Annotated in this window: 52 protein-coding genes (1 of these 52 running past the window's edge); 23 read left to right on the forward strand and 29 right to left on the reverse strand. The window is 75.9% G+C overall.

Annotated features, from left to right (window positions below):
* Positions 1-703, forward strand: a 703-nt coding sequence (locus ACI784_RS06215) for a cold-shock protein (protein WP_457012840.1), incomplete at its 5' end; no start/stop codon positions are given.
* Positions 704-751: 48 nt separating this feature from the next.
* On the opposite strand, the gene ACI784_RS06220 is transcribed toward ACI784_RS06215, so the two are convergent.
* From ACI784_RS06220 to ACI784_RS06245, 6 genes are all read right to left on the reverse strand, one after another.
* Positions 752-1,798, reverse strand: a complete 1,047-nt coding sequence (locus ACI784_RS06220; protein ID WP_457012841.1) for a cytochrome d ubiquinol oxidase subunit II — start codon at positions 1,796-1,798, stop codon at positions 752-754.
* Positions 1,795-3,180: a cytochrome ubiquinol oxidase subunit I gene (locus ACI784_RS06225; RefSeq protein WP_457012842.1), complete on the reverse strand. Its 1,386-nt coding sequence runs from the start codon at positions 3,178-3,180 to the stop codon at positions 1,795-1,797. The genes ACI784_RS06220 and ACI784_RS06225 overlap by 4 nt, the downstream gene beginning before the upstream one ends.
* Positions 3,181-3,381: 201 nt before the next feature.
* The gene (locus ACI784_RS06230) at positions 3,382-3,819 is read right to left on the reverse strand and encodes a hypothetical protein (protein WP_456923378.1); all 438 of its coding nucleotides are present in this window, start codon (positions 3,817-3,819) and stop codon (positions 3,382-3,384) included.
* 7 nt (positions 3,820-3,826) lie between these two features.
* A complete protein-coding gene (locus ACI784_RS06235) occupies positions 3,827-5,086 on the reverse strand; it encodes an FAD-dependent oxidoreductase (RefSeq protein ID WP_456923379.1) in 1,260 nt (419 codons plus the stop codon).
* Between the two features lie 62 nt (positions 5,087-5,148).
* Positions 5,149-6,630, reverse strand: a complete 1,482-nt coding sequence (locus ACI784_RS06240) for a tannase/feruloyl esterase family alpha/beta hydrolase (RefSeq protein ID WP_457012843.1) — start codon at positions 6,628-6,630, stop codon at positions 5,149-5,151.
* A gap of 61 nt (positions 6,631-6,691) precedes the next feature.
* A complete protein-coding gene (locus tag ACI784_RS06245; RefSeq protein ID WP_456923382.1) occupies positions 6,692-7,150 on the reverse strand; it encodes a winged helix-turn-helix transcriptional regulator in 459 nt (152 codons plus the stop codon).
* Positions 7,151-7,235: 85 nt separating this feature from the next.
* Between ACI784_RS06245 and ACI784_RS06250 the strand changes: the two genes are divergently transcribed.
* A complete protein-coding gene (locus tag ACI784_RS06250; protein WP_456923383.1) occupies positions 7,236-7,379 on the forward strand; it encodes a hypothetical protein in 144 nt (47 codons plus the stop codon).
* 6 nt (positions 7,380-7,385) lie between these two features.
* Here the strand turns inward: ACI784_RS06250 and mug are convergent, their stop codons facing one another.
* From mug to ACI784_RS06265, 3 genes are all read right to left on the reverse strand, one after another.
* The gene (mug, locus tag ACI784_RS06255) at positions 7,386-7,892 is read right to left on the reverse strand and encodes a G/U mismatch-specific DNA glycosylase (protein ID WP_457012844.1); all 507 of its coding nucleotides are present in this window, start codon (positions 7,890-7,892) and stop codon (positions 7,386-7,388) included.
* 60 nt (positions 7,893-7,952) lie between these two features.
* Positions 7,953-8,162 carry a hypothetical protein gene (locus ACI784_RS06260; protein WP_456923386.1) on the reverse strand — a complete coding sequence of 70 codons (210 nt, stop codon included), beginning with the start codon at positions 8,160-8,162 and terminating at the stop codon, positions 7,953-7,955.
* Between the two features lie 185 nt (positions 8,163-8,347).
* Positions 8,348-8,863: a hypothetical protein gene (locus ACI784_RS06265; protein ID WP_457012845.1), complete on the reverse strand. Its 516-nt coding sequence runs from the start codon at positions 8,861-8,863 to the stop codon at positions 8,348-8,350.
* A gap of 224 nt (positions 8,864-9,087) precedes the next feature.
* Here ACI784_RS06265 and ACI784_RS06270 point away from each other — a divergent pair, with 224 nt between their 5' ends.
* Both ACI784_RS06270 and ACI784_RS06275 read left to right on the forward strand, forming a co-directional pair.
* Complete coding sequence (locus tag ACI784_RS06270; protein ID WP_457012846.1) at positions 9,088-9,405, forward strand: mycothiol transferase; 318 nt, start codon at positions 9,088-9,090, stop codon at positions 9,403-9,405.
* A 4-nt stretch (positions 9,406-9,409) separates the two neighbouring features.
* Complete coding sequence (locus ACI784_RS06275; protein WP_457012847.1) at positions 9,410-9,658, forward strand: mycothiol transferase; 249 nt, start codon at positions 9,410-9,412, stop codon at positions 9,656-9,658.
* 114 nt (positions 9,659-9,772) lie between these two features.
* Here the strand turns inward: ACI784_RS06275 and ACI784_RS06280 are convergent, their stop codons facing one another.
* Positions 9,773-10,690, reverse strand: a complete 918-nt coding sequence (locus tag ACI784_RS06280) for a YwqG family protein (RefSeq protein WP_456923390.1) — start codon at positions 10,688-10,690, stop codon at positions 9,773-9,775.
* A 199-nt stretch (positions 10,691-10,889) separates the two neighbouring features.
* On the opposite strand from ACI784_RS06280, the gene ACI784_RS06285 reads away from it, so the two are divergent.
* Positions 10,890-11,726, forward strand: a complete 837-nt coding sequence (locus tag ACI784_RS06285; protein ID WP_456923391.1) for an alpha/beta hydrolase fold domain-containing protein — start codon at positions 10,890-10,892, stop codon at positions 11,724-11,726.
* 13 nt (positions 11,727-11,739) lie between these two features.
* Here ACI784_RS06285 and ACI784_RS06290 read toward each other — a convergent pair whose 3' ends face one another.
* Positions 11,740-12,837 (reverse strand): ScyD/ScyE family protein, encoded by a 1,098-nt coding sequence (locus ACI784_RS06290; protein WP_456923392.1) that lies wholly within the window; start codon positions 12,835-12,837, stop codon positions 11,740-11,742.
* A gap of 259 nt (positions 12,838-13,096) precedes the next feature.
* Here ACI784_RS06290 and ACI784_RS06295 point away from each other — a divergent pair, with 259 nt between their 5' ends.
* From ACI784_RS06295 to ACI784_RS06310, 4 genes are read left to right on the forward strand one after another with little or no spacing between them, the layout of a single operon-like run.
* On the forward strand, positions 13,097-14,191 hold the full coding sequence (locus tag ACI784_RS06295; protein ID WP_456923393.1) for an LLM class flavin-dependent oxidoreductase: 1,095 nt from the start codon (positions 13,097-13,099) through the stop codon (positions 14,189-14,191).
* A complete protein-coding gene (locus ACI784_RS06300) occupies positions 14,188-15,957 on the forward strand; it encodes a sigma-54-dependent Fis family transcriptional regulator (RefSeq protein WP_457012848.1) in 1,770 nt (589 codons plus the stop codon). The genes ACI784_RS06295 and ACI784_RS06300 overlap by 4 nt, the downstream gene beginning before the upstream one ends.
* Positions 15,958-15,977: 20 nt before the next feature.
* Positions 15,978-16,796 (forward strand): SDR family NAD(P)-dependent oxidoreductase, encoded by an 819-nt coding sequence (locus ACI784_RS06305; RefSeq protein WP_457012849.1) that lies wholly within the window; start codon positions 15,978-15,980, stop codon positions 16,794-16,796.
* Positions 16,797-16,815: 19 nt separating this feature from the next.
* Complete coding sequence (locus tag ACI784_RS06310; RefSeq protein WP_457012850.1) at positions 16,816-18,378, forward strand: hypothetical protein; 1,563 nt, start codon at positions 16,816-16,818, stop codon at positions 18,376-18,378.
* Here ACI784_RS06310 and ACI784_RS06315 read toward each other — a convergent pair.
* From ACI784_RS06315 to ACI784_RS06330, 4 genes are all read right to left on the reverse strand, one after another.
* The gene (locus tag ACI784_RS06315) at positions 18,354-19,295 is read right to left on the reverse strand and encodes a ribonuclease Z (protein WP_456923397.1); all 942 of its coding nucleotides are present in this window, start codon (positions 19,293-19,295) and stop codon (positions 18,354-18,356) included. The two genes, ACI784_RS06310 and ACI784_RS06315, sit on opposite strands and share 25 nt — an antisense overlap.
* Positions 19,296-19,330: 35 nt before the next feature.
* The gene (locus ACI784_RS06320) at positions 19,331-20,449 is read right to left on the reverse strand and encodes an NDMA-dependent alcohol dehydrogenase (protein WP_457012851.1); all 1,119 of its coding nucleotides are present in this window, start codon (positions 20,447-20,449) and stop codon (positions 19,331-19,333) included.
* 147 nt (positions 20,450-20,596) lie between these two features.
* On the reverse strand, positions 20,597-21,619 hold the full coding sequence (locus tag ACI784_RS06325) for an ABC transporter substrate-binding protein (protein WP_457012852.1): 1,023 nt from the start codon (positions 21,617-21,619) through the stop codon (positions 20,597-20,599).
* Positions 21,620-21,807: 188 nt separating this feature from the next.
* The gene (locus ACI784_RS06330; RefSeq protein ID WP_457012853.1) at positions 21,808-22,338 is read right to left on the reverse strand and encodes a MarR family winged helix-turn-helix transcriptional regulator; all 531 of its coding nucleotides are present in this window, start codon (positions 22,336-22,338) and stop codon (positions 21,808-21,810) included.
* Positions 22,339-22,747: 409 nt separating this feature from the next.
* Between ACI784_RS06330 and ACI784_RS06335 the strand changes: the two genes are divergently transcribed.
* Positions 22,748-23,599 carry an SDR family NAD(P)-dependent oxidoreductase gene (locus tag ACI784_RS06335; RefSeq protein WP_456923403.1) on the forward strand — a complete coding sequence of 284 codons (852 nt, stop codon included), beginning with the start codon at positions 22,748-22,750 and terminating at the stop codon, positions 23,597-23,599.
* Positions 23,600-23,645: 46 nt separating this feature from the next.
* Here ACI784_RS06335 and ACI784_RS06340 read toward each other — a convergent pair whose 3' ends face one another.
* Entirely contained in the window at positions 23,646-28,196 is a 4,551-nt protein-coding gene (locus ACI784_RS06340) for an HAD-IC family P-type ATPase (RefSeq protein ID WP_457012854.1), read from the reverse strand.
* Positions 28,197-28,322: 126 nt separating this feature from the next.
* Between ACI784_RS06340 and ACI784_RS06345 the strand changes: the two genes are divergently transcribed.
* Complete coding sequence (locus ACI784_RS06345) at positions 28,323-29,498, forward strand: LLM class flavin-dependent oxidoreductase (RefSeq protein WP_456923407.1); 1,176 nt, start codon at positions 28,323-28,325, stop codon at positions 29,496-29,498.
* 40 nt (positions 29,499-29,538) lie between these two features.
* Here the strand turns inward: ACI784_RS06345 and ACI784_RS06350 are convergent, their stop codons facing one another.
* Positions 29,539-29,790 (reverse strand): hypothetical protein, encoded by a 252-nt coding sequence (locus tag ACI784_RS06350; protein ID WP_457012855.1) that lies wholly within the window; start codon positions 29,788-29,790, stop codon positions 29,539-29,541.
* Between the two features lie 55 nt (positions 29,791-29,845).
* Between ACI784_RS06350 and ACI784_RS06355 the strand changes: the two genes are divergently transcribed.
* Positions 29,846-30,232: a nuclear transport factor 2 family protein gene (locus tag ACI784_RS06355; RefSeq protein WP_456923408.1), complete on the forward strand. Its 387-nt coding sequence runs from the start codon at positions 29,846-29,848 to the stop codon at positions 30,230-30,232.
* 2 nt (positions 30,233-30,234) lie between these two features.
* Here the strand turns inward: ACI784_RS06355 and ACI784_RS06360 are convergent, their stop codons facing one another.
* The 3 genes from ACI784_RS06360 to ACI784_RS06370 all read right to left on the reverse strand — a co-directional run bounded on the left by ACI784_RS06360 (position 30,235) and on the right by ACI784_RS06370 (position 34,206).
* A complete protein-coding gene (locus tag ACI784_RS06360; RefSeq protein WP_456923409.1) occupies positions 30,235-30,699 on the reverse strand; it encodes a DUF3237 domain-containing protein in 465 nt (154 codons plus the stop codon).
* Positions 30,700-30,832: 133 nt separating this feature from the next.
* Complete coding sequence (locus tag ACI784_RS06365; RefSeq protein ID WP_457012856.1) at positions 30,833-33,094, reverse strand: glycoside hydrolase family 3 C-terminal domain-containing protein; 2,262 nt, start codon at positions 33,092-33,094, stop codon at positions 30,833-30,835.
* Between the two features lie 137 nt (positions 33,095-33,231).
* Positions 33,232-34,206: a hypothetical protein gene (locus ACI784_RS06370; protein ID WP_457012857.1), complete on the reverse strand. Its 975-nt coding sequence runs from the start codon at positions 34,204-34,206 to the stop codon at positions 33,232-33,234.
* Positions 34,207-34,511: 305 nt separating this feature from the next.
* On the opposite strand from ACI784_RS06370, the gene ACI784_RS06375 reads away from it, so the two are divergent.
* The 4 genes from ACI784_RS06375 (at position 34,512) to ACI784_RS06390 (ending at position 37,527) form a co-directional block, all read left to right on the forward strand.
* Positions 34,512-35,366, forward strand: coding sequence for a fumarylacetoacetate hydrolase family protein (locus ACI784_RS06375; protein ID WP_457012858.1), 855 nt, complete (start codon positions 34,512-34,514; stop codon positions 35,364-35,366).
* A gap of 3 nt (positions 35,367-35,369) precedes the next feature.
* A complete protein-coding gene (locus tag ACI784_RS06380) occupies positions 35,370-36,614 on the forward strand; it encodes a DUF3500 domain-containing protein (RefSeq protein WP_457012859.1) in 1,245 nt (414 codons plus the stop codon).
* Positions 36,615-36,689: 75 nt separating this feature from the next.
* The gene (locus tag ACI784_RS06385) at positions 36,690-37,109 is read left to right on the forward strand and encodes a VanZ family protein (protein WP_456923414.1); all 420 of its coding nucleotides are present in this window, start codon (positions 36,690-36,692) and stop codon (positions 37,107-37,109) included.
* Between the two features lie 136 nt (positions 37,110-37,245).
* Positions 37,246-37,527, forward strand: coding sequence for a hypothetical protein (locus ACI784_RS06390; RefSeq protein WP_457012860.1), 282 nt, complete (start codon positions 37,246-37,248; stop codon positions 37,525-37,527).
* Positions 37,528-37,582: 55 nt separating this feature from the next.
* On the opposite strand, the gene ACI784_RS06395 is transcribed toward ACI784_RS06390, so the two are convergent.
* From ACI784_RS06395 to ACI784_RS06405, 3 genes are all read right to left on the reverse strand, one after another.
* A complete protein-coding gene (locus ACI784_RS06395; RefSeq protein WP_456923416.1) occupies positions 37,583-37,876 on the reverse strand; it encodes a hypothetical protein in 294 nt (97 codons plus the stop codon).
* A gap of 147 nt (positions 37,877-38,023) precedes the next feature.
* Positions 38,024-38,887, reverse strand: a complete 864-nt coding sequence (locus tag ACI784_RS06400; RefSeq protein WP_457012861.1) for an RNA polymerase sigma-70 factor — start codon at positions 38,885-38,887, stop codon at positions 38,024-38,026.
* The gene (locus ACI784_RS06405; protein WP_457012862.1) at positions 38,884-39,462 is read right to left on the reverse strand and encodes a carboxymuconolactone decarboxylase family protein; all 579 of its coding nucleotides are present in this window, start codon (positions 39,460-39,462) and stop codon (positions 38,884-38,886) included. Before ACI784_RS06405 ends, ACI784_RS06400 begins: the two co-directional genes overlap by 4 nt.
* 231 nt (positions 39,463-39,693) lie before the next feature.
* On the opposite strand from ACI784_RS06405, the gene ACI784_RS06410 reads away from it, so the two are divergent.
* The 3 genes from ACI784_RS06410 to ACI784_RS06420 are packed head-to-tail and all read left to right on the forward strand — an operon-like array spanning position 39,694 to position 42,595.
* A complete protein-coding gene (locus ACI784_RS06410) occupies positions 39,694-40,494 on the forward strand; it encodes a (Fe-S)-binding protein (protein WP_457012863.1) in 801 nt (266 codons plus the stop codon).
* Positions 40,491-41,975, forward strand: coding sequence for a LutB/LldF family L-lactate oxidation iron-sulfur protein (locus ACI784_RS06415; RefSeq protein ID WP_456923421.1), 1,485 nt, complete (start codon positions 40,491-40,493; stop codon positions 41,973-41,975). The genes ACI784_RS06410 and ACI784_RS06415 overlap by 4 nt, the downstream gene beginning before the upstream one ends.
* Positions 41,972-42,595, forward strand: coding sequence for a LutC/YkgG family protein (locus tag ACI784_RS06420; RefSeq protein WP_457012864.1), 624 nt, complete (start codon positions 41,972-41,974; stop codon positions 42,593-42,595). Before ACI784_RS06415 ends, ACI784_RS06420 begins: the two co-directional genes overlap by 4 nt.
* Before the next feature lie 9 nt (positions 42,596-42,604).
* On the opposite strand, the gene ACI784_RS06425 is transcribed toward ACI784_RS06420, so the two are convergent.
* On the reverse strand, positions 42,605-43,069 hold the full coding sequence (locus tag ACI784_RS06425; protein ID WP_456923423.1) for a response regulator: 465 nt from the start codon (positions 43,067-43,069) through the stop codon (positions 42,605-42,607).
* Between the two features lie 237 nt (positions 43,070-43,306).
* On the opposite strand from ACI784_RS06425, the gene ACI784_RS06430 reads away from it, so the two are divergent.
* Together ACI784_RS06430 and ACI784_RS06435 are read left to right on the forward strand one after the other, a co-directional pair.
* The gene (locus ACI784_RS06430) at positions 43,307-44,029 is read left to right on the forward strand and encodes a hypothetical protein (RefSeq protein ID WP_456923424.1); all 723 of its coding nucleotides are present in this window, start codon (positions 43,307-43,309) and stop codon (positions 44,027-44,029) included.
* The gene (locus ACI784_RS06435) at positions 44,026-47,247 is read left to right on the forward strand and encodes a bifunctional cytochrome P450/NADPH--P450 reductase (RefSeq protein ID WP_456923425.1); all 3,222 of its coding nucleotides are present in this window, start codon (positions 44,026-44,028) and stop codon (positions 47,245-47,247) included. The genes ACI784_RS06430 and ACI784_RS06435 overlap by 4 nt, the downstream gene beginning before the upstream one ends.
* Positions 47,248-47,256: 9 nt before the next feature.
* Here ACI784_RS06435 and ACI784_RS06440 read toward each other — a convergent pair whose 3' ends face one another.
* The 3 genes from ACI784_RS06440 to ACI784_RS06450 all read right to left on the reverse strand — a co-directional run bounded on the left by ACI784_RS06440 (position 47,257) and on the right by ACI784_RS06450 (position 51,967).
* The gene (locus tag ACI784_RS06440; protein ID WP_457012865.1) at positions 47,257-48,780 is read right to left on the reverse strand and encodes an MFS transporter; all 1,524 of its coding nucleotides are present in this window, start codon (positions 48,778-48,780) and stop codon (positions 47,257-47,259) included.
* A gap of 65 nt (positions 48,781-48,845) precedes the next feature.
* Entirely contained in the window at positions 48,846-50,312 is a 1,467-nt protein-coding gene (locus ACI784_RS06445) for an ATP-binding protein (RefSeq protein ID WP_456923427.1), read from the reverse strand.
* Complete coding sequence (locus ACI784_RS06450) at positions 50,309-51,967, reverse strand: FAD-dependent oxidoreductase (protein WP_456923428.1); 1,659 nt, start codon at positions 51,965-51,967, stop codon at positions 50,309-50,311. Before ACI784_RS06450 ends, ACI784_RS06445 begins: the two co-directional genes overlap by 4 nt.
* 306 nt (positions 51,968-52,273) lie before the next feature.
* On the opposite strand from ACI784_RS06450, the gene ACI784_RS06455 reads away from it, so the two are divergent.
* Positions 52,274-53,086 (forward strand): hypothetical protein, encoded by an 813-nt coding sequence (locus ACI784_RS06455; protein ID WP_456923429.1) that lies wholly within the window; start codon positions 52,274-52,276, stop codon positions 53,084-53,086.
* Positions 53,087-53,184: 98 nt separating this feature from the next.
* The gene (locus ACI784_RS06460) at positions 53,185-53,532 is read left to right on the forward strand and encodes a UBP-type zinc finger domain-containing protein (RefSeq protein ID WP_456923430.1); all 348 of its coding nucleotides are present in this window, start codon (positions 53,185-53,187) and stop codon (positions 53,530-53,532) included.
* A gap of 6 nt (positions 53,533-53,538) precedes the next feature.
* Here ACI784_RS06460 and ACI784_RS06465 read toward each other — a convergent pair whose 3' ends face one another.
* On the reverse strand, positions 53,539-54,981 hold the full coding sequence (locus ACI784_RS06465; protein ID WP_457012866.1) for a carboxylesterase family protein: 1,443 nt from the start codon (positions 54,979-54,981) through the stop codon (positions 53,539-53,541).
* Positions 54,982-55,171: 190 nt separating this feature from the next.
* Positions 55,172-56,402: the 3' portion of an MFS transporter gene (locus ACI784_RS06470; RefSeq protein ID WP_456923431.1), read on the reverse strand. 122 nt of this gene lie beyond the right edge of the window; 1,231 of the gene's 1,353 nt are visible here — the last part of the coding sequence; its start codon lies off the right edge, out of view; it ends in the stop codon at positions 55,172-55,174.

The following is a 56,402-nucleotide window of genomic DNA, read 5'->3' on the forward strand; positions in this document are numbered from 1 at the left end:
GTTCTATTGCGAGACAAGCCTGGGGCAGCGGGCCCCGCCGGCGGAAGGGGTCCGCCGGGGCGGTGGGGCGCGGGCCGGCCGCGGCGGGTCCCGCGGCCGCGACCGGGAGGGCAGCCGTGACCGCGACGGCGGCCGGGACCGCGGCCGGCCGTCGTCCCGGGGCGGGGGCCGCAGCACCGGCACGGTGTCGTGGTTCAACGCCGAGAAGGGCTTCGGCTTCATCACCCCCGACGACGGCAGCGCCGACGTCTTCGTGCACTTCTCCGCGATCGCCGACACCGGGGGCTACCGCAGCCTCGACGAGGGCCAGCGGGTCGAGTACGAGGCGACCCAGGGGCAGCGCGGCCCGCAGGCCGAGGACGTCCGCCCCGAGGGCGGGAGCGGCGGCGGGCGCGGCCGCGACACCGGGTACCGCGACTCCGGGTACCGCGACTCGGGCTACCGCGACTCCGGCCCGCGCGGCGGCGGGGCTCCCCGTGGCGGCGGTGGCGGAGGCAGCAGCACCGGCACGGTCAAGTGGTTCAACGCCGAGAAGGGCTTCGGGTTCATCGAGCCCGACGACGGCGGCCCCGACGTCTTCGTGCACTTCTCCGCGATCGCCGACCAGGGCGGTTACCGCAGCCTCGACGAGGGCCAGCGGGTGCAGTACGAGGCCAGCCCCGGCCAGCGCGGCCCCCAGGCCGACTCCGTCCAGGGCATCTGACACCCGGCCCGGCGCGGCGGTCCCGACCCCCGCGCCGGGCCGCCCGCCTCAGCCGGGCGGCGCCTCGGCCGGGCGCCCCGCCGCGGGTGCCGCCGCGCCCTGCGGTGGCGCGCGCTGGAAGAGGACGTAGAGGTACACCAGCGCCGGGAGCAGGAGCAGCGAGCCGCCCAGGAGCGCCACCAGCACCGCGACGAGGGTGGCCCGCCCGCCGGCGGCCTCCTCGATGGTCAGGTCGGGGACGAGCACGTACGGGTACTGGGCCACGGCCCAGCCGACGAGGATCGCGGTGACCGCCAGCGCCGACGCCGCCCGGGCCGGCACGTACCGCCGGGTGGCGAGCAGGCCCAGCGCGGCCAGCCCCGCGGCGACCGACAGCGCCACCACCGGCAGGGCCCGGCCGGTCAGCCCCTCGAACAGCAGCGGCGCGTCGGCCCGCAGCACGAACAGCCCCGCGATGCCGGCCGCGCCGGTCACGGCGGCCGTACCCAGGGCGCGGGTCCGGAACTGCGAGGCCAGCTCGTCGGCCCCCTCGCGCCGGGCGTCCGCGCAGAGGAAGACCGCCGCCAGGTAGGCGCAGACCAGCACCGCCAGCACGCCGCCGAGCGCGGACGTCGGGTTCACCCAGCTGGTGAGGACGTCGCCGGCCGCGATGCCCGGCGGCACCCGCCCGGAGGCCACCCCGCCCACGACCGCCCCGAGGAAGTACGGCGTGGCCAGCGACGACAGCGCGAAGCACGCCCCGAGGAAGCGGCGCAGGCCGAGGGTGCTCACGCTCTTGCGGAAGGCGAACGCCGCGCCGCGGGCGATCATCCCGAACGCGGCGAGGGTCAGCGGGATGTAGAGGGTGGTCACCACCGCGGCGAACGCCCCGGGGAACGCCGTCCACAGGACGACGAGCACGAAGATCAGCCAGACGTGGTTGGCCTCCCAGATCGGGGCGATCGAGCGCTCGATCAGGCCCCGCTGCGGGCCGCCGCGCCGGGTGCCGCCGGCCAGCAGGTCCCAGATGCCGGCCCCGAAGTCCGCACCACCGAAGATCCCGTAGGCGATCAGGCCGACGAACATGACGCTGAGCACCGCGTCGGCCAGCGTCATCGCACCGCCATCTCGCCGGCGTCCCGGTCCGGCGGCGGGGCGTCGCGCTCCTGCGGGGCCGGGGTGGCGGAGCTGCGTGCCAGGCGGCGCAGCACCACGACGGTGAACGCGGTGAGCAGCACGTAGACGACGACCACGGCGTAGAAGCCGAGGTAGAGGCCGGGCGCCGGGCTGACGGCGTCGGCGGTGCGCAGGATGCCGTACACCGTCCACGGCTGGCGGCCCACCTCGGTGGTGACCCAGCCGGCCTCCATGGCGACGATCGCGGCGACGCCGGAGACCGCCACCGCGCGGAGGAACCACGGGGTGCCGGGCAGGCGCCGGCGCCGCCACCACACGAGGCCGAACCACAGGGCCAGCAGCAGCAGCGCCGTGCCGAGGCCGACCATCACGTCGAAGGCCAGGTGGACCACGTTGACCGGGGGCCGCTGGTCGGGCGGGAACTCCGCCAGGCCGGTCACCACGCCGTCCGGGTCGTGGTGGATGAGCAGCGACAGCCCGTTGGGGATCTCCACCGCGTAGCGCATCTCGCCGTCGACGAAGACGCCGCCGATGGACAGGGGCGCCCCGGCGGTGGTCTCGACCAGCCCCTCCATCGCGGCCAGCTTGGCCGGCTGGTTCTCGGCGACGGTCTGGGCGATCCAGTCCCCCACGACCACTTGCACGGGCGCGGCCACGGCCGCGAACGCCAGCGGGAGCAGGAGCCCGGCGCGGTGCCGGGCGTCGCGCCGGCCGCGCAGCATGCCGACGGCGTAGACCGACGCGACGGTGAAGCCGGTGACCATGTAGGCGGCCAGCAGCATGTGCACCACCTGGGGCCAGGTGGACGGCCCGAACATGGCCGCCCACGGCCGCGCGTCGACCACCCGGCCCGCGTCGTCGAGCCGGAACCCGGTCGGGTTGTTCATCCACGCGTTGGCGGCGACGACGAAGAACGCCCCGGCCATGCCCGAGACGACCATCGGGAGTGCGCTCGCCATGTGCGCCCGGGGCGGCAGCCGGTCCCAGCCGAACAGGTAGACGCCCACGAAGATCGCCTCGATGAAGAAGGCGAACCCCTCCAGCACGAACGGGAACCCGTAGACCTCGCCGAACCGGTCCATCAGACCCGGCCACAGGATGCCCATCTCGAACGACAGCAGGGTGCCCGACACCGCGCCGGCGGCGAACAGCACGCCCATCGCCTTCGCCCACGTCCGGGCCAGGCCGCTCAGGACGGCGTCCCCGCGCCGGTGCCCCAGCCACTCGGCGACGACGGTGATCAGCGGGAACGCGACCCCGAAGCAGGCGAAGACGATGTGCCAGCCCAGCGACAGGGCCATCTGCATGCGCGCGGGGTAGAGGTTCTCGGCCGCATCGGCCAGCAGTACCGAGGGATCCACGACGCGGCTCCGCTCTGGGCGTCCCGGGTCTAGCGTCGGGTGATGACGATGCCACCGCCCCCGGCGCCGCAGCCACCCTCGCCGTCACCGTCGCCGATGGACCCCGTGTCCCCGCCCGGCCCCGCCCCGGTGCCGCAGCCGGGCCCCACCGACCCCACGGCGCCCCCACCGGAGCAGCCGCCGCCGGTCTGAGCAGGGTCGTCAGGGGCCGCGGTCACCGGTCCCCGGTCGGACCGGCAGCCGGAACGCCAGGACGGCGAGCGCCACCGCGGCCAGCGACACCAGGCTCAGCGTGACCGTCTGCAGAACCTCGTCGCTGGTCGACTCGAGCACGTGCACGTGCTGCTGGTGGTACAGCTGGTGCGGCAGGTAGGCCACGACGGCGGCCAGACCGGTGGCCCGGGCCAGCCAGACACCGCCGGTCAGCAGGGCCACCAGCGCCACGACGCCCACGGCGAGGTTGCCCTGCCCGACGTCGCGCAGCAGGTGCTCGTTGTACGGGCCGTCCACGTCGACCCAGTGCCGCCCGAAGCCGGGGAAGTCGCGGAAGAAGGACGCCGGGGCGAGCGCCTGCCACGCGCCGACGGTGAGGCCGAAGACGGCGAACCAGGCCAGCAGGCCGGTGACCGTGCGGCGCACCGGGCGTTCAGCCGTTCGCCGCGCGCGCCACCGCGGACCGGCCCCGGGCCGCCGCGGGGGCGTGCTCGGGCAGCACGCCGATCCCGATGACGCGGGCCGGCAGGCCCTGCAGCACCGGGTGGCGGGCGAGCACCCGCAGCACGCGGGGCGTGCCGACCGCACGGTCGCCGGCCAGCACCCGGCTCAGGAAGCGGGTCTGGATCTGCCGCTGCAGGAACTGGGTGACGACGGTCGGGAGCAGCCGCCGCCGCCGCACCCGGGCGAGGTCCCGCGGCCGGACCGCGCCGCTGCGCAGGGGGCCGGCCAGCAGGCGGGCCGCCGCGGCGGCGTCCTGGACGGCGAGGTTGATGCCGACGCCGCCGATCGGGGACATCGCGTGCGCGGCGTCCCCGACGATCAGCAGCCCGGGCCGGTGCCAGCGCCGCAGCCGGTCCACCCGCACGGTGAGCACCCGGACGTCGTCCCACCCGCCCAGCGCGGCCACCGCGGCGGGCATCGCCGGCAGCAGGCGCGCGAGGTCGGCGCGGAACGACTCGAACCCGGCCGCCTGCAGCCGGGCGTAGCCGCCCTTGGGCACGAGGTACGCCGACTGCCAGTAGTCCCCGCGGTCCAGGAGGATCAGCAGCCGGCCGCGGGTGACCCGGCCGGCCCCGCCGAACTGCGGGCCCCCGTCGCCGGGGAGCTTCGGCAGCCGGGTCCACAGCACGTCCATGGGTGCGCCGAACTCGCGCAGCCGCAGGCCGGCGGCCGCGCGCACGGTCGAGTGCCGGCCGTCGGCGGCCACGGTCAGCGTCGCGCGGACCTCGTGCTCCGCCCCGTCCGGGGTCCGGTACCGGACGCCGCGCACCGCGCCGTCCTCGACCAGCAGGCCGACCACCTCGGCGTCCATGCGCAGGCCGAAGGACGGCAGCTCCCGCGCGCGGTCGGCGAGGAAGTCCAGCAGGTCCCACTGCGGCACGAAGGCCACGAAGGGGAACCGACCGGGCAGCCGGCCGAAGTCGGCGAGGACGAACGTGCCGTCGTCGGTGGTCACCCCGAGCCGGGTGACCTCCTGGTGGGGTAGCCGCAGGAACTCGTCGGCCAGGCCCAGCTCGTCGAGCAGCCGCAGCGTCGAGGGGTGGACGGTGTCACCGCGGAAGTCGCGCAGGAAGTCGCCGTGCTTCTCCAGCACGACGACGTCGACCCCCTGCCGGGCCAGCAGCAGGCCGAGCACCATCCCCGCCGGGCCGCCACCGGCGATGCAGCAGGTCACGGACTCGACGGCCATCGCGGCCTCCCCTCGCCCCGACCAGCGTCGACCAGTGACCGCGGCCGGGGCAAGGGAGTTCGTCAGCGGCCGGGCGGCAGGACCAGTCGGGTGCCCTCGGCGCGGGTGAAGCTGGCCGCGTCGTCCGGGTCACCCTCGCCGGTCCAGCGGGCCACCCCGGGGTAGGCGTAGACCGGGCGGGTCTGGGTGACCTCGCCGTCCTCCGCCGTCCGGACGGCGCGGATCTCCTCCGGGGCGGTGCCCTGCTCGACCCACGCGACCAGCGCCTCGAACTGCCCGGTCGGCTGCGGCCCGGCCCCGCCGCCGCAGTGCCCCACGCCGGGGGCGAGGAAGAGCCGGAGGAACTCGTCGGTGCGCTCGTCACCCATCCGCGCCCGGACCCGCTCGTGGTAGTCGACGGTGCCCTGGAACGGGATGCCGAAGTCGGCCGCGCCGTGCCACAGCAGGGCCTTGCCGCCGCGGTCGGCGAACGCCGACAGGTCGGGGTCGTCGGCGGCGAGGACGGCGGAGTACATCTCCACCGACCGGTCGAAGTAGGCCTCGAACGCGTCGTGCGTGAGCGTGCGCCAGTCCCAGGCCGGGTCCTGCTCGAGGAACAGGCCGATCCACCACAGGTCGAAGACGAACGGCTGCCCGACGAGCTCGCCGTCGACGACCGCGGTGTCGTGCAGCCCGGCGAACGGGGCGCCCGGCGCCAGCCCGTACCAGAGGAACCCACCGTCCCGGCGGCGCGGGCCCTCGCCGATCCGCCGGATGACCTCCACCTCGGCGGCGGTCAGCTCGCCGTCCGGGGTGGGCAGCCCGACGAGCGCGTCGAGGTCCGGACGGGCGGCCAGCGGGTCCCCCACCACGCGGTCACGGACGCCGTCGCCGACGGGGTCGCACTGCTCGACGATCGCGTCCAGCGCGGCGGCGAACTTGGCCGCCGACACGAAGGTGCCCGACTCCAGCATCACCAGCTGGCCCCAGATCTGGCCGACCTGCATCCGCGGCCAGTTGATGGCGGGCGCGCCCGAGAGGACGCCGTCGTAGTCACCCGGGTACCGCTGGGCCTCCATCAGCCCCTGCCGGCCGCCGGTCGAGCAGCCGTTGAAGTACGAGTACGCCGGCGCCTCGCCGTAGTAGGCGGTGACGACGGCCTTGGCCGCGACCGTCATGTCGTGGATGCCGAGGTGGCCGAAGTCCCGGATCGCCTGCCAGTCCAGCCGCCCGCGGGCGTCGAGGGCGAAGGACGCGGTGCCGTCGGCGTGCCCGGCGTCGGTCGCGGCGCACGCGTAGCCGGCCCGCAGCGGGTCCAGCAGGAACTCCGGCGAGCCGCCGAGGAAACCGCCCCCGCCGACGCCCTGGAACCGCCCGTTCCAGGCCTCGGCGGGCAGGTGCACCCAGACGGTCACGCGGTCACCGGCCGGCGGGTGCGTGACGGTCAGCTGCACGCGGCAGGACGCGGGCGTCGTCGCGTCGCCCGGGTGGTCGACCACCGAGTCGACGGTCGTGTTCGGGAGCGACAGCGAGGCGAGACGGCGAGGGTCCCCAGAGGCCGGCATGCCCTCGACCCTGGCAGCGGGCGGTGACCGGCGTCACGCCGGCTTCCGCCCGCGGGAACGGTCAGCCGGCCGGCACCCGCGGCACGGGCCGCACCTCGCGGGCACCGGCCAGCTCGTGCCCGGCCTCGCAGACCAGGGCCAGGTGCACCGGCTCGCCGCAGTCGCGGTGCCGCAGCTCCAGCGGGGTCTCGCCGTCCTCGGCGAGGTACCGGTCGCCCCACTCCATCAGCGCGACCAGCGTCGGGTAGAGGTCGACGCCCTTCTGGGTCAGCCGGTACTCGTGGCGCTGCCGCTCCCCCTCGGCCTGGTACGGCACCCGGTGCAGCACGCCCTGGGCCACCAGCGTGGCCAGCCGGTCGGTGAGCACCGCCCGCGGGGCGCCGAGCACCCGCTGGAAGTCGGCGAACCGGCGCACGCCGAGGAACGCCTCGCGCAGCACCAGCAGGCTCCACTTCTCCCCGACGACGGCCAGTGTGCCGGCGACCGAGCACCGGGACCGGTCCCACACGGCTTCGCTCACGGTCTCAGCGTACCCAGCTGAGTTCACTTGACGAACCTCTTCGAGCGGAGCAGAGTTCACTTCGCAGACTCAGGAGGTGGACGTCATGTCCCGACTGCTCACCCGGCTCTCCGCACACCGCCGGACCCGGGCCCGCCTGCGCGAGGAGCGCGCCTTCGCCCGCGCGCTCGGCACCGCCCCGACGACGGAGTCCGCGCACGAGCTGCGCTCGCTGGCCACCCGCTGCTGACGCCGCTCAGGCCGGCGGCCGCAGCTGCCGGTAGATGCGCGCGAGGTCGGGCAGCTGGTGGTGGGCGTTGAGCCCGCTCGGGTTCGGCACCACCCACGTCACCGCTCCCCCGAGCCGCTCCTCCTGGCGACCGGCGACCGCCCGCGGCCGGCCGAACGCCTGCCGCCACGCGGTGATGCCCAGGACGGCGAGCACCCGCGGCCGGTGCCGGGACACGAGCTCGGCCAGCGCCACCGCGCCCTCCCGCAGCTCCTCGGGAGTCAGCTCGGCGGCGGCACGGGAGGGCCGGTCGACCAGGTTGGTCACGCCCAGCCCGTAGCGGAGCAGCTCGCCGTCCTCCTCCGGCCTCAGCCGCCGCGGCGTCAGCCCCGCCAGGTGCAGCGCCGGCCAGAACCGGTTGCCGGGACGGGCGAAGTGGTGCCCGCGCGCCGCCGACACCAGCGAGGGGTTGATGCCGCAGAACAGGACGTCGAGGTCGTCGGCCACCACGTCGGGCAGCGGCTTGGCCGGCACCCGGCGGAGCCTAGGTCTCGTCGGGCGACCACGCGCGCCGCGGCTGGTGCCGGCGTCCCCCTACGGCGACACGGATCGCTCAGGGCTCGCGGGGTGTCGCCTCCGCCGGCGTCGCGCCAGGACCAGGAGCAGTTCGGCGACCATCGACCCCACGAGGACGACGGCCGCCCAGAGCCACTCGCCCTGAGCCAGCACGGTGACCGCGCCGATGGTGCCCGCCACGCCGAGCAGGAGCGTGGGCCGGTCGACGGACGCCTGGGGCCGGGTCACGCCGGCCATGGTCTCCCGAGATCACTGCCGCAAGCCGCCGTCAGACACCTGAACGGGTGGCAGCCGTCCCCGCGGGAACGCGGAGCAAGGCCGGTCGCTTGACGACGTTCCCGCGGGAACGTCGTCAGCCCCGGGCCTCGGCGCCAGGGGGGTGGGCCTACGCCGAACCGTCCGAGATCGGGCCCCTACGGACTACCGGCTCCGTGGTCCGCGCCGGAGTCGTCCTGCGCATCCTTTCTGCGGCCAGCGGACCGCGCCCTCCGCGCGCGGTGGAGGGCCACGACCGCAAGGGAGATCTGGAGGAGCCCGATGGGCGAGACGAACCCTCCCCAGAGCGGAGACCGTCCAGGGAAGACCACGCCGCGCTTCCATCCAGCCGCCGCCGGGGACAGCGTCAGGTAGAGGAGGCCCGCGATCGCGGCCCGACGCGGGATGCGCTCGCGCCTCCATCGCCGCCACTGCGCTGGTCGCCGGCGGAAGTAGTGGGCGATCCCCAAGGCGACGAGCCCGTTGCCCAGGTTCATCAAGCCCGGGCCGGCCGACACCCCCGACCGGCCGCGCAGGCGACGCACGATCGGGACAGCGACTTCTGCGGGCGTGCCGAACAGCGAGACCGCTCCCACCGCTACGACGTAGGGCTTGATCTCGTCGAGGACAGCGGCCGTCGACGGATCGAGCGGTGCACGCTCTCCCTGCGACACGGCCCGACCGTAACGGCTGGAACGAGCCGCGCGACCGACTGCGGCCTCGGAGGCAACCGCGCCCTGGGGCCGCTTCGCGGCCAGCCGGCCCGGTGTCCCTGAGCGGCCCACCCAGGGACACATGCGATGCCAGATGACCAGTCGCAGAGCGGAGCATGGCTGGGCCCCGACCCAGACGGGTCCGTGTGTCTCGGAACTCGGCCGGGCCGACTAGCCTCCGCTTCGTGACCGATCCGGCGGACGTGCAGACGTGGTCAGGACCCCCGCTCGCTGGCGACGAGACCACGACACTGCTTGGTTCTCTGGAACGCCAGCGCGCCACCTTCGCGTGGAAGACCGGAGGCCTGGACACCGCGGGCATGCGGAGGACTGTCGGCGCGTCGGCGATGACTCTGGGCGGGTTGTTGAAGCACCTGGCCTTCGTGGAGGCACTGACCTTCTCCACCAAGTTGCTCGGCCGCAGCCCGGGGGTCCCGTGGGAGACGGTCGACTGGGACGCGGACCCCGACTGGATCTGGCGCACTGCCGGAGGACACCCCTGAGGAGTTGCACGCCCTGTGGCAGGACGCGGTGGTCCGCTCGCGGGCTGCGGTCGCGGAGGCGCTGGAGGACGGCGGCTTGGATCGCATGGGCTCGGGGTGGCCGGACGGTGAGGTGGCCAGCCTGCGTCGTCTCCTGATCGACCTGATCGAGGAGTACGCACGGCACGTCGGCCATGCGGACCTCATCCGCGAGTCGGTGGACGGCCTCGTCGGGGAGGACCCGCCAGCCGGACGCCCGCACGCTGTCGTGTGAGGGCACAGGCCATGGACCGCCGCCCTGGCCCGTGAGGTCCCAGACGGCGACCCTGAAGCCGCCCTCACGGCGAGCCGGCCGGTGTCCCAGAGCCGCCCACTCAGATCTCCGCCTTCAGTCGGTGCGGGTGATGCACCACGCTCGGTCGAAGCGTCGCGCGACCAGGTCGCTGTCCCGCATCCACACCTCCAGGGCGGCGGCGTCTCCGAACCAGCCGCTAAGGTGGGTCCACGACTCGATGTCCAGCACGAGCCGGTAGCCGTCGCCCTCCTGGACGGGCAGCACCTCGCGCAGGATCCGCAGAGCCGGCGCGGTCGAGTTCTGGCTGTACCCGTAGACATGGGTCACCGTCGTGGGCGGTGCCTCACGTGACTGAGTCCGCTGGTACGTCCAGGCCCGCTGGAACTCCTCGGCGACGTGCGCCGCGGCCCGGTTCTGCCCGCGATCGGTGAGGAAGTCCCCCGACGGTCGACTGCTCCAGCCGGGGAGCAGCATCCCCGCCTGGCAGGCGTCCGTCGGCGTGTCGAGGTCGGCGGGCGGTTCGGCGAGACCCGGCCGCTGCGGCTCGGGCACCCAGCGCACCAGCCAGCCACCCGCGTCCCCGTCGGTCGCCTCCCAGCCGTAGGTGTCGACCAGGTCGTGGAACACCTCCAGGTAGCCCTCGGTGGGTAGTCCCTCGCGAGGCTCTGGCCAGGCCGCCTTGCCTTCCTCCTCGGCCGCGGCCCAGGCCTCGTACAGCGACACCGAGGCCACGTGCGCCAGCGGCCTGCCGTCCGGTCGGCGCGGCCACTCGTCCAGCGGCAGCAGCGCCGGCCCGCCGAGCCAGGAGACCCACCCGCCCCACCGCCACTCCCGAGCCAACCCGGCCCGACCCGGACGGAAGCCCTGCTCGGTGAACACCGGGGACCAGGTGATGTCCCGGGCGAGGGCCGTCGTGTCGAAGGGCAGGCCCGCAAGCCACTCGTCGACCGCCAGCCACGACATGTTGATCGGGGCGAAGTCGTCGTCCGGAGGATGCCATCTGCGGGCCACGCCGCTCATCATCGCGACGTCTTCCCGCCGGTGGCCCACAGGCCGCCTTCAGGACGAGGCCCGTGTGCGGCCCGGTGCCCTCGACGCCCCGGCTCCGCATGGCCCCAGGCGTCTGCCTCCGATGCTCCGGCCCCGCCCCCGGAGCCACCGGCGGACCCGGCAGACTGGCCGGACCCCGTCCCCTCCTCCCGGGAGCGCCATGTCCACGACCGCCGTGTCCGTCACCCGCGACCTCGTCTACGCGCGGCCCGGCGGCGTCCCGCTGCACCTGGACCTGTACGTCCCGGCCACTCCGGAGCCGGCGCCGGTCGTGGTCTACCTGCACGGCGGCGGCTGGCTGCGCGGGTCGCGCACGGACCGGGCCGCCGAGCGGCTGCAGCCGGTGGCCGCGGCCGGGGTGGCGGTCGCCGCGGTCCAGTACCGGCTCAGCGGGCAGGCCACCTTCCCGGCCCCGCTGGACGACGTCCGTGGGGCCGTGCGGTGGCTGCGGGCCGAGGGCGCCCGGTTCGGGGTCGACGCGACCCGCGTCGGCGCGTGGGGAGCCTCCGCCGGCGGGCACCTGGCTGCGCTCGCCGCGCTGTGCGCCGACGCCCGGGACGCCGAGCTCGGCGACAGCTCGGTGCAGGCGGCGGTGACCTGGTTCGCCACCACCGACCTGCTCGCGCGCGCGACCGACGTCCCGGAGGGGCCGCTGCCGCCGTTCGTCACCGGGCCACCCCTGGAGCCGTCCTTCGAGGCCCGGCTGCTGGGGCTGCGGAACACCTCCGACGACCCGGAGCTCGCCCGGGCCGCCAGCCCGCTGACCCACGTGCGGGCCGGCGCCCCGCCGTTCCTCGTCGTCCACGGGGACTCCGACGGCCTGGTGCCGGCCACGCACAGCCGCCGGCTGGTGTCGGCGCTGCGCGCGGCCGGGGTGCCGACGTCGTTCCACCTGCTCGGCGGGGCCAACCACGAGGACCCCGCCTTCGACAGCCCCGCCGGCCTGGGTGCGGTGAGCGGCTTCCTCCGCGCCGCCCTGACGAGCCCGCCGCAGTAGGGCCGCCGGCCGGCTACCCGGCGGCCTCGAAGCTGTCGTCGCCCACGCGGACGACCTCACCGCGTCCGGCCAGGCCGACGAAGCCGGCGACGCTCCACGCCGAGGCGTAGAGGGTGCCGTCCTCGACCAGCAGCCCGCTCGGCATCGTCACCTGGGAGTAGGTGCGCTCGCCGTCGGTGTCGACGCGGACCACCCGGCCGACCGTCGCAGGGTCGAAGCCCGGTCCCGGCATCCCCGCGGGCATGCCCTCGAGCAGCTCGGCGACGTAGACGTTGCCGTCGCGGTCGACGGCCACACCCGCCGCGGACGTGAAGTCCTCCAGCACGTCGACGACGTCCCCGTCGGAGTCGAGCACGTACACCCGCGCCGCACCGGCCGCCTCGCCGCCCAGTGTGCTCACGTAGACGCGCCCGTCCGGGCCGCGCGCCAGACCGGTGGGGACGGGGTCGCAGCCCACCGTGCCGGGGTTGTTCGCCGCGTTCTCGCAAGCCGGGACGTCGGTCACCACCGGCGGCACGAAGAACGTGCTGACCTCGCCGGTCTCCCGGTCCACCGACAGGACGTCGTTGGCCCCGGCGTCGGCGACCAGCACCCGCCCGCGCTGGGCGAGCACGGCGAACGGGTTGGACAGCGAGTCCACCGGCGCGCCGTCGACGTACTGCGTCTGGCCGTCGGGGTTGTGCTCCAGCTCGTAGGCCAGCGTGTCCACGGTGCTCACGATCGTGCCGTCGGTGTCGGTGATCACCAGTCCCGGGCCGCCCTGCCCCACCGGCGGGGGCTCGGCCGGCGGCGGCACCCCGACCTCGGGCGGGCCGGGCTCCCCCACCGCGATGTAGATGCGGTCGCGCCGCTCGGCCACGCCCTGCGGGTTGACCAGCCCGGTCACCACGGCCTCGACCGCGCCGGTCTCCGTGTCGACCGACGACACCTCGCCGGTGCCGGACTCCGCGACGAGCAGGCGCCCGGCCCCGTGGTCGGCCACCGCGCGGGGCCCCTCCAGCCCGCCCGCCACGGTCTCGATCCCGCCCTCCTGCGCACCGGCCACGCCGGCCTGGGCGGCCAGCAGCGCCACGGCGGCGGCGCCGACGACGGCGCTCCGACAGGTCCTCATGGGTCCCCCTCACACTCGTGGGCGCAGGGGACGGTAGGCGCGCGGCCGGGCGCGACGGAACGGCGCGTTCCGCGAAGGCGCTGTTCAGGGCGCGTGGCGTCGCCGCTGGTAGTCGCACCGGTCGAGCGGGGTCCGCGCAGGACGTCGAACCCCGCGGTCTCAAACTGAGACGATGCGCCGGCCGATCTCCCCTACCGTCGCCCGGGGATGACCCGCGTCACACGGCGGCGGGCGACCGGACGACCAGGAGGCGGACGCAGTGCAGCTGGGCATCGGGATCAACCTCGGCTTCGGGAAGCTCGACCCCGACGTCACGGACCAGGAGATGTACGCCGGCGAGGTCGACCTCGCCGTCCGGGCCGAGGCGCTCGGCTACGACGCCGTCTGGGCCGTCGAGCACCACTTCGAGGACTACTCGCTCTGCCCGGACAACCTGCTGCTCCTGGCCAACGTCGCCGGCCGCACCCAGCACATCAAGCTGGGGACCGGCGCGGTCATCGTGCCCTGGAACGACCCGCTGCGCGTGGCCGAGAAGGCTCTCATGCTCGACACCCTCTCCGGCGGGCGGCTGCTGCTGGGCCTGGGCCGCGGCCTGTCCCGCAAGGAGTACGTGCCCTTCCGCATCCCGCTGGACGAGACCCGCGACCGCTTCGACGAGGCCGCCCCGATGATCTTCGAGGCGCTGGAGACCGGCGTCATCGAGGGCGACGGGCCCTTCTACCCGCAGCCGCGCGCCGAGCTGCGCCCCCGGCCGCGCGCCTCCTTCCGCGGCCGCCGCTACGTCGTCGCGGGCTCGCCGGACTCGCTGGTCATGGCCGCGGAGCTGGAGGCGCAGATGATGTCGTTCATCGTCCGGCCGGTGCCCGCGCTCATGCCGAACTTCACCACCTACCGCGAGCTGTTCGAGGCCGAGCACGGCCGGGTGGCCCCGCCGATCTCGCTGAACGTCAACATGTACTGCCACGAGGACGACGAACTGGGGCGCGAGCGCCACTTCCGGTACGTGAACCGCTTCTTCCTGTCCAACGTCGACCACTACGAGATGGCCGGCACGCACTTCGCCACCACCAAGGGCCACGAGCGCTACGCCGAGAGCGCGGCGTACTTCCGCGAGATCGGCGTGGAGAAGGCGGCCGACGACTACGCGGCGACCGCGCTGTGGGGCAGCCCCGAGCGGATCCTCGGCCAGATCGAGGAGATCCGCGACGTCCTCGGCGACTACGAGCTGGTCGTCGCGCCGTGCTTCGGCGGCATGCCCTACGACCAGGCGCAGGCGAGCCTGGAGCTGTTCGCCCGCGAGGTCATGCCCAAGGCCCGCGGGATGCGGCGCGCACCGGAGGTCGCGGCCGCGTGACGACGGCGTCCTCCTCCGCCGGCGGTCCGCGGGTGCCGCGGACCGCCGCGGAGTGGGACGCCGTCCGCGCGGCCAAGGAGGACCTCCTGGCCCGCGACCCGTTCACGCTGCGCCCCGCGGACGCCCCCGGGGTGCGCCCCGAGGTGGTCCGGTCGTGGCGCCGCTCGCTGCTGGCCGGTGTCGACCCGGCCGCCACCCGGTTCCCGGTCGACGAGGGCCCCGCCCCCGGCACCCGCCTGGCGGCGGTGGCCCAGCCGATCCTCGACCGGCTGGCCGACCAGATCTCCGACCTGGGCTCGTGGGGGTTCCTCACCGACCGCGCCTGCCGGCTGCTCACCACCGTCGTCGGGGAGCTCCCGCCGCCGGGCCGTTTCCAGGAGATGGACCTCCGGCCGGGCACCGTCTTCGCGGAGGACGTCATCGGCACCAACGGCCTCGGCTGCGCGCACGAGGAGCAGCGGCCGTTCCTCATCTCCGGCACCGAGCACTTCCGCACCGACAGCGAGGTGCTCACCACGACCGGCGTGATCATCCGCGACCCGTTCACGCGGCGGTACGTGGGCACGCTCGGGGTGCACTGCCGCCGGGAGTACGCCTCGGCCGCCGTCCTGCCCCTGGTCGTGGAGATCGGCCGCTCCATCGAGGCACAGCTGCTGGCCAGCCGCAGCGACGGCGAGCGGGAGTTCTTCGACGCCTACCTGCGCGTCGCCCGCCGCAGCCGGGGTGCCGTCGTCGGGGTGACCTCGCGGCTGTGCGTGGTCGGCACCCGCGCCCGCGAGCTCGTGCACGAGGCCGACGAGGAGCTGCTGCGCCGCCTCGCCGAGGAGACCGGCCCGGGCGGCCGCACCGTGCGGCGCCGGCTGGCCGGCGGGACGACCGTCGAGGTGTCGGTGCTGCCGGTGGAGCAGCCGCGCGGGGAGTACGCCGCCGTCCTGGTCCTGGAGCCGGTCGGGGAGCAGCCGGAGCGGGTCCCCGACGGCCTGCCCCGGACGGCGGCACCGGCCGACGTCCCCGGCCGGCTGGCCCGGGCACTCGCCGCCGGCACACCGGTGCTGCTCACCGGGGAGCGCGGGACCGGCAAGCGGCACGCCGCGCGGACGGCGTTGCGCGCGGCCGGCGGCGACACGGTCGAGCTCGACGGCGCCCTGGCCGCCCTGGACCCCGACGCCTGGCTGCGCGCGCTGGTCGCCGCGGTGGACGGCGGCCGGCCGGTGCTGCTCGGCCACGTCCCGGATCTGCCCGCCGCGCTGGCCCCCAGCGTCGCCGACCTGGTCGCGCGGGCGCGCGGCCCCCTCGTCGGCACCGCCCCCGAGGACCGCGGGGCCGGCGCGGTGCGGCTGCGCGAGGCGTTCCCCGTCGTCCTGCCCGTCCCGCCGCTGCGCGAGCGGCCCGGCGAGCTGCCCGGGCTGTGCCGCGACCTCCTCGCCTCCCTCGCCGAGCGGGACGGCGGGCCGGCGACGCTGGCGCCCCGGGTCGAGGCGGCCCTGCTCGCCGGCGACTGGCCGGGCAACGTCCGCCAGCTGCTCCAGGTGCTGGCCACCGCCCGGGTGCGCGCGGCCGGGCCGGAGATCGGCCTGGAGGACCTGCCCGCCCACCACCGCCGCGCGCCGGCCGGGCGGCCGCTCGGCGAGCTCGAGCGGCTGGAGCGCCAGGCCCTCGCCGTGGCCCTGCGCGAGGCCGGCGGCGACCGCAACGCCGTCGCCGCCCGGCTCGGGATCTCCCGGGCCACCGTCTACCGCAAGCTCAAGCGCTACCAGCTGCACTGACCCCGAGGGAAGGACGACGTGTGACCCGCACCGTGGAGTTCGCCGGCACGACCGCCGTGGTGACCGGAGGCGCCTCCGGCATCGGCCGCGGCCTGGCCCGGGCGTTCCTCGACGCCGGTTGCTCGGTGGTGATCGCCGACGTCGAGGAGGCCGCGCTGGCCGCCACGGCCCGCGAGCTGGGGGTGCTCGGCGTCCGCACCGACGTGACCGACCCCGACAGCGTCGCCGCTCTGGCCGACCGGGCCGTGGCGGAGTACGGCGAGGTGCACGTGGTGTGCAACAACGCCGGGGTGGGGCCGTTCGGGCCGGTGTCCGGGCTGGGCCTCGACGACTGGCGATGGGTGCTCGACGTCAACCTGTACGGGGTCGTGCACGGCATCCAGGCGTTCCTGCCGGTGCTGGAGCGCAACCCCGACTGGGGGCAGGTCGTCAACACGTCGTCCCTGTCGGTGCTGGTCACGCCGCCGAACGTGGCGCCCTACGTGGCCAGCAAGGCGGCTGTCCTCGGCATCAGCGAGGTGCTGGCCGGCGAGCTGGCCGCCGCCGGCTCCCGCGTCGGGGTCACCGCCCTGCTGCCCGGCGCGGTGCACAGCAACATCAAGACCAGCCTGCGGACCCGGCCGGCCACCGGGGACAGCGGCCTGTACGACGTCGACCTCGAGGAGACCGGCCGGCTGCGGTTCATCGAGCCCGAGGAGGTGGGGGCGATGGTGGTCGAGGCCGTCCGCGCGAACGACCTCTACGTGGTGACCCACGGGGAGTTCCGCGACCAGGCCGCCGGGCGCGCCGCCCGGGTGCAGGCCGCCTTCCCGCCGGCGCCGGTGCCCGCCGCGGGCTGACCCCGCCAGACTGGACGGCGTGCGGGAGGACGACGACGCGGCGTTCGCCCGGTTCGTCGCCGCGCGGCGGCCGGCGCTGCTGGCCGACGCGCTGCGGCTGACCGGCGACGCCCGCCGCGCGGAGGAGGCCGTCCAGGTCGCACTGACCCGCGTCCGGCTGCGCTGGGGCCGCGGCGACCCGTCGGCGACCGCGGCGGCGGCCGTGGCCGCCGCCGGGGACGGGCAGGTGCTGCAGTCCCTCGACGCGCTCCCGCCGGAGGACGTCGCGTGGCGGCTGGACGCCGGTGCCGCGGTGGCCGACGTCCGCCGCCGGGTCCGCCGCACCCGCCGCTGGCGGGCCGGGGCCGGGATCGCGGTGCTCGCCGCCGCGGCGCTCGCGATCCCCGTGGCCGTGCCCGGCGACGCGCCCACGCCCCCGCCGGTCGAGCAGGAGGTCGCCGTCCTGACCGGGCCGACCCGCGGGTCGCTGGCCGGCGACCGCGCCTTCATCGACGCCGTCCGGCGGGCCGGCTGGGGTCCGGTCGCGGCCGCCCCGGTGGCCGAGCGCACGGTCGTGCTCGCCACCGACACCCCCGCCGGCCGGGTGGTGCTGGTGACCGGCACCGTCGACGAGGACCTGCGCGGGGTGTGGCTGACCGGCCCGGTGGGGGCCGGGCCCGCGCAGCTGCAGCTGTCGGTCCCCCGCCGGCCGCTGGGCCCGCAGCGGCCGGCGTCGCTGCTGCTCGGCGGGCCGGGCACGGCCACCCTCGTGGTCGTCGCCGGCCGCGGCGACGCGGTCGAGGTCTCCCCGCGGCTGCAGGTCGGCCCGCGCGGCACGGTGGGCCGGGTCTACGAGCCGATCCCCGCACCCGAGGGCGTGGCGGTGACCGCCGTGCCGACGACGTCGGCCGGCAGCGGGGCCAGCATCCGAGTGCTCCGCGGCGGCGGGGTGGTCGACCGTGCCGCGCCCGGGCTCGACCTCGCGGTACGCGCCCCCGCCCCGCCGCCGCCGGTGCTGGCGCCCCTGCGTCCGGTCGAGACCCTGCCGGCGCCGCGGGCGGTCGCCGAGGCGCTCACCGAGCTGGCCGTCCCGCTCGGCGTCGAGCCCGGGGACCTGCTGCCGGACCTGCTGTGGTCGGGGGCGCTCCCCCTGGAGGGCGTGCCGGGGTCGGTGGCGGTCGTGGTGGCCCGCAGCCCGGGCGGCGGGCTGGTCGTGACGACGTGGGCCGCGCAGGTGGGCCCCACCGGCAGCGGGCGGGCGGTGCCGTGCGGCGCCTCGACCCCGCCGGGCACCGCCTCGGTCGCCGGGCTGGTGGTCGCCCGCGTCTGCGACCTCTCCGCACCCGAGACCGAGCCGTCGGACGCCGGCCGGTGGCTCGTGGTCACCGCTCCCCTGGACGCCGCAGCCGCCGCCGTCCTCGACGACCGGGGCGGGGTGGTCGCCACCGTGCCCCTGACCGGCGGGAGCGCGGTCGTCCCGCTGCCCGAGGCCGCCGACACCGTGCGCACGCTGGACGCCGGGGGCCGGGCGGTGACGGAGGTGCCGGTGGCCGCGGCGCCGCTCTTCCCCTTCGGCGACTACGGCAGCGGCCCGGTGCGGTGAGCGTCGACCCGCGGCGGCACGGGCACCGTCTGCAGGTCGGCGGCGACCACCAGGTCGCCGCCGAACACCGCGGCCGCCTCCTCCCGGAACCGCTGGGGGTCGCGGTAGCGCTGGGAGAAGTGGGTGAGCACCAGCGTCCGGACCCCGCACCCGGCCGCGACGGTGGCGGCCTGCCGGGCGGTCAGGTGCCCGTAGGCGGTGGCCAGCTCGGCGTCCTCCTCCAGGAAGGTGGACTCGACGACCAGCAGGTCCACGCCCTCGGCCAGGGCCCGGACGGCGTCGCACAGCCGGGTGTCCATCACGAAGGCGAACCGCTGACCGGGGCGGGGGGCGCTGACGTCCTCCAGCCGCACGGTCCGGCCGCCGACGTCGAGGGCGCCGGCCCGCTGCAGCCGGCCGACGTCCGGACCGGAGATCCCGGCGGCGGCCAGCGCCTCGGGCAGCATCCGGCGGCCGTCGGGCTCGACCAGCCGGTAGCCGAACGCCTCGACCGGGTGGTCGAGGCGTCGGGCCGACAGCGTCCAGGACTCCCCCACCGCCACCGGCCCGTCGGCGGTCAGCGGCTCCTCGCGCAGGTCGAGGACGTCGTGGAACACCGACGCGGCCCGCAGCCGGGCGAAGTACTCCGCGCCGGACGCCGGGAAGTGCGCGGGCACCGGGTGCGGCACGCGGTCCAGGCTCATCCGCTGGACGACGCCCGGGAGGCCCAGGCAGTGGTCGCCGTGGAAGTGCGTGAGGCAGATCCGGGTGACCGCGCTGCTGGGGACGCCGGCCATCAGCAGCTGCCGCTGCGTGCCCTCCCCCGGGTCGAACAGCAGGCCCTCGCCGTCCCACCGCAGCAGGTAGCCGTTGTGGTTGCGCTCCCGGGTCGGCGCCTGGCTGGCCGTGCCGAGGACCACCAGCTCGCGGGCCGTCACGGCGGCGACGCTATCGCCGCCGGACGGCGCGCCGCTCAGCTGTCGTGCAGGACGACCCCGCGGACGATCTTCCCCTCGTCGAGGTCCTGGTAGCCCTGGTTGATCTCGTCGAGGGTGTACCGGCGGGTGATCAGCTCCTCCAGCTTCAGCCGGCCCGCGCGGTAGAGGTCGAGCAGCCGCGGGATGTCGTACAGCGGGTTGCTCATGCCGAAGATGTGGCCCTGGATGTTGCGCTGGTAGCCGACCACCGCGCCGTTGGCCCGCAGCCGGATCTGCTCGTCGTCCTGCCGGCCGACGGAGGTGACCGTGACCTGGCCGCCCTTGCCGACGATCCCCGCGGCCGCGGCCACGACGTCGGAGGTGAGGACGCCGACGGTGCAGATGGCGTGGTCGGCGAGCTGGCCGCGGGTCATGTCGACGACCGCCTCGCGCGCCTGGTCGGCGTCGGCGAACACGTGGGTGGCGCCGAACTCCAGCGCCTTCTCCCGCTTGAACGCCACCGGGTCGACGACGACGAGGTTCTTCGCCCCGGCGTAGGCCGCGCCCTGGACGGCGTTCATGCCGACCCCACCGGCGCCGAAGACGACCACGGTGTCCCCGGCCCGGACCTTGGCCACGTTGACCGAGGAGCCCCAGCCGGTGGGGACGCCGCAGCCGACCAGCGCCGCGACCTCGAAGGGGATGTCCTCGTCGATCCGGACGCAGGAGGCCTGGTCGACCACGGCGCGCTGGCTGAACGTGCCGAGCATGCAGAACCCGCCGAGGTCGTTGCCCTCGTCGTCGTGGAACCGGAAGGTGCCGTCGCCGAGCTTGCCGGTGGCCATCTCGGCACCGCGGTCGCACAGGTTCTGCCGGCCGGTCGAGCAGTACCGGCAGACGCCGCAGGCCGGGATGAAGGAGCAGACGACGTGGTCGCCGACGGCCACGCGGGTGACCCGCTCACCGACCGCCTCCACGACCCCGGCGCCCTCGTGGCCGCCGACCATCGGCAGCCGGGCGACGCTGTCCCCGGTGCGCAGGTGCTCGTCGGAGTGGCACATGCCGGAGGCGACGAAGCGGATGCGGACCTCGTCGGCCTGCGGCTCGTCGAGCTCCAGCTCGGTGACCACCCAGGGCTTGCCGGGCTCCCGGATGATCGCGGCGCGTGTCCTCATGTCAGTCCACTCCTGGTCTCGCCGGCTCCGGCCGGCGTGGTGTGCGTCACTTCCGGCCCCAGCGTGCGGGCGCCGCCGCACGCCGGGAAGGCCGCTGTCCACGGAGTGGAAGGACGGGTGCGCCCGTCCTCCCAGCCCGCCCCGGCCTCAGCCGCCCGGCGTCCAGACGACCTCGTCGAGCTTCGGCGCCTCGTCGACGATGCCGTACTCCAGCGCGGCGTCGGCCAGGCTCTGCAGCTCGTCGGGCGCCAGGGTCGGCTTGAACTCCGGCAGCCCCATCCGCTCGATCAGCGCCGGGTCGATCTGCGTGTAGTTCGGCAGCTGGGCGCGGATCTCGTCGGGGTGCTCGGAGGCGTACTGCTGCGAGGCCTCGATGGCCGCCTGGATGCGCTCGTACAGGTCGGGGTCCTCGGCGATGGCCTGCTCGGTGGCGAAGTAGGCCGAGGCGGCGATCTGCTCGCCCGGCGCCAGGTCGTCGTAGGGGTTGGCGATGACCCGCGCCCCGTTGTCGGCGGCCATGCTGCAGAACGGCTCGGCGCAGACGAAGGCGTCGATGTCGCCCGAGGCGAGCGCGGTGACCTGGTCGGGGAAGGACATCTCGGCCAGCTGGACGGCGTTCGGGTCGCCCCCGGCCGCCGCGACCGACACCTTCGCCAGCGTCTCGGAGAGGTTGTTGAGCGTGTTGACGCCGACCGTGCGGCCCACCAGGTCGGCGGCGTCCTGGATGGCGGGGTCGATGGCCATCAGCATGTTGATGCCGAAGTCGGCCTCGCCGGTGCTGGCCGCTGACGGCGCGATGATCGTCAGCGGCAGCCCCTGCTCGCGGGCCTGCATGACCGAGATGACGTTGCTGAACGCGAAGTCGTACTCGCCGCTGACCACCGACGGCACCAGCGCGGCGCCGCCCTGGCCGGTGTTGAAGTGCAGCGTCAGGCCCTGCTCCTCGAAGAAGCCCTGCTCCTGCCCGAGGTAGAGGACCGCCACGTCGGTGACCGGGATGACGCCGACCTCGACGGTGACCGGCTCGGCCGTGGCCGACCCGGACGCCGCCGGCGCGGAGGGCGCCGCCTCGTCCTCGCCACCGCCACACGCGGCCAGCACCAGGGGGACGGTCGCGAGCAGTGCCAGGGCCGGGTTCGGCCGGACTCGGCGGCGCGGGAGGTGGCGCATCGTGCCTCGCTCTCGAGGGAGCACGGAGGTTCGCGGTCGGGCACAACGTGCTGTGCACCACAGCCACTGTCAAGTGGTTGCGGGCCCAACCGGGTCGACCGAGGCGCGGACGGCGTTCGCCTGCGGGCACACCTCCAGTCGGCGTTGCCTCCGCAACCGGGCGAGAGCGCCGAGGTCCGGGCGCCCGGTCAGCTGGTGGTCGAGGCCAGGGTGGGTGGGCCGTCGTCCAGCCCGCGCTCCAGGCCCGCCGCGGCGCCCTCCCCCGACGCCAGCCGGGGGTCGTAGGCGGCCAGCGCGGGCAGGTTGGCGTTGATCCGGCGCAGCAGACCGAGCAGCTGCTCGACCTCCTCGTCGCTCAGCCCGGCCAGCAGCAGCTCCTCCCGCTCGAGCGCCACCGGGACGACGTCCTTGTACAGGCGGGCGCCGTCACCGGTCAGGTACAGCCGCCGGAATCCCGGCGAGGTCTCCACCGTCACCAGCTTCGCGGCCACCAGCGACTTCACGCTGCGGCTGATGACCGACTTGTCGATCTTCGTGACGTTGCTGATCTCCTGGGCGGTGATGCCGGGGTCCATGCCGATGCAGGAGACCACCCGCCAGTCGTTCATCCCGACGCCGAAGTTCCGCAGGTACACCTGGGAGCCCGACGTGGTGATGGTGCTGGCGATGACCGTGATGTAGGCGGGCACGTACCGGTCGACGTCGATGGTGTGGGGCATGGGGCGTCGCCGCACGTGCTCGGTCACGTCCCCGGTGCCCCCTCTGCTGTCTCCGCACCCCGGACCTGCGGGGTCTCGGCATGGTGGTGGAACGCCCCGGTCCGCGGGCCGGCACCGGAACGGGAGCGTCCTCGCGCCTCACGCCGACACCAACGTGGCGGGGGTCACGTCGGCTGTCAAGACGAAGTTGCCCCGTCAACCTGGATCGTCCCCGCACTGCCGACCGGAACCCCGCCTTGACGACGCCCACCACCCCCGACACAGTTGCGCGGACAACGGGCGGGCTCGCGGCCCGGTCGCGCGGCGCCGCAGGCCGTGGTGTTCGGTGACGACGGACACGCGACCGCGGAACCGCCGCTCTCCGGCGTGCGCCGTGGATCGCCGGGGGCAGACGGAGGGGTGCCACGACGTGGAGCGGGGAGACGTGGTCGCGGCCGGCCGGGTCGCGGTGGTGACCGGCGCGGCCAGCGGCATCGGGCTGGGCCTGGCCCGGCGGTTCGCCGCCGAGGGCATGCGCGTGGTGATGGCCGACGTCGAGGGGCCGGCGCTCGAGTCGGCGGCCGCCGACGTCGCCGGCTCCGGAGTCCCGGTGCTCCCGGTGCTCACCGACGTCGCCGACGCGGCCTCGGTCGAAGCGCTGCGGGACGCCGCCCTGTCCACGTTCGGCGCGGTGCACCTGGTCTGCAACAACGCCGGCGTCGGCGGCTCCCAGGACCCGCTGTGGGAGGTCCCGCTCGGCGACCTCGAGTGGGTGTTCGGCGTCAACCTGTGGGGCGTGGTGCACGGCATCCGGGCGTTCCTGCCGGTGCTCCAGCAGCAGGACGCCGGGCACATCGTGAACACCAGCTCGGTCTTCGGCCTGTTCGCCGGCTCCCTGGGCGCCTACGGCGCCTCCAAGCACGCGGTCGTGGCGCTCACCGAGTCGCTGCACTTCCAGCTGCGGGAGGCCGGCTCGCACGTCGGCGTCACGCTGCTGTGCCCGAGCGCCGTCCGCACCAACTTCGACAACTCCTCGCGCAACCGGCCGGCGTCCGCGGGCCCGGCGACCGACACCGGGGCGGTGACGCGCGCGGCCCGCGCCGAGCTGCACGCGCGGTCGGCGCCGGCGCGGGAGCCCGAGGAGGTGGCCGAGCTGGTGGTGGACGCCGTCCGCACCGGCCGCTTCTACGTGCTCACCAACGCCGCCCGGGACGCCGCCATCCGCGGACGGGCCGAGGAGGTCATCGCCGGCGGGCCGCCCACTCCCCCGCTGTCCTGGTGACGCCGCTGTCCCGGTGACGCCGCTCGCCCGGTGACGCAGGGGCCGGTCAGCCGGCCGGCCGCCCGCGGTACCGCCGGACCAGCACGGGCACGACCTCCGCGCCCGCGGTGCCGGCCGCGGCCCAGCCGAGCACGACCAGCCACGACAGCGGGTCCAGCGGGGTGCAGCCGAAGAACCGGCTGACGCCGGGGGTGGAGACGACGCCGACCAGCACCGCCAGCGAGCCCGCCGCGGTGGCCAGCACCAGCGGGCTGCGGCGTCCGGCCCAGGCGGTCTGGCCGAGCTGGGTGGCGATGAGCGCGGCCAGACCCATGGTGCCGGCGCGGCCGGCGGGGCCGGTCAGCCGCCCCGCGGCCCAGGCCCCGGTGGCCCCGGCCGCGGTCGCCGCGCCCCGCACCAGCACCATCCGGCGGACGCCCGCGGAGAAGCCGCGCTGCGGCCCGGCGCTCAGCACCGCCTCCAGCGGGTGCCCGGCCAGCGGTCCCTCCGACTGCTCGAGCACGGCCGACCGCGGTGCCGCGACCGCGACCGCGAGCGCCGGGAACATGTCGGTGAGCAGGTTGACCAGCAGCAGCTGACGGGTGCCCAGTGGCGCCCGGCCGCCGAACGCCGTGCCCAGCACGGTGAAGGCGACCTCGCCGGCGTTGCCGCCGACCAGGATCGAGACCGCGTCCCGCACCCGCAGCCACATGGCCCGCCCCTCGCCGATCGCGTCGACCAGCCGGGTGAGGTCGAGGTCGGTGAGGACGAGGTCCGCCGCGGCCCGGGCGGCCGGGGACTCCGCCCCGGAGACGCCGACCCCGACGTCGGCCAGCCGGATCGCGGCGGCGTCGTTCACGCCGTCCCCGGTCATCGCGAGGGTGGCGCCGGCCCGGCGCAGCGCGCCGACCAGCGTCACCTTCTGCTCGGGCGAGAGGCGGGCGAACACGGTGCCCTCGCGCACCATGCGGGCGCGCTCGGCGTCGGAGGCGCGGGCCAGCTGGGCCCCCGTGACCACCTTCTCGGCGCCGGGGACGCCGGCCTGCGCGGCGATCGCGCCCGCCGTCTCGGGGTGGTCGCCGGTGGCGAGGACCACCCGGATGCCGGCGGCGCGCAGCTGCTCGATGGCGGCCACCGACGACGCGCGGAGGGTGTCGGCCAGGCCGACCAGCCCGCGCAGGTGCAGCTCCTGCGCAGCCGCCTCGAGGTCCTCGGGCACGCCGTCGACCTCCCGGTCGGCGACGGCCAGCACGCGCAGCCCGTCGGCGGCCAGTTCCTGCACCGCCGCCCGCAGGTCCGGCGTCCCGGCGCACCGGGCTGCGACCACCTCCGGCGCGCCCTTGACCACCAGCCGGCCGTCCCGGACGCCCGCGGAGAAGCCGCGCTCGGCGGCGAAGGGCACGCAGGCGTCGCACTCCCCCTCGCCGGCCAGCCCGCGCTCGGCGGCGGCCTCGACCACGGCGCGGTCGGTCTCGTGGGCCTGCGCGTCGCCGTTGGCCACGCTCGCCGCGGCCAGCCGCAGCACGTCGTCCTCACTGCTGCCGTCGTCCATCGGGTGCAGCCGGGCCACCCGCAGCCGGTTCTCGGTGAGCGTGCCGGTCTTGTCGAAGCAGACGGTGTCGACGCGGCCGAGCGCCTCCAGCACGCGGGCGCTGCGGACGACGGCGCCGCGGCGGGACAGCCGGCGGGCGGCGGCCTGCTGCGCGACCGTGGCGACCAGCGGCAGCCCCTCCGGGACGGCGGCGACCGCCACGGCCACCCCCGCGGCGACCGCCTCCCGCAGCGGGCGCCGCCACAGCACGCCGAGCGCGGTCACCGCGGCGCCGCCGGCGAGGGTCAGGGGCAGCACCGCCCGGGTGAGCTCGGCCAGCCGGGCCTGCACGCCGGCCGGGGGCGCGGCGCCGCCGGCCGCGCGGGCGGCCCGCCCGGCCTGGGTGGCCGACCCGACGGCGACGACGACCGCACGGCCGCTGCCGGCCACCACGGTCGTGCCGTCGAAGAGCAGGCAGGTGCGGTCGGCGACGTCGGCACCGGGCGTGGCCGGCACGGACTTGACCACCGGCAGGGACTCCCCGGTCAGGTTGGACTCGTCGACCTCCAGGTCGGTGGCCTCCAGCAGCCGGGCGTCGGCGGCCACGACGTCACCGGCGCCGACCCGCACGACGTCACCGACGCGCAGCGCGCCGCCGAGGACGTCCTCGGTGCCGCCGTCGGTCTCGCGGTGCACCGTCACGTCCTGCTCGAGGAGCAACGACTCCAGCGCCGTCTCCGCGCGCAGCCGCTGCAACCCGCTGACCAGTGCGTTCATCACGGTGACGCCGCCGACCAGCAGGGCGTCGGTGTTCTCCCCGAGCGCGGCGGTCGCCGCCGCGCCGGTGGCCAGCACGGGGGTGAGCGGATCGGCGAGCTCGGCCACGACGGTGCGGACGAAGCGGGCGGGCAGCCGGACGACGGCGAGGTCCCCCACGACGCGGGCGGCGACGGCGAGGCGGCCGGGCGGCTCGTCGTCCGGCCGCGGCAGGCCGGACACGCGGGCGAGCACGTCGTCGGCGTCGAGGGCGTGCCAGGGGGTGTGCACCGCCGGCGGCGGCTCCGGGCGGCGGGCGGTCCGGACGGCGGTCCACGCGCCGTCGACCAGGGTGGCGGTGCTGGCCGTCTTCCCGGGGGTGGTCGCCTTGCCCTGCCCGTACCGGGCGCTGCCGACCGCGGCGAGCAGACCACCCAGCACGTTGCCGGTGACGGCGGTGGTCACCGACCGGCGGCTCACCGCGCGCGCCGGGACGGTGGCGTCGACCAGGGCACAGGCGTCGACCAGGCCGGTCCGGGTGACCAGGTCCGCGCCCCAGGCGGGGGCACAGCCGGGCAGGACGGGGGCGACGGCGACGTCGGCGGCCATGAGCGCGGGGGCGTCGGCGGCGGAGACGAGCAGCACGGCCCGCCCGTCGGCCTGCAGCCGGCGCACCGTCTCCACCAGCGGCTCGTCGGCGGGGGCCACCTCGTCGGCGGCCCCGGCGAGCTCGCGGGTGCCGACGTGCGGGGTCAGCACCAGCCGGTGGCCGGCCCGGTTGGCCGCGGACAGCAGCGCCTCGGCGTACGGGTCGGGCTCCGGGGCGACGGTCACCTCCCCGACGCGGCGGCGGCCCTCGAGCAGGCTGCGCACCTCCCCGCCCTCGGCGCCGGGCGCGCTGCGGGGCGGCCCCAGCCGCAGCCGGCCGTCGTCGGCCCCGCCCCGGGCGCCGAGGAGCCGGACGGCGGCGGTCCACACGCCGGCGTCGTCCCACCCGTCGGCGGTCGCCCGCGCCTCGATGACGACCGGCGGGCCGGTGCACAGCGTGGCCCCGTCGACGACGACGGTGTCGACCCGGTCCAGCCGCCGGTAGGCCGCGCCGTCCATGGGGAGCACCCCGCGCCGGCACATCAGCAGGTCGAGGGTGGCGGCGAAGGACTCCCGGCCGAGCCCCGCGGCCTTCGGGTTCTGCGCCTTGAGCATGTCCGCCGAGCGGCCGGGGCTGCCGGTGAGCGGCAGCAGGCCGAGGGAGGCGCCGAGCGCGACCTGCTCCAGGCGGGCGCGGTAGGTCTCGACGGGGCCGGGGGGCAGGGGCACCGGGCGCGGGCCGGGCGGCTGGAGCGGCTCCCCCTCGTCGTCGGGCTCGGGACCGCACAGCTCGGGCTCCCGCCGCTGCCAGACCTGCCGCCGGGCCCGCATCTCCACCGCCTGCTGCAACGCCGCGGCGGCGTTGAGGGCCGGGATGGTGGGGCTCTGGGTGAGCGCGTGCAGCAGCGCGCTGGTGCCGTTGAACAGCAGGTCGGTACCGATGACGCCGAACCGCGCCTCCAGCCCGTTGCGGATCCACCGCTGGCTGTCGAGCAGCGCGATGGCGAGCGTGACGTGCCGGGACAGCGCCGGCACCGGCAGCGCCTTGCCGAGGTAGGCGACGCCGACCGCCGCGGTGTCGACGGCGGCCGCGACCACGGCGGCGAGCAGCGGCTCCAGGTCGGCGGGGTGCTCGACCGACTGCGGGAACACCTGCCGGCCACCGCGGGCCTGTTCGATGGCGGTGACCGCGCCGACGACGTCCTCGACCCGTACCCGCCGGTCGTCGACGGCGACCAGCACCCGGCCGACGACGTCGTTGACCGTCGCCCACTGGACGCCCTCCAGCCGCTCCAGCTGGCGGCGCAGCGCCCGGCGGACCTCGGGCTGCTCCTCCGCCGACGGTGCGCACACCTCGACCTGGACGTGACCGCTCCCGGCCCACACGCGGCGGGTGTGCCGGGAACGCGGCGGCTCGACCATGCCCCTGGCGGCGTCGACCAGGGAGTGCAGGTGACCGTCGGGGATCGGGTCGGCGCCGGTCAGGAGCGTGCCGACCGCCCGGGTGCCGGAGACCGCCGCGACCCGGGCCAGGTGCCGCGAGCCGTCGGCGACCGCGGCGCCGGCGCCCGCAGCTGCCCCCGCGGCGGCGCGGGCCACGCGGGCCGTGACCCGCGCGGGCTCGGCCAGCAGCCCGGCGGTGACCACCGCGGGGGCGGCGGCCAGCACCGCGCCGGCGGCGGTGAGACGGACGGCCGTCTCCGCCGCACCGCGCGCTGCCTGGATCCGGCGGAGCAGGGCCATCGGCGTCCCTCGAACGGTGGTCCCGGAACGGTACGCCGACGGAACCGGATCGGCCCGTCCGCGAGGGTCCCGCGGGCGATGTGACGCAGGTTACTTTCTGGCCGACCCCGACACCCAGGAGGACCCATGGACAGACTGCGCTTCGGCACCTTCCTCGCCCCGTTCCACCCTGCCGGCGAGAACCCCACGCTGGCCCTGCAGCGGGACCTGGAACTGGTCGAGCACCTGGACCGGCTGGGCTACGACGAGGCCTGGATCGGCGAGCACCACTCGGCCGGCACCGAGCTCATCGCCTCACCGGAGATCTTCATCGCGGCGGCCGCCGAGCGGACCCGGCACATCAAGCTCGGCACCGGCGTCACCTCGATCGCGTACCACAACCCGCTGTGGGTGGCCGAGCGCATGGTGCTGCTGGACCACCTGACCCGGGGCCGGGCGATGCTGGGCTGCGGCCCCGGCTCGCTGCCCACCGACTCGATGATGCTGGGGCTCGACCCGACCGAGACCCGCGAGCTGCTGGAGGTCGACCTCGACATCATCATGCGGCTGCTGCGCGGCGAGACGGTCACCCAGCAGACCCGCACGCACAACCTGGTCGACGCCCGGCTGCACCTGCGCCCGTACACCGAGCCGCGCTTCGAGGTGGCGGTCGCGGCCGTCGCCTCGCCCACCGGGCCGCGGATGGCCGGCCGGCACGGGATCGGGCTGCTGTCGATCGGTGCCACCCTCTCCAAGGAGGGCTTCGACGCCCTGGCCCACCACTGGAACGTCGTCCAGGAACGCGCGGAGCACTTCGGCCAGACGGTGTCCCGCCGGGACTGGCGGCTGGTCGGGCTCATGCACATCGCCGAGACGCGCGAGCAGGCCTACGCCGAGGTGCAGTACGGCATCGAGACGTGGTTCCGGTACTTCCAGAAGACCGCCGCGTTCCCGCAGATGGCCGTCGAGGGCGGCGACGCGAAGGAGATGATCGACTTCATCAACGAGGCCGGAATCGGCGCGATCGGCACCGTGGAGGACGCCCGCGCGCAGGTGCAGCGGCTGTGGGACCAGTCCGGCGGGTTCGGCTGCATGCTGCTGCTGGGCCACGAGTGGGCCAACCCGCAGGCGACCAAGCGCTCGTGGGAGCTGATCGCCCAGCACGTCATGCCGCACTTCCAGGGCGGCGAGGTCAGCCACGCCCAGCAGACGCTGGACTGGAAGGAGTTCGCCGGCGGCAAGCGCGAGGACTACGCGGCCCAGCAGATGCAGGCGGTGGCGACGATGACCGAGCGCTACGAGAGGGAGAAGGCCGAGGGCTGAACGGCGGAGCCGGCCGCCCCCTGCCGCGGGGCCGGCCGGCTCATGCCGTCTCCGGGCGCGGTAGCGGGGCGGACTCGTCGGGGGGCGGCGGGGCGTCGTCCTCCGCCACCGGCTCGACGCTGATGGAGAACAGCCAGGCGAGGAACAGCAGGCCGAGGAAGCCGCGGAGGTTGCTGAACGCCCAGAGCACGACCTGGTACCCGGCCACCGCGACCAGGACGACCAGCACGCCGCGGCGCAGCCACGCCGGCTCCCGGCCGGGATCGGCGGCGCCGTGTGGTGAGGGCTGCACGCGCGGATCGCCGTCCACCCGGCGCGAGCCAGCCCCCTCCGGCCAGGATGGGGGCATGACGAGCCGGGACGACGACGTGCGGGCGGTGCTCGCGGCGGAGGACCGCCGCTACCGGGCGATGGTGGACGGCGACCTCGACGCGCTGGAGGAACTGCTGGCGCCGGAGGCGAGCTACGCGCACTCCAGCGGCGTCCGGGACACCAAGGAGGAGTACCTGGCCAAGCTGCGCTCCCGCTACTACGTCTACCGGCGGGCCGAGCACCCGGTCGAGCGGGTGGAGGTGTCCGGGGACGCCGCGATCGTGGTGGGCCGCATGACCGCCGACGTCGACGTCGACGGGGTGCCGAAGACCATCGACGCCCTGGCGCTGGCGGTGTGGACCCGCGCCGGGGACGGCGACTGGCGCATGCTGGCCTACGCGCCGACGCGGCTGCCCGACTGAGGTCAGCCGACCCGGAAGAAGTCGAAGACCACGCCGGTGGGGTGCCGGACGCCGGAGCCGACGAACACGTGCGAGGTCAGCACGGCCAGGCGCGGCGCGGAGGTCTCGAACCGCGGGGTGGAGCGGAAGTAGATCCGGGACGGGTCGACCGGCAGGTCCTGGCGCAGCCGGGCGATGTCCTCGGCCGAGCCGGTGCGCAGTCCGGTGTTCTCGACGTAGACCCGCTCCCCCTCGTCGGTCTCGATGACGTAGCGGGCCTCGGCGACGGTCTCGGTCTCGGTGCGGATCACCTGGAAGTCCGCGCCGCCGGGCAGCACCCGTCCGGTGAGCAGCGGTCCGGAGACCGTGCCGCCGGTGATGGGGATGACCCGGCGGTGGCCGGCCGGCGTCGGCCCGATCTCGACCGGCGGGTCGACGGTCACCTCCAGGTGCAGGACGTGCTCCAGCGGCGGCGGGACGACGGTCACGGTTCTCCTCGGGTGGTCCGGGCGCGGGCCGCCGCGATCCTGCCCCATGGCCGCACGGTGCGGGTCAGCCGCGGAGGAGGGCGGCGGCGTCGACCAGCGCCCCGTCGGCGGCTGCCCAGCGCGACGTACCGGGTCACGGCCGGCCCACGCGCTCGGCGCGGGCGGCGGCCGCGCGCGCCACCAGCCGGTCCAGCTCCCCGGCCGGGACGGAGGCGCCGAGGTCGGCGACGAACCGGCGCATCGGCATGGACCCGACCATCCGCAGCATGCCCCGCCCGGCCTCGGTGGACGGCGGCGGCAGGTCGGGCAGCCACAGCGCGAACCCCTCGACCAGCTCGGGGCCGACGACCGGGTGCGCCAGCCACTCGGCCACCGACGAGTCGAGCGTCAGCGCGGGCACCAGGTCGTCGCCGGCCAGCGTCACCGTCGCCGCGGCGAGGACCTCCACGGCGCTGGCCCCGATCTCCACCGTGTACGACCCCGGCGCGACGACCCAGCCGCGCTCGCGGACGTCCCAGTACGCGAAGGCGCGCCGGTCCAGGTCGACGGTCACCGTGCGCCGCTCCCCCGGCGCGAGCAGGACGGGGGTGAACGCGCGCAGCTCCCGCGCCGGGCGGCGCACCGGCCCGGCCGACGTCGCCACGTACACCTGCACGACGTGCCGCCCCGCCCGGTCGCCGGTGTTGGCCACGGTCACCGACAGCCGGGCGGCGTCGTCGCCGGTGACGACGACCTGCAGGTCCGCCGTCGTGAAGGTGGTGTAGCTCAGCCCGTGCCCGAAGGCGTAGCGCACCGGCCGGTCCAGCGTGGTGAACCCGCGGTAGCCGACCAGCACGCCCTCGCCGTAGCGGACGTGGCCCTGCTCGCCGGGGAAGTTCATCGAGCTCGGGACGTCGGCCAGCCGCAGCGGGATCGTCTCGGCGAGGTGGCCCGACGGGTTGGCGACCCCGTACAGCAGGTCGGCCAGCGCGCCGCCGCCCGCCTGGCCCAGCAGGAAGCCCTCCAGCACGGCGTCCACCTCGTCGTGCCAGCCCTCCAGCGAGACGATCCCGCCGTTCGACAGGACGACGACCGTGCGGGGCGCGACCGCGGCGACGGCCCGGATGAGCTCCACCTGGCCGGCGGGCAGGTCGATGGACTCCCGGTCGAAGCCCTCGGACTCCTCGGCCTCCCCCAGCCCGGCGAACACGACCGTCACCTCGGCCGACCGGGCGAGCGCCACCGCCTCCTCGCGCAGGGCGGCGGCGTCCCCCGCGCCGTCGAGGGCGAAGCCGGGGGCGAAGGGCGCGTCGACCCCGGCCAGCTCCCGGACGGCGTCCAGCGCGGACTCGACCCGGGTGGCGTGGACGTTCGAGCTGCCGCCGCCCTGGAACCGCGGCGTCCGGGCGAACTCCCCGACGACCGCGACCCGCGTGCCCGGCGCGAGCGGAAGCGTGTTCCCTTCGTTGCGCAGCAGGACGGCGCACCGCGCGGCCAGCTCGCGGGCCAGGGCGTGGTGGCCGTCGACGTCGAACCCGTCGGCGACCGGCCCGACCAGGCGCGCCAGACCCGCCACCCGGGCCGCGCTCGCGTCGACGCGGGACTCGTCGAGCTCTCCTGCGCGCACCGCCTCGACCACCCGGCGGTCGCCGGCCCCGCGGTCGCCGGGCATCTGCAGGTCCAGGCCCGCCGCCAGCGCCGCGACGCGGTCGTCGACGGCGCCCCAGTCGGAGACGACGACGCCCTCGAAGCCCCACTCGTCGCGGAGCACCCCGGTGAGCAGCTCGCGGTGCTGCGAGGCGTAGATCCCGTTGACCTTGTTGTAGGCGCACATCACCGTGGCCGGCCGCGCCTCGGTGACCACCCGCTCGAAGGCCGGCAGGTAGATCTCCCGCAGCGTCCGCTCGTCGACGTCGGCGCTGACCTGCATCCGGTCGGTCTCCTGGTTGTTGGCCGCGAAGTGCTTCACCGACGCACCGACGCCCTCCCCCTGCTGTCCCCGCACGTGGGCCGCCCCGAGCACCCCGGACAGCAGCGGGTCCTCCGCGTGGTACTCGAAGTTCCGCCCGCACAGCGGGGACCGCTTCATGTTCACGCCGGGCCCGAGGACGACGTGCACCCCCAGCGCCCGCGCCTCGCGGCCGATCGCGGCCCCGATCCGCTCGGCGACCTCCGGGTCCCAGCTCGAGCCCACCGCCACCGCCGGCGGGAAGCAGGTGGCCGGGAGGTTGCGGTGGATGCCGATCGTGTCGAAGGAGCCCTCCTGCCGGCGGACGCCGTGCGGCCCGTCGGTGAGCACGACCGACGGCAGGCCGGCCTCCTCCAGCGGCGTCGTCGTCCAGAAGTCGCGGCCGGAGAGGAGGGCGGCCCGCTGCTCGAGGGAGAGGCCGGCGGGGAGGGCGGGAGCGTCGGTCACGGACGCGAGCATGCCCACCGGCGAGGGAGCGCCGCGCGGTGGTCGCCGACCACCGGCACGGCCGCCCCGGCCACCACAGCTGACCGGCCGAGCCCGCCGGGGTCCGCGGGCTCGGCCGATCGGTCGTGGGCAGCGGCTCAGCCCACGGGCTCCGGCGCCCGGCCCCCGGCGCCGCGCGGCACCGCCGCGAGGCCTGCGGCCCGCACTCCCCGCCGGGCCGCCCACCAGCCGTACCCGCCGGCGAACACGGTGCTGGCGGTGAGGAGCACGTACCCCCACAGCCACGGATCGGCGGCGCTCACCGATTCCCCGTACCGGGCCAGCACCAGCAGCTGCAGGGCCCCGAAGACGGCGTACGCCGCCGACGGGCCGACCAGCCGGGCGAGGTCGCCGTCCCGGATCACGAGGACCGCGGCCACCCCGAAGGCGACCAGCCAGGCCCCGACGACCATGGAGCTCAGCGGCATCAGGTCCCACGGCCAGAAGTGGGTGACCGGGTCGGCGTGGTGGTGCACCGCGACGCCGCCGAGGACGAGCAGCACGCCCGCCGTCGTCAGCAGCGTCCCCTGCACGCCCACCAGCACCGCCAGCCAGTGCGGCATCGTCCGGCGGCCGGCCGACGTCCGCGGGCGCCGCCACCCCTGCCGGCGCACGACGAGGAAGCAGGCGACCGGGACCACCAGGTACACGACCAGCCACAGCCAGGCGGCCGCGCGCGCGGTCGGGACGCCGCTGGTCAGCTGCAGCTTGTGCGTGTGCAGCAGGGTCGCGAACAGGGTCACCGCGGCGAAGACGCCGACGGTCAGGACCGGGATGCGCGCCCGGCTCCACGTCCGCTGCCGCAGGGCGTGCAGCGAGAGCACGAAGCCCGCCGCGTAGCTCGCGCCGAGGAAGGCCGCGGTCAGCTCGGCGTGGATGTGCCAGGCGAAGGCCTCCTGCGTCGCTCCCGGCCGGAGGAGCAGCTGGCAGACGGCGAGCAGGGTGAGCCCCACGAACGCGCGCAGCAGCACGCGCGTGCCCGGTCGGACGTCGTCCCGGGACTCCTCGACCTCTGGTCCGTGCGCGCGCCCCGTCGTCCCCACCCGCGACGCGGCACGCTCGGCTGCGGTCATGGATCCTTCCTCCGGTGACCGGCCCGGGGCACCCCTCGGGCCGTGGAACTGTGCAGTGCGAGGGTGCGACCCCGGCGGCCCGCACCGCATGACCAGAACTGACCATCTTGGGGCGCCACGCGACCCTGATCCGCCCTGACCACGTGCGACCGGGTCGATCAGCCGGCGGGGTCGTCCTGCCCTGCCCGCCCCCGCGGCCACGGCGCCCGCCACCATGTCGTCCGGCGCGCCCCACGCCGGCCGCGACGAGGCAGAGCCGGGGATCGCCTTCCTGCAGCGCCACCTGACACCGAGGGAGACCAGTCATGAGGATCGTGGGCATCCGCCGGGACGGCGGACCCGTCGACGTCGCCGCGCTGTCCGACGACGGCACCGAGGTGACCGTGCTCGCCGGCCTGGAGGAGTTCTGGGCCGACGCCGCCGGGCACCTGGGCCGGACGCCGGCCGGGCCGGCCCTGCCGGTGACCGACGTGGAGCGGGTGCCGCCGGTGCTGCCCGGCGCCCGGGTGGTGTGCATCGGGCTGAACTACCTCAAGCACGTGGCCGAGGGCTCCTTCGCCGCGGAGGACCTGCCGCCGCACCCCACGCTGTTCGCCCGCTGGACGCAGTCGCTGACCGTGGACGGCGCCGAGGTGCCGGTCCCGTCGAACGAGGACGGCCTGGACTGGGAGGGCGAGGTCGTGGCCTGGGTCGGCGGCACGCTGGTCGACGCCACCCCGGAGGAGGCGCTGGCCGCCGTCGTCGGCTACTCCACCTTCAACGACCTCACCTCGCGGCGCGCCCAGAAGCTCACCAGCCAGTGGATCCTGGGCAAGAACGGCGACCGCTCCGGCCCCCTGGGCCCCATGGTCCCGGCCGCCGAGGTCGGCGACCTGCGCGACGGCCTGCGGGTGACCACCCGGGTCAACGGCGAGGTCGTGCAGGACGGGCGCACCGACGAGATGGTCTATCCCGTCGGCGACACCCTCTCCCTCATCTCGCACACCTTCACGCTGCGCCCCGGCGACCTGCTGGCCACCGGCACGCCGTCCGGCGTCGGCTACGCCCGCACGCCCCCGTGGCTGCTGCAGCCCGGCGACGTGGTCGAGGTCGAGGTGGACCGCCTCGGCGTGCTGCGCAACCCCGTCGTGGGCAACGACGCCCGCCGGAAGGGGGCCTGAGCCGTGTCCGGTGAGTTCCGCCAGTACCTGTTCCCGCACGACCACCCGCGGCTGGCCGAGGTCCGCGGCATGGACCCCTACACCTACCGGGAGCACGCCCGGACGCCGGGCACGTTCACCGGCGGCCTGGTCGAGGGCTGGACCCCGCTGTACCGCAACGAGTTCCGCGGCGTCACCGAGGACGGCACCCTGCGCGAGGGCCTGTACCCGCTGGACCCGGCCCGCCCCGGCGAGGAGGCGCCGGTCGAGGCCATGGTCGCCGCCGCCGAGGACCTGCTCGCGGCCCTGGACGACGCGGGCCGGGCGCGGATCTCCTTCCCCGTCGACGCCGTCGAGTGGCAGACCTGGGCCAACCCGGAGTTCCTGCAGTTCGACACCGGCCTGCGCCTGGAGTTCCAGCCGGACGCCGTCCGCGAGAAGGCGCTGGCGCTGGTCCGCGCCTCGCTCTCCCCCGAGGGCTTCGCCTCCGTGCACGCGATGATGCTGGTCAACGGCTTCCTCGGCGAGGTCGTCGACCTGCCCACCGTGCTGGGCGAGTGGAGCTACAACATCGCCCTCTACGGCACCCCCGACCTGCGCGCGCCGTGGGGCTGGCAGCTCTACGGCCACCACTGCGCGGTCAACTGCCTGGTCGTCGAGGGCCGGATGGTGGTCTCGCCGGTCTTCCTCGGCGCCGAGCCCGACGAGATCGACGCCGGACCGCACGCCGGCCTGGCCGACCTGTTCGCCGACCGGATCCACGCCGGGCTGGCGGTCATGGCCGCCCTGGACCCCGACCAGCGGCGCGCGGCGACGGTCTACCAGCAGATGGTCGACCCGGCGATGCCGCCCGGCCGGGTGCACCCCGGCGACGAGCGGCACCTGGCCGGTGCGTTCCAGGACAACCGGGTCATCCCGGTGGAGGGCATACCCGTGGCCGACGTGCCGGACGCGGCCCGGCGGCGGGTGCTCGACGTCGTCGCGACGTTCGTCCGGCTGCTGCCCGAGGGCCCGCGCGCGGCCCGGCTGCGCGAGGTCGAGGCGCACCTGGACGAGACCTGGTTCTCCTGGATCGGCGGCCACGCCCCCGGCGACGTCTTCTACTACCGCCTCCAGTCCCCGGTGCTCATCGCCGAGCTCGACCACCACCGCGGGGTCTTCCTCGACTACGACACCCCGAAGCCCTTCCACGTCCACACCGTGCTGCGCACCCCGCACGGCAACGACTACGGCCGGGCCTGGGTCCGCCAGTGGTGCGCCCGCCGGTGAGCCGCCGGGCCCGCTGACAGCCGCCGTCCAGGTCGCTGCCAGCGGGCTCCCGGCGCGCGGCGGCACCGTCGGGGCATGGACGCCGACCGCCGCACCGCCCTGGACGTCGCCCTGGTGGCCGCCGCGCTGGCGGTGGCCGTCCTGACGCTCACCCCGGCCGGCGGCAGCGGCTGGGCGTGGGGCGCGCCACTGACCGAGCTGCGCTGGTACGCCACCGGGCTGGACTCCGAGGCGACGCTGCTGCAACTGCTCGGCAACCTGCTCCTGCTGGGCCCCCTGGCGGTCCTGGCGGTGCTGCGCCGGCCGGGGCTGGGCAGCGCCGGGCGGCTGGCCGCGGCCGGCCTGGCCGTGGCCGGCGGCATCGAGCTGCTCCAGTGGGCGCTGCCGCTCGGCCGGGTCGTCTCACCCGTCGACGCCGCGCTCAACGCCACCGGTGCGGTGCTGGCCGGGCTGGCCACGACCCGCCTGCGGGAGTGGGTCCGCGTGCCCGCCTGACCCGCCGGTCGTCGAGCAGGAGCCGGCCGCCGCGGACCGGGCCGGGGAGGGGCCGGACGACGTCCCGGGAGGGCTGTCGCAACGGCGGCGCGCGGCTCACCCTGGGAAGGCACGGACCCTGCGCCGAGGAGAGGTCATGGAGGGCGAACTGGACCGCACCCGGCAACTCGCCGACGAGTGCGCCGAGCTGCGAGGCCGCACGCGCCGCCTCGCCGAACGGCACAAGGAGCTCTCCGCCCGGCTGGCCGCCACCGCCGCGTCCATCGCGGGCACCGAGGAGCGGCTGGCGGGCAGCCTCGAGGACCTCGCCCGGGAACACCCGGAGGCCGCCGAACGCCTCCGCCGCAAGGCGGCCAGCTCCCGCGAGTTCGCCGAGCGCGAGGCCGCGCAGGTGCAGGAGCTGCGGTCGGAGGACTGAGATCCGCCGCCCCCGGCCGGGCGCCGACGACACGGCGACGGGGAGAGCTCCGGCGTCAGGCCGAGACGAACGTGTGGGCGGGGTACAGCTCCGGCTGCTCGGTGATGCCGACCTCCTGCAGCACGGGCAGGAGCTTCTCGCCGAAGCGCCGGGCGGCGTCCTCGGACTCCCACACGTCGACGACGCGGAAGCCGGCGGGGCCCTGCCCCGCGGCGTGGACCAGGAGACCGTCGACCGGCCAGTCGGCCGGCTTCTCCAGCCGACCGCTGGAACCGGTGAGCCGGCGGACGGTCTCCTCGTACCGCTCCTGGGTGAGGGTCGGTCCCTGGTGGACGAGCACGACAGGCATGGCGACCTCCTCGCGGCGTGCGTCGAGCAAGGGCACGGTAGGCCCCACGGGGGTGCCCGGCGGGCACCCGTGCGTGGCCGCCGGGGGCGCCCGCCCGGCGACCACGCTGCGGTTGCGCGCCACCTCGCCGCGCTGCGACCCCGCCGGTCACCGCCGCAGGTCGGCCACCTCCGCCAGCCCGCCCAGCTTGTGCGGGTTGCGGATCGCGTAGAGCCGGGTGATCCGCCCGTCCTCGACCACCAGACCGACCGCCGTGGGCTCGCCACCCGCGTCGATGCGGATGCCCGGCATGCCGTTGAGCCAGGCCGGGCTCGCCACGAGGTCCGGGAGCTCCACCGCGCGGGCGAGGAACGCCGCCACCCGGTCGGCGCCGGTGATCGGCCTCCGGGCGGCCGCCACCAGCCCGCCGCCGTCCGCGACCAGCACGACGTCCGGGGCGAGCACCGCCACGAGCGCCTGGACGTCGCCGGTGGCGACGGCGGCCATGAACCGCTCGACGACCGCCTGCTGCTCGGCCCGGTCCACCTGCATCCGGGGCCGCCGCGCCGCGACGTGCTCGCGGGCACGGTGGGCGATCTGCCGGACCGCGGCCGGGGTCCGGCCGATCGCCTCGGCGATCTCCTCGTACGGCGTCTCGAACACCTCGCGCAGCACGAACACCGCCCGCTCGACCGGCCCCAGCGTCTCCAGCACCGTGAGCATCGCGATCGAGACGTTCTCGGCGAGCTCGACGTCGTCGGCCACGTCGGGGGCGGTGAGCAGCGGCTCGGGCAGCCACTGCCCCACGTAATCCTCCCGGCGGCGGGACACCGACCGCAGCCGGTCCAGCGCCTGCCGGGTGACCATGCGGATCAGGTAGGCCCGCGGGGAGTGCACCTCGGTCCGGTCGACGTCGGCCCACCGTAGCCAGGTCTCCTGGACGACGTCCTCGGCGTCGGCGGCGGAGCCGAGCATCTCGTAGGCGACGGTGAACAGCAGGCTGCGGTGGACGACGAACGGGTCGTCGGTCATGTCGTCGACGGTGCCGCGAGGGGCCGGAGGTCGCAGGACGCCGCGAAGCCCTGCGACTCGATGCCGAAGGCGGTGTTGGTGCGGGTGTAGAGGTTCGCCAGCGCGATGTACGCGGTCAGCTCCACCAGCGCGGGTGCACCGAGCTGGTCGAGCAGGCGCGCGGACAGCTCGTCGGTCACCGTGGGCGGGGTGCGGGTCATCGCCTCGGCGTACTCCATGACCTCCCGCTCCAGCGGCGTGAACACCTCCGACTCGCGCCAGCGCGGCACCTCGCGGGCCTTGGTCAGGTCCAGTCCCTCGTTGCCGGCCTGGAAGTAGCCGAGGTCCAGGCAGAAGCTGCAGCCGACCAGACTGGCCACCGCCATGTGCGCGAACGACTTCAGGCTCGCGTCGCACCGGTGCCACCTCTGCGCCTTGCGGCCGACGGCGAAGCTGAACCCCAGCACCTCCCGGTTGTGCCACGCGACCTCGACCGGCTCCGGCACGCTGCCGAACACCCTGCGGGACACCCGCCTCACCACTGCGCCGTGGACGCCGGTCAGCTCCGCCTTCGGGATCCTGGTGCCGCTGGTCATCGCTCCTCCTCCGGTTCCGTGTCTGCGCCATGGAGACGCCGGCCGGGCACCGGATGTGACACCCGGGCCGGACGTCGCGACCACGGGCCGGAGGACGGCGGCACCGCGCGGTCGGGCGGCCGCTGGTGGGCCATGATCTCGTCGGCGCACACGGCAGCACGAGCAGCCGGTGCTGGTCGTCCGCGAGTCGAGCAGGACCGACCGCCGCACCGGCGGGGACGGGGAGGACACATGAGGGTTGCGCTCTTCGCGACGTGCCTGGTCGACACGATGGTGCCGCAGGTGGCGCGGGCGACCGCCACGCTGCTGGAGCGGCTGGGCCACGAGGTCGTCGTCCCGCCGGGGCAGGCCTGCTGCGGGCAGATGCACGTCAACACCGGCTACCGGCGCGAGGCGGTGCCGATCGTGGCCAACCACGTGCGGGCCTTCGCCGGGGCCGAGGCGGTGGTGGCGCCGTCCGGCTCGTGCGTGGCCTCGATCCACCACCAGCAGGCGACCGTGCTGCGCCGGGCCGGGGAGCACGCCCTGGCCGCCGACGCCGAGGCGCTGGCCGAGCGGACGTACGAGCTGTCGCAGTTCCTGGTCGACGTCCTGGGGGTCACCGACGTCGGCGCCTACTACCCGCACCGCGTCACCTACCACCCGACCTGCCACTCGCTGCGGCTGCTGCGGGTGGGCGACCGGCCCCTGCGGCTGCTGCGCGCGGTCCGCGGGCTGGAGCTGGTGGAGCTGCCCGGCGCCGACCAGTGCTGCGGCTTCGGCGGCACGTTCGCGGTGAAGAACGCCGACACCTCCACCGCGATGCTCACCGACAAGATGGCAGGCGTGCTGTCCACGCACGCCGAGGTCTGCACCGCCGGCGACGCCTCCTGCCTGATGCACATCGGCGGCGGGCTGTCCCGGCTGCGCTCGGGCACCCGCACCGTGCACCTGGCCGAGATCCTCGCCTCGACGGAGCTGTCCACCCGCCCCACCACCCCGACGGACGCCGTGACCCCGCACCAGACGACCAGGCCGGCGGTGCCCGCGTGACCGCCGTCCACCTCGGCATGCCGGCGATCCCCACCGCCCCCCGGGGCGTGGGCCACCTGCGCGGCGACCGGCCCTTCCCGGACGCCGCGCGCGACGCGCTGCGCGACGGCCAGCTGCGGGCCAACCTCGGCCACGCCACCTCGACGATCCGCGCCAAGCGGGCCGCCGTGGTCGGCGAGGTGCCCGACTGGGAGGAGCTGCGCCAGGCCGGCAAGGCGCTGAAGGCGGCGACCATGGCGCGGCTCGACGAGCACCTGCTGGCGCTGGAGGCCCGGGTCACCGAGCGCGGCGGCACGGTGCACTGGGCCCGCGACGCCACCGAGGCCAACGAGATCGTCACCCGGCTGGTGCGGGCCACCGGCTCGGACGAGGTGGTCAAGGTCAAGTCGATGGCCACCCAGGAGATCGGCCTCAACGAGGCGCTGCAGGCCGCGGGCATCACCGCACACGAGACCGACCTCGCCGAGCTCATCGTCCAGCTCGGGGACGACGCGCCGAGCCACATCCTGGTGCCCGCGATCCACAAGAACCGGGCGGAGATCCGCGAGATCTTCCTGCGCACCATGCCTCAGTTCCAGGGCCCCGACGCCGACCGCGACCTGCCCGACGACCCGCGGCGGCTGGCGATGGCGGCCCGTGCCCACCTGCGCGAGCGGTTCCTGCGGGCGCGGGTGGCGATCAGCGGCGCCAACTTCGCCGTCGCCGAGACCGGCACGCTGGCGGTGGTCGAGTCCGAGGGCAACGGCCGGATGTGCCTGACCCTCCCCGACACGCTGATCACCGTCATGGGCATCGAGAAGCTGGTGCCGACCTGGCGCGACCTCGAGGTCTTCCTGCAGCTGCTCCCCCGCTCCTCCACCGGCGAGCGGATGAACCCGTACACGTCGATGTGGACCGGCGTCACCGCCGGCGACGGCCCGCAGGAGTTCCACCTCGTGCTGCTCGACAACGGGCGGACGGCGGTGCTCGCCGACGAGGTGGGCCGCGAGGCGCTGCACTGCATCCGGTGCTCGGCCTGCCTCAACGTGTGCCCGGTCTACGAGCGCACCGGCGGGCACGCCTACGGCTCGGTGTACCCGGGCCCGATCGGTGCGGTGCTCAGTCCCCAGCTCACCGGGGTCGAGGACAACGCGTCGCTGCCCTACGCCTCGTCGCTGTGCGGCGCCTGCTTCGACGCGTGCCCGGTGGCCATCGACATCCCGTCGATCCTGGTGCACCTGCGCGCCGAGCACGTCGAGGCCCAGGAGCGGGTCACCCCCGAGGCGGCGGCCTTCCGCGCGCTGTCGCGGGCGATGTCGCACCCGCGGCTGTGGCGGCTGGCCCAGCGCGCCGCCGGGCTCGGCCGGCTCCTGGCCCGCGGCCGGCCGACGCTGCCCGCGGCCCTGCCGCCGCCGGTCTCCGGGTGGACCCGCAGCCGCGACCTGCCCGCCCCGCCGCGGGAGACGTTCACCCAGCAGTGGGCGCGGGAGCACGGGGCATGAGCTCCCGTGACGAGGTGCTCGCGCGGATCCGCACCGCGCTCGGCCCCGACCGCCCGGCGCCGCAGGTCGCCCGCGCCTACCGGACAGCCGACGGGCGGTCGGGCGCCGAGCTGCTCGACGTCCTCACCGACCGGCTGGAGGACTACCGGGCGACGGTGCTGCGCGCCGCACCGGGCGACGTCGCCGCCACGGTGTCCGCCGCCCTCTCCGCGGGGCTCGGGTCCGGCTGGGCCGCGGCGGACGTCGTCGTCGCGCCCGGGCTGCCGGCCGCCTGGCGCCCCGAGGGGGTCCGCGAGGACGACGGCCGGCCGGCCGTCGGGCTGACCGCGTTCGCCGCCACCGTGACCGGCGTGGCCGTGGCCGTCGCCGAGACCGGGACGCTGGTGCTCGACGGCGGCCCGCTGTCCGGGCGGCGGGCGCTGTCGCTGCTGCCCGACTGCCTGGTCTGCGTCGTCGAGGCCGCGCAGGTGGTGGGCGGGGTGCCCGAGGCGCTGACCCGGCTGGACCCCACCGCACCGCTCACGATGGTCAGCGGCCCGTCGGCGACCAGCGACATCGAGCTGAACCGGGTCGAGGGCGTGCACGGGCCGCGCACCCTCGTCGTCGTCCTCGTCGCCTGAGGGGAGGGTTCACCCCTCGTCGTCCACCTGGCGGATCGCCCGGGGGGTCCAGGCGGTGCCGCCCGCGGCGAGCTCGCGGATGCGCTGCGGCAGGTCGACCAGGTCGGCGCCCTTGAGCAGGTAGCCGACGGCGCCCAGCCGCCGGGCCCGGGAGAACGTGACCAGGCTGAAGCAGCGCGCGTGGACGACGACCCGCGTGCGCGGGGCGACGTCGAGCAGTTCCCGCGCGGCCTGGAGCGGGTCGGTGCCGGGGAGTTCCGGGTCGACCAGGACGACGGCCGGCCGGGTGCGCAGGCCGGCGGCGAGGAGCTCGTCCCCGCTCTCGGCCTCCGCGACGACGGTCAGGTCGCCGGTGTCCTCCAGACAGTCCCGCACCACGCGGCGCAGCACCGGGTGGGCGTCGGCGACCAGGACCGTGGGGAGCGGCGCGCGCGGCGGGGCAGGAGCCGGCGTCGCGGGCCGGATGAGCCTCATCGTCACGCCCTGGAGACGGCCCGGCGCCCCCGCCATGACGCCGCGCAGGTGGAGGGCCCGGCTCACCCGCAGTGGGCGGCCCGGCGGACCCCGTGAGGGACCGGCCGCCCGGCCGGTGAGCCGCCCGCGGACGCGTTGACCGGGTTTGCCGGCAGGTGTACGAGTGTGCGGTTCCTCCCTGCCGGGTGGGCGAGACCGCACACGCGGTCGCCGGGGCCGGCGGCCGCCGGAGGCGCCATGCGCGTTCCGACACGCACACGGGCCGATCGAGCGAGCCCGGCGCCGGCGGAGCCCAGCACCGAGCGGCTGGTGGCCGCGCACACCCGGACCGCCGGGTGGGCGGGCATCGTGTTCGCGCTCCTGCTGGTGGTGGGGCTGGTCCTCGTCAGCCGGATCCCGCGGCTGGCCGACCCGGACAGCACCTACGCCGACTTCTACGACGGCGGCGCCGATCCGCTCACCGTCCTCGGCCTGTACGTCGTGCCCTTCGCGGGGATCGCCTGCCTGTGGCACGCGACCGCGATGCGGACCGCCTTCCAGGTCCGCCGGCCGCGGTCGTGGAGCGAGGTCCCGCACTGGCTGAACCTGGCGGCCGGCGTGCTGTTCGTCGCCATGCTCTACGTCGGCACGGCGGCCACGGGCGCGGTCGCGCTGCTGACCCGCTTCTCCGACGCCCCGCTCCCGGGCCCGGAGGTCGCCCGCGCGCTGTCGTCGGTGGGGTACGCCCTGGTCTTCGTCTACGGGGTCAGGGCCGCCGGCATGTACATGCTCACCACGACCCGGCTGGCGTCCGCGGCCGGGATGCTGCCCCGGCCGCTCGCCGTCGTCAGCTACCTGCTGGCCGCCTTCCTGCTGGTCAGCGTCACCTTCCACCCCGCGATCCTGCTGGTGTTCCCGGCCTGGGTGCTGCTGCTGAGCACCGTGCTGCTGGTGCGCCGGCCGACAGGAGGGTCCTTGTGACCGCCACCATCGCCCTCGACGAGATCCCCGGCCCGCGGGGTGTGCCCGTGCTCGGCAACGTCTTCGACATCGACACGGCGAGCCCCTTCGAGAGCCTCATGCGGATGGCCGAGGAGTACGGGCCGGTCTACCGCCTGACCGTCCCGGGCGGCGCGCGGCTGATCGTCTCGGGGCCGGAGCTGGTCGCGGAGGTCTGCGACGACGCGCGCTTCGACAAGCTGGTCAGCGGCGGGCTGGCCAACCTGAGGAAGGACGCGCTCGACACCGGGCTGTTCACCTCCGACACCGACGAGCCCCTCTGGCGCCGGGCGCACGAGATCCTGATGAGCCCGTTCAGCCTGCAGGCGATGCGCGACTACATGCCGAAGATGCTCGACATCGCCGAGCAGCTGGTGGAGAAGTGGTCGCGGCTCAACGCCGGCGAGGAGGTCGACGTCCCGGCCGACATGACCCGGCTGACCCTCGACACCATCGCGCTGTGCGGCTTCGGCTACCGGTTCAACTCCTTCTACCGGGAGACCCCGCACCCGTTCGTCGACGCGATGATCCGCACGCTGACCGAGTCCCAGGCCCGCGCCCGGCAGCTGCCGCTCCAGACCCGGCTGAGGGTCCGTGCCCAGCGGCAGCTCGACGAGGACCAGGCGTTCATGAACGACCTGGTCGACCGGCTCATCGCCGAGCGGCGGGCGCAGGGGGAGGCCGCGGACACCACCGACCTGCTCGGCCGGATGCTGACCGGGGTCGACAAGAACGGCGAGCGGCTGCCCGATCGCAACATCCGCGCGCAGTGCATCACCTTCCTCATCGCCGGGCACGAGACGACCTCGGGGCTGCTGTCGTTCGCCCTCTACTACCTGGTGGCCAACCCGCGGTACCTGGAGCGGGCCCGCGCGGAGGTCGACACCGTGCTCGGCCGGACGCCCGCACCCACCTTCGAGCAGGTGACGCGGCTGCGCTACGTCCGGCAGGTGCTCGACGAGTCGTTGCGGCTGTGGCCGACCGCACCGGGCTTCACGCGGGCGCCGTTCGAGGACACCGTGATCGGCGGCCGGTACGCCATCCCGGCGCACACCCCGATCACCGTCCTCACCCCCGCGCTGCACCGCGCCACCTCGGTCTGGGGCCCCGACGCCGCGGACTTCGACCCCGACCACGTGGCGGCCGATCGGCTGGCCGCGCTGCCGCCGCACGCCTACAAGCCCTTCGGCACCGGCCAGCGGGCCTGCATCGGCCGCCAGTTCGCGCTGCAGGAGGCCACCCTCGTGCTGGGCATGCTGCTGCAGCGGTTCGACTTCGTCGACGACCGCGGCTACCAGCTGCGCACCAAGACCACCCTCACCATCAAGCCCGACGACTTCCACCTCCGCGTGCTGCCGCGACGGGACGTCCCGTACGGCATCCCAGTCCAGCGGACCGGGCCGGAGACCGCCGAGCCGGCCGCCGCCCCGGTGGCCGAGCCGGTGCCCACGGTCGCGCGGCACGGCACGAAGCTGACGGTGCTGTTCGGCTCCAACCTGGGCACCGCCGAGTCGCTCGCCACCCGGCTGGCCCAGGAGGGCACCGAGCGCGGCTTCGACGTGACGCTCGGGACCCTCGACGACCACGTCGACGACCTGCCCGCCGGCGGCGCCCTCCTCGTGGTCTGCTCCTCCTACAACGGGACGCCGCCGGACAACGCCGCCGAGTTCTGCCGCTGGATCAGCACCGCCCCCGCCGGGGCCGCGTCGGGGGTGACCTACACCGTCTTCGGCTGTGGCAACACCGAGTGGGCCAGCACCTACCAGGCCGTGCCCACCCTGCTGGACCGGGAGCTGGAGGCCCACGGCGCCGAGCGGGCCCACCCCCGCGGCGAGGGCAACGCCGCCGGGGACTTCGACGCGGAGTACCGCGCCTGGCACGGGGACCTCTGGGCGACCGTGGCCCGCGCGCTGGACCTGCCCGACGACGTCGCGGCCACGGCGCCCGCCGGGCCGCGGCTGTCCATCACGCTGACCAACCGGCAGCTCACGAACCCGCTGGTCCTGTCCTACCGGGCGCAGCCGGCGCGGGTGCTGGCCAACCGGGAGCTGCTGACCGCCGGTCCGTACGGCACCCCCGGGAGGTCCACCCGGCACCTCGAGGTGGCCCTGCCCGAGGACCAGCGGTACCGCGCCGGCGACCACCTCGGCGTGCTGCCGCGCAACAGCATCGACCTGCTGCGCCGGGTCATGGGCCACTTCGGCCTGGACGCCGGCCAGTACGTCACGATCATCCCGAACGCGGGGTCGCACACCCACCTGCCGATCGACGAGCCGGCGCCCGTGCTCGGCGTGCTCGGCAGCTGCGTCGAGCTGCAGGACGTCGCCACCCGGGACGACATCGAGGTCCTCGCCCGGTACACCGGCGACCCGCAGCAGCGGGCGGCGCTGCAGGAGCTGGCGGAGGACGACGGGCGGTACCGGGCCGAGGTGCACGAACCCAACCGCTCGGTGATCGACCTGCTGGAGCAGTTCCCGGCGTGCGCGCTGCCGTTCGAGGAGTACCTCGACATGCTCCCGCCGCTGCGACCGCGGTACTACTCCATCTCCTCCTCGCCGCTGACCGACCCCGACACCTGCAGCATCACGGCCGGGGTGCTGCGGGCCCCGGCCCGCTCCGGGGACGGGACCTTCACCGGGGTCGCCTCCGGCCACCTCGCGCAGCTGTCGGAGAACGCCACGGTGTTCGTCTTCGTCCGCGAGCCCACGATCCCGTTCCGGCCGCCGGAGGACCCGCAGGTGCCGATGTTCATGGTCGGCGCCGGGACGGGGCTGGCGCCCTTCCGCGGGTTCCTGCAGGAGCGCGCCGCCCAGCACGGGAAGGGCATCCCGGTGGCGCGGTCCCTGCTGGTCTTCGGCTGCCGCGAGCCGGGCTCGGACCTGCTCTACGCCGACGAGCTGCGAGGGTTCGAGGAGCGGGGGCTGGTGCGGGTGGAGAACGCCTTCTCCCGGGAGGACGGCCGCCCCTGCCGCTACGTCCAGGACGCGATCCTCGACTGCGCCGACGAGGTCTGGGAGCTGCTCCAGCACGACGCCGTCGTCCTGGTCTGCGGCAACGCCGCGACGATCGCCCCCGGCGTCCGCAGCGCGCTGGTGCAGGTCTTCCGCGCCAAGACCTCGGCCGGTGAGGGCGACGCCCAGGCCTGGCTCGCCGGGCTGAGCGGCGCCGGCCGGCTGGTGGAGGACATCTGGGGCGGCTGACCTGCCGCCTCAGGGGTGGGCGTGGCCGTGCCGCTCGGCGTCGTCGCGGTCCGCCCGCTCCGCGGCGTCCCGCCGCCGGTCGCGGCGCAGGTCGACCACCGCGAGGACGAGGGCGCCGCCGACCCCGGCGACCGCCACGGCCAGCCCGGCGGCAGCCGCCGCGGGGTGGTCCTCGCCGGTCGCGCCGAGGACGACGTAGAACAGGCCCGGCAGCGCGGCGGTGCCGATGGCGGCGCCGAAGCGCTGCGCGGTCTGCAGCCCGCCGCCGGCGGCGCCGGCCATCCGGACCGGGACGTCGCGCAGCGTCATCGTCACGTTCGGGGAGATCACGCAGCCGCCGCCGATCCCGCCGACCAGCAGCGCCGGCGCGGCCGCCCACGCCGCGGCCGACGGCGGCACGGTGAGCAGGACGACGGCGGCCGCCGCCAGCCCGGCCATCACCAGGGCGAGCCCGACCACGGTGATCGCGCGCCCGAACCGCTCGACCACCCGCCCGGCCACCACCGCCGATCCCGCGGCGCCCAGGGCGAACGGCGTCACCGCCAGGCCGGACTGCAGCGGCGTGAGGTCCAGGCCGGTCTGGAAGAACAGCGCGAAGACCAGCCAGATGCCGCTGAAGCCGACGAAGTAGACGGTGGCCAGCGCCGCGCCGATGGCGTACCCCCGGGTCTCGGTGACCAGGCGGGGGTCGAACACCGGCTCACCGCCGCGGGTGACCACCCGCCGCTCCCAGGCCACGAAGCCGGCGAGCACCGCGACGCCGGCCGGGAACAGCCACCACAGGCGGGCCAGCCCGCCTGCCTCCGCCTGCACCAGCGGCAGCAGCAGCGACAGCGCGGCTCCGCCGAGCAGCAGCACCCCGCCGAGGTCGATGCGCCCGCGCCGCCCGGTCCCGCCGCGGGGCAGCAGCCGCCAGGCGAGCACCAGGGCCACGACGCCGATCGGCACGTTGACGTAGAAGATCCAGCGCCAGCCGCCGGGGCCGGAGGCCAGCGCCAGGATGAGCCCGCCGACGACCGGCCCGACCGCCGTCGAGATCCCGACGGTGGCCCCGAACAGGCCGAACGCCCGCCCTCGCTCCGCGCCGCGGAACAGCTGCTGGATCAGGCCCGAGTTCTGCGGGGCGAGGCACCCGGCGGCCAGCCCCTGCGCCAGCCGGGCCGCGACCAGCAGTTCCACCGTCGGCGCGGCCCCCGCCGCGGCGCTGCACAGCACGAACAGCGACAGCCCGACGAGGAACATCCGGCGCCGGCCCAGCGCGTCGCCGAGCCGGCCGGCGGGCACCAGCACCAGCGCGAAGGTCAGGGCGTACCCGGACACCACCCACTGCACGGTCGCCGGGGAGGCGCCGAGGTCCCGCTGCAGCGACGGCAGGGCGACCGACACGATGCTGACGTCGAGCAGGCTCATGAAGCCGGCGACCAGCGTCACCCACAGCGCCCGCCAGCGTCGCGGGTCCGGCCGGTGACCGTCGGGGTCGGCCGCGGGCGCGCCGGAGCCGGAGGGGGTCGTGCCGACGGCGGGCTGGGACACGCGGGCGCCTCCACGCAGCTGGGGGGCGGCGGCCGGGTGCCCGCCCGCCCACCATCCTCCGCGTGTCAGCCGGCGCCCGCCTCCGCCTCACGAGCGGCCGGCGCGGTGGCGCCCTCGGCGAGCGGCAGCAGCACCGAGAAGCGGGTGTCGCCGGGCCGGGACTGCACGCGCAGGTCCCCGCCGTGCCGGGTGACCACGATCCGCCAGGAGACGTCGAGGCCGAGGCCGGTGCCCTGGCCGACCGGCTTGGTGGTGAAGAACGGCTCGAACACCCGCCGCTGCAGCTCCTCCGGGATGCCCGGACCGGTGTCGGCCACCTCGACCAGCGCGCAGTCGCCGTCCCGGGCGGTGCGCAGGGTGAGCGTCCCCTCCCCCGCCATCGCGTCCAGCGCGTTGGCGACGAGGTTGGTCCACACCTGGTTCAGCTCCCCGGCGTAGGCCGGCACGAGGGGCAGGGCGCGGTCGTAGTCCTTCACCACGGTGACCCCCGGCGGGATCTTCGCGCCGAGGACGACGAGGGTGGCGTCGAGCCCGGCGTGCAGGTCGGTGGGCTGGTGCGGGGCCCGGTCGAGCTGGGAGTACTGCCGGGCGGCGTCGACCAGCCCGGAGATGCGGGCGGTGCTCTCGCCGATCTCGACCAGCAGCGTCTCGGTCTCGACGGTGTAGGACAGCCAGCGCAGCGCGGCCTCGAGGGCGCCGGGCTCCACGCTGTCCACCACCCGGTCGAGGTCCGCGGGACCCAGGCCGGCCGGGACGAACACGGCGGCGAGCTCCCACGCGCCGCCGATGCCGTGGTCGTCGAGCCAGTCGGCCAGCTCGTCCTCGCGGTCGGACCGCTCGATGGCGGTCAGCTCCGCAGTGGTGCCGACCCGGGCCACCAGCTCCTCCTGCAGGCCGGTGAGGTCGCGCAGCACCGTGCCGTCGATCTTCCCGCTGGCCAGCAGCGCCAGCTTGTGCCGCATCCCGGCGATCCGGTCGCGCAGCGCGGCCGCCGCCCGGGACGCCGCGGCGGCGGGGTTGTTCAGCTCGTGGGTCAGCCCCGCGGTCAGCTTGCCCAGGGCCAGCAGCCGCTCCCGCTGGCTGACCAGCTCGGCGATGTTGCGCTGGCCGAAGAACAGGCCCTCGAGCAGGTGCACCGCCATGGGGTACCAGCGGCGGAACACCGCCTCGAACTCCGCGGCCGGCAGCGCCAGGAACCGGCAGTCGGTCACCGCCCGGACCGTGCCGGGGTAGGTCTGGGCGATCCGGTCGCCGATGTAGAACTGCACGGCTCCGGAGTAGACGCCGCGCTGCGACGTCCGCACGGTCTCGACCTCGCTGCCGCCGACGAGCCGCACCATGCTCATCGTCCCGTCCAGCAGCACGTAGAAGCAGTCGGCCGGCTCGCCCTCCACCGAGACGGTGGCGCCGGCCGGGCAGTCGACGACGTCGCCGTGCGCGGCCACCCACGCCAGCTGCGCGTCGTCGAGGTCGGTGAAGAGGAACAGCTCGCGCAGCTCGGCCGGGGTCATCCGGGCCGGGGCCGCCGTCACCGCTGCTCCAGGTACCGGTGCACGAGCGTGACGGCCATGGCGCCCTCCCCGACGGCCGAGGCGACCCGCTTCACCGAGTCCGACCGCACGTCGCCGGCGACGAAGACGCCGGGCAGGCTGGCCTCCAGGAAGTAGGGGTCGCGGTCCAGCGGCCAGCCTGCTGGACGGCGCCCGTCGCGCAGCAGCGCGGGCCCGGTGGGGATGAAGCCGCGCTCGTCGCGGAGGACGGCGCCGTCGAGCCAGGCGGTCCGCGGGGCGCCGCCGATGAAGACGAACAGGTGGCTCGACGGCAGGGTCTCCCGCTCCCGGCTGCGCGCGTCCTCGACGGTGATGGCCTCCAGGTGCCCGTCGCCGTGCGCGGCCGCCACCGTGGTGCTGGTGCGCACGCTGATCGACGGGATCGCGGCGATCTGCTCGATGAGGTAGGCCGACATCGAGGCCTCCAGGGACGGGCCGCGCACCAGCAGGCAGACCGAGCGCGCGTACCCGGAGAAGAAGACCGCCGCCTGGCCCGCGGAGTTGGCCCCGCCGACGATGAAGACGTCCCGGTCGGCGCACTCGGCCGCCTCGGTCATCGCCGAGCCGTAGAACACCCCGCGCCCGGTCAGGTCGTCGACGCCGGCCACGCCCAGGCTGCGGTAGGAGACGCCGGTGGCCAGGACCACCGCGTGCGCCCCGATGCGGCGGCCGTCGTCCAGGTGCAGCACCCGCTTGGGCCCGTGCTCCTCCAGCGCCACCACGTCGCGGGCCAGCAGCAGCTCCGCGCCGAACTTGACCGCCTGCCGCCGGGCGCGGTCGGCCAGCTGCCCGCCGGAGACGCCGTCGGGGAACCCGAGGTAGTTCTCGATGCGGCTGCTCTGGCCGGCCTGGCCGCCGGTGGCCTGCCGCTCGACGAGCACCGTGCGCAGCCCCTCCGAGGCGCCGTACACCGCGGCGCCCAGCCCGGCCGGGCCGCCGCCGACCACGATCAGGTCGTAGAAGTCCGCCTGCGGCTCCACGCCCAAGCCTGCGACCGCGGCCAGCTCGGCCTCGCTGGGGTGGCGCAGCACCTGCGCGTCGGAGGTCACCACCACCGGGACGTCGTCCGGACCGGCGCCCGCGGCGGCGAGGATCCGCTGCCCCTCGGGCTCGTCGACGCTGTACCAGCGGTAGGGGACGGCGTTGCGGGCGAGGAAGTCCCGCGCCCGGAAGGAGGGCGCCGACCACCGGTGCCCGACCAGTTTGACGCCCTCGAAGCCGCCGTCCGGGCTCTCCCGCCAGGCCTCGATCATCGCGTCGACGACCGGGTAGAGCTTCTCCTCGGGCGGGTCCCACGGCTTGAGCAGGTAGGAGTCGACGTCCACGACGTTGATCGCGGCGATCGCGGCGTCGGTGTCGGCGTAGGCGGTGAGCAGTGCCCGGCGCGCGTGGGGGAAGAGGTCCATCGCCCGCTCGAGGAAGTCGATGCCGTTCATCTCCGGCATCCGGTAGTCGGCGAGCAGCACCGCGACCGGGTCCCCGCGCAGCTTCAGCTCCCGCAGCGCCGACAGCCCCTCGTCGGCGGAGGCGGCCCGCAGGACGCGGAAGTCCTCGCCGTAGCGGCGGCGCAGGTCGCGGGCGACGGCCCGGGAGACCCCCGGGTCGTCGTCCACGCTGAGCAGGACCGGCTTGCCCATGACGGCCTCCTGTCCGGCCTGCCGGGTGCAGCGACGGGTGCAGCGACGGGTGCGGCGGCGCCCCGCGACCCGGGCTCCCGGTCGCCCCGCGCCGACCACGCTAGCCCCGGCTCCGGCTGCGGCGACACCCCTCGCGGACGCGTCGGCGGGCCCGCCCGGCCGCGGCTCGGACGCGCTCGTCGGCGCGTCGCCCCGACACGCGGACGGAGGCGGCCGGCGCCGTTCCGTTCCCCCTGCTGCGGCGGCCCGGGCCGTCCTACGCTCGGCGCCGGGCGTCTCCCCGCGCCCGCACCATCGGAGGAACCGGTGACCGACCAGCAGCGCCAGCCCCACCGTCCCGGCGAGCCGATGCCCCGCGGGGAGACCGCGGCCGGCGACGAGCAGACCGTCCCCCTCGCCCCGGTCGCGGCCCCGTCCGCCGAGGGCGACCCGACCATCCTCGGCTTCCCACCCGAACCGCCCGAGGACGACGGCACCGTGCGGCTCCCGGAGGGATCCGTGCCCGAGGTGCCCCGGGACGGTGCGCTGCCCGAGGTGCCGCGCGACGGGGCACTGCCCGAGGTGCCCCGGGACACCGGTGCGGCCGGGGCCGGCGCGGAGCCGCAGTCGGTGGCGCTGGCGGAGCGGCCCGCCGGCCCGCTCGACCTCCCCGTGCGACTGGTGGTCCTGCGGCGTCCCGAGCGGATCGGCGCCGTCGCCCTGCTCCTCGCGGCACTGGCCGCCAACGTCAGCCTCTGGGTCCCGTGGGGAGAGGGGCTGGACACCACCGGCCTGGCGCTGGCCTGGCGCGGCGCCGACGCCCTGGCCTCCGGCTCCGGCGAACTGGGCCCCGTCGAGCAGTGGGCACCGCTCGCGGTGGTCCTGAGCGGGGTCGTGCTGTTCTTCCTGGGGCTGCTGCTGTTCCGCCGCGCCCGGACCCACCGGCTCGTCGGGGTGCTCGCCCTCCTCGTGTCGCTCGGCGCGCTCACGGCCGTCCTCGCGCTGCTGGCCGACGCCGGCTGGGACCCCGACCGGCTGGCGCTGGGCACGTGGTTCGCCGCCGCCGTCCCGGTGCTGGGCCTGCTGGGCGCACTGAAGGCCATGCTGACCACGCCGCGGGTGACCATCCGGCCGCGCTGACCGGCGCGCCGCCCCGGCCGGGGGCACGACGGGGTTCCCGCGACGGTCCGCCGTCCCTACCGTGGGCGCCGACCGCCGCCCCACGGGAGGACGCCGCCATGACCGCTGTCGCGGGGATCGACCCGACGGTGCCGCCGAGCGGGACCGGCTGCCTGGAGTGCGACGCGACCGGCGGCTGGTGGTTCCACCTCCGCCGCTGCGCGCAGTGCGGCCACGTGGGCTGCTGCGACTCCTCGCCGTCCCGGCACGCCCGCGAGCACGCGGCCACCACCGGGCACCCCGTCGTCCGCAGCTTCGAGCCCGGCGAGGGCTGGTTCTGGGACTTCTCCCGCGAGCGCGCGGTGTCCGGGCCCGACCTCGCGCCTCCGCTGGCCCACCCGGCCGACCAGCCGGCACCGGGGCCGCGCGGCCGGGTGCCGGCGGACTGGCGGGCCCGCCTGCACTGACCGGCGTCAGGCGCCGTCCCAGGCGCGGCGGCGCTCGCCGTCCGGGTCGGACTCCACCCGCGGGGCGGCGTCGAACACCGCCGTGCAGCGGGCCGCCGGCTCGTAGGCCGGCCACGGGTCGAGGACGCCGACCGCGGGCGTCCCGCCGCGCACCGTGGCGAGCACCGACCCCTGCAGCGCCGCGGTGACCGCGACGTCGGCCGGGGTCATGTCCGCGGCCGGGCGGGACAGCAGCGGCCGCTCGACGAACCGCGGCGGGCGCGCCCAGAGGCAGGCGTTGTCCGCGCCGTGGGTCGGGCCCAGCACGTCGAACGGCGGCAGCGCCGGCGCGTGGTCGAACCGGCTGAGCCAGGCCCGGCCACCGGCCCGGGCCTGCGCCTCGGCCAGCCGCCACGCGGGCCGGGCCCACATCTCGTCGGTGAGCAGCGCCTGCAGCGGGTCCTCCCCCGGGCGCGCGGTCGCGGTGTAGACGCCCAGCAGGCGGTCGAAGGCGGCGTCCCCGACGGAGGCGCGCGCCACCGCGGCGGCGTCGTCCGCGCCGTGCCGCAGGAACACCGCCATCTCGTCGCGGCACGAGCCGAGCCACAGGACGGTGTCGCGCAGGGTCCCGCGGGCGACGACGTCCACCGGGCTCTCGGGCAGGACGGCGCCGTCGAGGACCGGGGCGAAGAACACCCCGCCCAGGTACTCCCGCGTGCTGGCGGCGGCCGCCGCGCGGGCGGCGGCCAGCACGGCCTCGGCCGGCAGGTCGCGCAGCCGCGCCCGGTCGGTGCGGGGGACGCCGAGGCGGGCGAGCACCCGGCCGGCGACCTCCGCGCTCTCGGCCGGCTCGTGGGGCATCCCGCCGATCGAGAGCGCGATCGCGGCGCGGGCGCGCCGCCCGGCCGGCGTGGCCAGCAGGGCGCAGACCAGGCTGGCCCCGGCCGACTGCCCCACCAGCGTCAGCCGGCCCGGGTCCCCGCCGAAACCGGCGACCTCCCGCTGCACCCAGTCCAGCGCGGCGAGCAGGTCGGTCATCGCCGGGCTGGGCTCGGGATCCCCGGCGGTGCCCAGCTGGAGGAAGCCGAGCGGGCCCAGCCGGTAGGAGACCGCGACGACGACCGCCGGGCCGGCCGCGGCCAGCACCGAGCCGTCGTAGTCGGCGGCGGCACCGGTCCGGAAGGCGCCGCCGTGCACCCAGAACAGCACCGGGAGCGGGCCGTCCGCCCCGGCCGGTGCGTACACGTCGAGGGTGAGGCACTCCTCGGTGCCGGCCGGCGACCCGTCCGGCAGGTACTGGAGGCCGACCGGGCCGGGGCCGGTGGCGTCGAGGCACTCGCGCCAGGCCGCCACCGGGGACGCCGGGTCGAAGCGCTCGGCGCGGGCGTAGGGGACGCCACGCCAGCTGCGGACGCCGTCGGCGAGCCGGCCGGTGACGGGCCCGGTCGTGGTCTCGACGAGGACGGGCATGCAGACCTCCGCGGAACGGGCCGCGGGGGGCGGGGGGCCCGCCCGGGGCGGCCGGGGGGGGGGGGGGGGGGGGGGCGCCCGCCCCCCCGCGCCCCGGGCCGCCCCCCCCCCCCCCCCGCCCCCCCCCCCCCCCCGCCCCCCCCGCCCCCCCCCGCCCCCGCCGCCCCCCCCCCCGGGAGGGGTGGCTGGGTCAGGCGCCGACGAAGGAGCGGTCGCGCGGCGTGGTGTCCTTGCGGCCGAGCTCCTCGATCGGCACGTGCGCGGTCTCCCGGGCGGTGAGGGCGCACAGCCCGGCGACGGTGGCGGCAGCGGCGGTCAGGACGGCCACCGGCACCCAGCCGCTCGGGCCGTCACCGACGATCGCGGCCGCGATCAGCGGCGAGAAGCCACCGAGGGCGAAGCCGATCTGGGTGCCGATCGCCGTGCCGGAGTACCGGACCCGGGTGTCGAACATCTCGCCGTACAGGGAGGGCCAGATGCCGTTGGCCGCCGAGTAGGTGACGCCGGAGATCAGGATGCCGAAGACGAAGACCAGCGCGACGTTCCCGTTCTGCACCGCCCACAGGAAGGGGAAGATCGCCACGGCCGAGCCCAGGGCGCCGAAGACGAACACCGGACGGCGGCCGATGCGGTCCGACAGCCGCGCCCACAGCACCAGCGTGCCCAGCGCGATCACGTTGGCCACGACGATCATCCACAGCAGGGTCGACCGCTCCATGCCGATGGCGTCACTGGTGCCCTGCGCCAGCGCCCAGGTGCCGACGATCGTGCTGACCACCGAGACCAGCGCGCACAGGACGACCCGCAGCACCGAGGCCCAGTGGTCGCGGAACAGGACGGCGACGGGCAGCTTGGCGACCTCGTGCTCCTCGCTGGCCCGCTCGAACTCCGGCGTCTCGGGCAGCGAGCGGCGCACCCAGTAGCCGACGGCGACGACGGCCGCGGACAGGAAGAACGGGATCCGCCAGCCCCAGCTGAGGAACTGATCCTCGGGCAGCAGCGCGAAGGGGATGAAGACCAGGTTGGCCAGGATCAGCCCTGCCTGCGTGCCCACGAGGGTGAAGCTGGTGAAGAACCCGCGCTTGCCCTCGGGCGAGTGCTCCAAGGTCATCGAGTTGGCGCCGGCCTGCTCGCCGGCCGCCGACAGGCCCTGCAGGATCCGCATGAGGACCAGCAGGATCGGGGCGGCCACGCCGATCGCGCCGTAGGACGGCAGCGCGCCGATCAGGAAGGTCGAGACGCCCATGAGCAGCAGGGTCAGCACGAGCATCTTCTTGCGGCCGACCTTGTCGCCGAAGTGGCCGATGACGACCGCGCCCAGCGGCCGGGCGACGTACGCGACGCCGAAGGTGGCCAGCGACAGCAGGATCCCGGTGCTGGGGTCGCTCTCGGGGAAGAACACCTGCGGGAAGACCAGCCCG

Source organism: Geodermatophilus sp. SYSU D01186, assembly GCF_054050215.1.

Excerpts from the sequence above, each read along its gene's own strand:
- ACI784_RS06405 (WP_457012862.1), bottom strand. The coding sequence starts at position 39,462 with ATGACCAGCGGCACCAGGATCCCGAAGGCGGAGCTGACCGGCGTCCAC.
- ACI784_RS06425 (WP_456923423.1), bottom strand. The coding sequence starts at position 43,069 with ATGAGGCTCATCCGGCCCGCGACGCCGGCTCCTGCCCCGCCGCGCGCG.
- ACI784_RS06465 (WP_457012866.1), bottom strand. The coding sequence starts at position 54,981 with ATGCCCGTCCTCGTCGAGACCACGACCGGGCCCGTCACCGGCCGGCTC.
- ACI784_RS06450 (WP_456923428.1), bottom strand. The coding sequence starts at position 51,967 with ATGGGCAAGCCGGTCCTGCTCAGCGTGGACGACGACCCGGGGGTCTCC.
- ACI784_RS06250 (WP_456923383.1), top strand. The coding sequence starts at position 7,236 with ATGTCCCGACTGCTCACCCGGCTCTCCGCACACCGCCGGACCCGGGCC.
- ACI784_RS06320 (WP_457012851.1), bottom strand. The coding sequence starts at position 20,449 with ATGAGGACACGCGCCGCGATCATCCGGGAGCCCGGCAAGCCCTGGGTG.
- ACI784_RS06355 (WP_456923408.1), top strand. The coding sequence starts at position 29,846 with ATGACGAGCCGGGACGACGACGTGCGGGCGGTGCTCGCGGCGGAGGAC.
- ACI784_RS06370 (WP_457012857.1), bottom strand. The coding sequence starts at position 34,206 with ATGACCGCAGCCGAGCGTGCCGCGTCGCGGGTGGGGACGACGGGGCGC.
- ACI784_RS06410 (WP_457012863.1), top strand. The coding sequence starts at position 39,694 with ATGAGGGTTGCGCTCTTCGCGACGTGCCTGGTCGACACGATGGTGCCG.
- ACI784_RS06220 (WP_457012841.1), bottom strand. The coding sequence starts at position 1,798 with ATGACGCTGGCCGACGCGGTGCTCAGCGTCATGTTCGTCGGCCTGATC.
- ACI784_RS06325 (WP_457012852.1), bottom strand. The coding sequence starts at position 21,619 with ATGCGCCACCTCCCGCGCCGCCGAGTCCGGCCGAACCCGGCCCTGGCA.
- ACI784_RS06420 (WP_457012864.1), top strand. The coding sequence starts at position 41,972 with ATGAGCTCCCGTGACGAGGTGCTCGCGCGGATCCGCACCGCGCTCGGC.
- ACI784_RS06390 (WP_457012860.1), top strand. The coding sequence starts at position 37,246 with ATGGAGGGCGAACTGGACCGCACCCGGCAACTCGCCGACGAGTGCGCC.
- ACI784_RS06430 (WP_456923424.1), top strand. The coding sequence starts at position 43,307 with ATGCGCGTTCCGACACGCACACGGGCCGATCGAGCGAGCCCGGCGCCG.
- ACI784_RS06285 (WP_456923391.1), top strand. The coding sequence starts at position 10,890 with ATGTCCACGACCGCCGTGTCCGTCACCCGCGACCTCGTCTACGCGCGG.
- ACI784_RS06345 (WP_456923407.1), top strand. The coding sequence starts at position 28,323 with ATGGACAGACTGCGCTTCGGCACCTTCCTCGCCCCGTTCCACCCTGCC.
- ACI784_RS06460 (WP_456923430.1), top strand. The coding sequence starts at position 53,185 with ATGACCGCTGTCGCGGGGATCGACCCGACGGTGCCGCCGAGCGGGACC.
- ACI784_RS06385 (WP_456923414.1), top strand. The coding sequence starts at position 36,690 with ATGGACGCCGACCGCCGCACCGCCCTGGACGTCGCCCTGGTGGCCGCC.
- ACI784_RS06340 (WP_457012854.1), bottom strand. The coding sequence starts at position 28,196 with ATGGCCCTGCTCCGCCGGATCCAGGCAGCGCGCGGTGCGGCGGAGACG.
- ACI784_RS06375 (WP_457012858.1), top strand. The coding sequence starts at position 34,512 with ATGAGGATCGTGGGCATCCGCCGGGACGGCGGACCCGTCGACGTCGCC.
- ACI784_RS06240 (WP_457012843.1), bottom strand. The coding sequence starts at position 6,630 with ATGCCGGCCTCTGGGGACCCTCGCCGTCTCGCCTCGCTGTCGCTCCCG.
- ACI784_RS06395 (WP_456923416.1), bottom strand. The coding sequence starts at position 37,876 with ATGCCTGTCGTGCTCGTCCACCAGGGACCGACCCTCACCCAGGAGCGG.
- ACI784_RS06290 (WP_456923392.1), bottom strand. The coding sequence starts at position 12,837 with ATGAGGACCTGTCGGAGCGCCGTCGTCGGCGCCGCCGCCGTGGCGCTG.
- ACI784_RS06330 (WP_457012853.1), bottom strand. The coding sequence starts at position 22,338 with ATGCCCCACACCATCGACGTCGACCGGTACGTGCCCGCCTACATCACG.
- ACI784_RS06235 (WP_456923379.1), bottom strand. The coding sequence starts at position 5,086 with ATGGCCGTCGAGTCCGTGACCTGCTGCATCGCCGGTGGCGGCCCGGCG.
- ACI784_RS06400 (WP_457012861.1), bottom strand. The coding sequence starts at position 38,887 with ATGACCGACGACCCGTTCGTCGTCCACCGCAGCCTGCTGTTCACCGTC.